Genomic DNA, 57,671 nt, shown 5'->3' with positions numbered 1-57,671 from the left:
CGCTCATCTCGGCAACCGAGCCGGAGAAGCGGATCCGCCCGCCTTCCAGCACGAAGACGCGGGTGGCGATCTCGAGGAAACCGATATTCTGCTCGGCGATCAGGAGCGCCAGCCCGCGGCCTTGCAGGCTCGACAGGGCACGCAGCACCTCCTTGACGAACAGCGGCGACAGCCCGGCCGAGGGCTCGTCCATGACCAGGAGCTTCGGCTCAGCCGACAGCGCCTTGGCGATGCCGAGCATCTTGCGCTGGCCGCCGGACAGGCTGGAGGCCGGGTCGCGGCGCTTGTCGCGCAGCACCGGAAACAGGCCATATAGCTCGTCGACCCGCGCGCCTGGATTGGCATGGCCCAGCGCCTGCGCGCCGACCCGGATGTTCTCCTCGATCGACAAATCGGGAAACACCGCAAGCTCCGACATGTAGGTCATGCCGCGCTTCATGCGATCCGACGACCGCATTTTGGTGATGTCCTCGCCGCCGAGCTTGATGTGGCCGCTGCGGGCCTCGATCAGGCCGACCAGCGACTTCAGGAACGTGGTCTTGCCCGCGCCATTGGCGCCGAGCAGCAGCACGGTCTCGCCGGGGCGGACGTCGAGATCGACGCCCCACAGAACCTGCATGGTGCCGTAGCCGGCATCGACGCCCGTGGCGTCCAGAAGCGGCACTGCGTCAGTGGGCATGCTCGCCTCCCAAAAACACTTCGATCACCTGCGGCTCTCGCACCGCGGTGGCGAGCGTGCCCTCGAAGATCTCCTTGCCCGCATTGAGCACGATGACGCGGTCGGTGATCTGCTCGATGAAGCCCATCAGATGCTCGACCACGATGATCGCCATGCCGGTCGCGGCCAGCGCCTTGATGCGGCCGGCGATCCAGTCGAGCTCCGCCGGGTTGAGACCGGCGGCGAGCTCGTCGAGCAGCAACAGCCGCGGCCGCGTCGCGAGCGCGCGGGTCAGATCGAGCATCTTCTGCTGCGCGCTGTTGAGATCGGCGGCCGGGCGGTCGGCGACTTCCTTCAGCCTGTATTCGTCGAGCAGCTCGGCGATCGACGGCGGCGTGCCAGTCGCGCCGCCATAGGCCAGCGCCACCTGGATGTTCTCGCGCACCGTCAGCGACAAAAACGGCTTCGGCACCTGGAAGGTGCGGTTGATGCCGCGATGGACGAGTTTGTGCGAGGCGACGCCGCCGGAGGACACATTGTCGAACACCACCTCGCCGCCATCGGGCGCATAAAGCCCGGAGATCACGTTGATCGCCGTGGTCTTGCCGGAGCCGTTCGGACCGACGAGGCCAAGGATCTCGCCGGGCACGACGTGGAAGCTCAGGCCGTCGAGCGCGTGGAAGCCGCCGAAGCGCTTCACCAGTTTCGAGACCTTGAGGATCGGGGGTTTCTCAGGGGACATGCCACCCCCTGCGCGTTGCCAGCGACACCAGCCCTGCGGGCAGGAACAGCACCAGGCCCATGATCAAAAGCCCATAGATCAGCTGGAAATATTGCGGTGTGGTGAAGCCGATCAGATTGTAGATGCCGTAGAGGATCAGCACGCCGACGATCGGTCCGGTGATGGTGGCGACCCCGCCGAACAGCGCGAACACGATCGCGAAGATCGAGAACTCGCCGGAGAACACGTTGTCCGGATAGAACACCGAGACGTACCAGGCGTAGATGCCGCCGGCGAGGCCGGCGACCAGCGCCGAGGCGAGCCAGGCGATCACCCGCATCTTGATGATGTTGACGCCGGCCATCGAGGCCGACACCGCATCCTCACGCACGGCTTGCAGCGCAAGCCCGAACGACGAGTTCTTGAGATAAACCACCGCGCCGACCGTCAGCGCCATCACGACGACGGCGGCGTAATAGGCATGGGTCGGGTTGAACGTGCCGGTGAGCGAGACGCCATAGGGACCCTTGGTGATCCCCTCCAGCGCCGGATTGGCGACGAAGTGCAGCACCGCGAGCGAGGCCGCGAGGTTGGCGATCGCGAAGTACGCCCCCGACAGCCGCAGCAGCGGCGTCAGCAGCAGGCCGAGCGCAATCGCGACGGCGCCGCCGACCAGCACGGCCAGCGGCGCCGGCGTCTGCAGATGCATCACCATGATGGCAAAGCCATAGGCTCCGGCCCCGAAGAAGCCGACATAGCCGAACGGCAGATAGCCGGTGAAGCCATAGATGATGTTCACGCCTTGCGCGAGGATCAGGAAGATCACGAAGTTGAACAGCAGCAGATGGTTTTGATAGACGCCGGGCAGCAGTGCGAACACCGCCACCAGCGGCGCCAGGATGAACAGCAGGTGTTTCGAGGCGTTATGCAACGCGCACCCGCCTTCCGAGCAGACCGCTCGGGCGCAACAACAGGATCACGATCAACAACACATAGGGCAGCAAGTCGGCCCAGGAACTGAGATAGGTCTGCACCAGCATGTAGCAGAGGCCATAGACGACACCGCCGAGCGCGGTGCCCAAGGGATTGCCGAGCGAGCCGAGCACCACGATCGCGAACGACGTCACCGTCGCATCGGCACCGAACGCCGGCGTCACCGAGCCGAACATGAAGGGCGCGAACACGCCGGCGACCGCTGCGATGCCGAGCCCGATCCCGAACGCCGCCGCCGAGACGCGATCGACATCGATGCCGGTCGCCAAGGCCTCGTCACGGCGAGACATCACCGCGCGGGTCAGGGTGCCGAGCCGCGTGTGGTAGAGATAGAGGTAGACGAGCCCGATCGCGATCAGGCTGGTGATGGCCGCGATCACCCAGGGCGCGGGAAAACCCTGGCCGAAGATCTGGATCGGTCCTGCGCCGGAGGTCTTGCCGCCGAACCATTTGACCTTGATGGTCGTGAACACGGTACCGAGCAACCGGCTCTGGATCGAGCGCTCGCTGGTGCCGGCGAAGATCGTGGTGACGGCTTCGATCACCTGCGACAGGCCGAAGAACAGGATGATCGACAGCATTTCCGGATTGGCCGAGCCCTGCAGACGCGGCACCAGCACCCAGTAGAGCAGCACGCCCGCCAGTACGAAGACCATGAAGGCCAGCGGTATCGCGAACAGCGGGTCGATGTTGGCGATGCCGACCACGCCGAGCGCGATGAAGGCGCCCAGCATCAGGATATCGCCATGCGCAAGGTTGACGATGCGCATGACGCCGAACACGAGATTGAGGCCGATGCCGACCAGGCTGAAATACAGCCCGAACAGCACGCCGGCAACGAGCGCATAGGTCATGCTATCGCTCGCCGCCGAAGGTTACGCCTGCCGTACCGAACTGCATCACGGCGCCGGATAGATCGGCTTGCCGGTGGCGGTCTCGTGCGGATAGATCGAGACGAACTTGATGTGATCGTGCTCGTCGACCGTGAGCTGGCCGAGCGGCGTCAATTCGCCGATCTGCCCGCCGGTCTCGTCCAGCGCGAAGGTGCCGTCCAGCGTCTTGAGCTGGCCGCTGAGCGAGAACACCGCGCGGCGCAGCTCCATCTGGTCGAGGCTGGTCGCAACCGACAGCGTCTTTTCGAGCACCAGCGCGGTGGTGTAGCCGGCCACCGCGTTGAAGCCGAACTCCATCTTGCCGTCGTTGTACTTCTTGGTCCAGGCGGCGCGGAAATCCTTCATGTTCATCCCGAAATTGACGGGATAATCCAATTCGGACGGCGGCACATAGGTCCAGATGTGCTCCAGCCCCTTGGCGCCGACGTTCTTCTCGAGCAGCTCGGTCTCGAGACCGGCATAGATCGCGAACAGCATCTTGAACTTGGTGCCGACGTCCTGGACGTTGCGCAGGAAGGCGATGTCGTTCGGAGCGTAGCCGAAATGGATCACCGCGTCGGGATTGGCGTTACTGATGTTGTTGATGATGACGTTGTAGTTGGTGGTCTCGGTCGGAACGCCCTGGTCGTAGACGATCTCGATCGGTGCCCCGGACTCCTTGACGAACTTGCGGAACGCGTTGGCCTGGGTACCGGTGAACTCGTTGGTCGCGTACAGGATCGCGATCTTCTTGATGCCGAGGCCCGGGCCGTCATGGCTGATGAAGTCGGCGATCGGCTTCGGCCAGACCGTCGACACCGGGTCGGCCATCAGCGCGATGTAGGGATTGTCCTTGGAGAAGAAGCTCGCGCCGGTGCCGGTCTGGTCGAACAGGAACATCTTGTGGTCGCGCGCGATCGCCACCGCGGGGGCCGTCAGCACCGATCCGGAATCGGCGACCAGCAGGTCGACCTTATCCTGGGTGACGAGCTGGTTATAAAGCGTCGCGGCGGTCGCGGTGTTGCTCTGGTCGTCATAGGAGACGAGCTTGATCGGGATCTTCTTGTCGAACGCCTTGACGAACACGCCGCCCTCGGCGTTCTTCTGCTCGACCCACAATTTCAGCGAGCTGTAGACCGGCATCGAGATCGAGGCGTAACGCCCCGAGGACGCGTAGAGCGTGCCGATCTTGATCTCCGACGGTGCGTCGGCGGCCATCGCCTGCGTGGCAAATGCGAGGCTGGCAGCGAGTGCCGCGCCGATGATCCTCAGCATGATATTATTCCTCCCGGGCTCTTTTGGACGTGTCTTGGATATGTCTTGAACGTAGCTTCGACGCGGCCCTTCTACGCGCCGGATCGGAGAGGCACAAGCACGCCGGCCTTAGCAATTGTGCGAGGGGCGGAATATGCGGCATGCGCAGGACACAGGCCGCTGCGCGGGGCACGGATGGGCCGTTGACGGGCCTCGGTCCGATGGCGCATCAAGACCGTAACGATTTCGGGAGGAAACATCAGCCATGGCCGAGCCCGCGCGCGCGAAACCAAAACCGACACCTGAGACCCAGCATTTCTGGGACGGCACCAAGGCCGGCGAGCTGCGCCTGCAGCGTTGCGACGCCTGTGCCAATATCTATTTTCCGCCGCGGCCGTTTTGCCCCTCCTGCGCCTCGCGCAAGGTCTCCGTGTTCAAGGCCAGCGGCAAGGGCAAGCTCTACAGCTACGTCATCAACCACCGTCCCGCCGCTCCCGGCTTCACGCCGCCCTACGCGATCGCCGTGGTCGAACTCGACGAGGGTCCGCGCATGATGAGCAACATCATCGATTGTCCGCAGACGCCGGAAGCGCTCGAGCTCGACATGCCGCTCGAGGTCGCCTTCGAGGCGCTCGACGACAAGATCACCCTTCCCCTGTTCCGTCCGGCGAAGGGGTAACGCAAATGCGAAGGAATCAGGTTGCCGTCGTCGGTGCGGCCGAAACCACCGAACTCGGCGTCATCCCGAACATGTCGCAGATCCAGCTGCACGCGGACGCGGCGCTGAATGCGATCGCGGACGCCGGCTTGAAGCTGTCCGACATCGACGGTTTCGCCACCGCGGTCGAGACTCCGCAGCAGATGGCGCATTATCTCGGCATCACGCCGACCTGGGTCGATGGTACCTCGGTCGGCGGCTGCTCCTTCATGCTGCATGTCCGCCACGCCGCCGCGGCAATCGAGGCCGGGCTGTGCAAGACCGTGCTGATCACCCATGCCGAGAGCGGCAAGTCGATGATCGGCAAGCAGCCGCGCTTCACCGCACCCGACAGCCTCAACGGCCAGTTCGAGGCGCCGTTTGGCGTGTACGGGCCGCCGAGCATGTTCCCGATTCCGGTGCTGCGCTACATGAAGACCCACGGCATCACGCATGAGCAGCTGGCGATGGTCGCCGTCGTGCAGCGCGAATGGGCGGCGAAGAACCCGCGCGCGACCATGAAGGATCCGATCACGGTCGCCGACGTGCTGAACTCGCGGATGATCGCCTACCCGTTCCGGCTGCTGCAATGCTGCCTCGTCACCGACGGCGGCGGCGCGCTGATCCTGACGTCAGCCGACCGCGCCAAGGATTTCCCGAGGAAGCCGGTCTATATCCTGGGCACCGGCGAGAGCGTGGAAACGCCGATGGTCAGCCAGATGAAGACGTTCGACTCATCGCGCGCGTTCAAGGTGGCGGGCCCCTTGGCGTTCAAGGAGGCCGGCATCACCCACAAGGACGTCGATCATCTGATGATCTACGACGCCTTTGCACACCTGCCGCTGTACGGCCTCGGCGACCTCGGCTTCATGCCGCACGAGGAAACCGGCAAGTTCATCGCCGACGGCAACACCCGCCCCGGCGGCAAGCTGCCGCTCAACACCAATGGCGGCGGGTTGAGCTACATGCACTCCGGGATGTACGGCATGTACGCGTTGCAGGAGAGCGTGCGGCAGATGCGCGGCATCGCGCCGGCGCAGGTGCCGAACGCGAAGATCTCGGTCTGCCACGGCGTCGGCGGCATGTTCGCAGCGAGTGGCACGATCATCTTTACGAACGAACGGTAGCAATGGCCGGCGCGACCGTAGCACCCAATCTGTCATTGCCGGGATTGACCCGGCAATCCATCCTCTGAAGAGCGATGGATGCGCGGGTCAAGCCCGCGCATGACGAGTGGAGCTCTGCATCGGCCTGCTGACACACAGCAACAAGGAGAACCCACATGGCAAAATCACTGCAAGACAAGGTCATCATCGTCACCGGCGCGGGGCGCGGCATCGGCCGCGAGATCGCGCTACTCTGCGCGGCGGAAGGCGCCAAGGTCGTGGTCAATGATCCCGGCGGCGCAGCGGACGGCGGCGGCTCGAGCGCCGCGCCCGCCGAGGAAGTGGTCGAGGAGATCAAGAAGCGCGGCGGCAAGGCGGTCGCCAATTTCGAGTCGGTGGCGGAAGCCATTCCGGCGAGCAAGATCGTGAAGACCGCGACCGACCATTTCGGCCGGCTCGACGGCGTCGTCAACAATGCCGGCATCCTGCGCGACATGATCTTCCACAAGATGAGCGTGGAAGCCTTCGAGGCCGTCATCAAGGTGCATCTGATGGGCTCGTTCTATGTCAGCCACGCCGCCGCGCGGATCTACCGCGAGCAGGAGTCGGGCTCGTTCGTGCACTTCACCTCGACCTCCGGCCTGATCGGCAATTACGGCCAGGCCAACTACGCCGCCGCCAAGCTCGGCATCGTCGGCCTATCGAAGTCGATCGCACTCGACATGGGGCGCTTCAACGTGCGCTCGAACTGCGTGTCGCCGTTCGCCTGGACCCGCATGATCGGCACCATTCCGACCGAGACCGATGCCGAGAAGGCGCGCGTCGAGAAGATCAAGCAGATGGGCCCGGAGAAGATCGCGCCGGTCTGCGCCTATCTGCTCTCTGATGCCGCCAAGGACGTCACCGGGCAGATCTTCGGCGTGCGCATGAACGAGATCTTCCTGTTCGGCCAGCATCGTCCGGTGCGCTCGGTGCATCGCGGCGAAGGCTGGACGCCGGAGACCATTGCCGAGCACGGCATGCCGGCGCTGAAGGGATCGTTCGCCAAGCTCGACCGCTCGGCCGACGTCTTCACCTGGGATCCAATCTGAATCTGGGATCCAATCTGAACCTGATCTGATCTTCGGATCTGACGTGACATTTTTATGAAATGGTCGCCTCCGCGAAACAGCGGAGGCGACACACTCTTTGGTTGTTTCTTCATAACGTGCCCGCATTGTGCCAGAATTGCGGGGGTATGATCGTCCTCCCCGATAACAAGAAACCTGGGAGGACTTTCGTGACAAATCCAAACAACACAGCGAAGCACGAAGGCGACGGAACGAAGGCGTTCGACCGTCGAACGATCTTGCGCGGCGCAACCGCGCTTGCTGCAACCGCGATGGCCGCATCCGATGCGACAGCGCGCGACTTCGGCCCCAATGCGGAGCCGCAGCGTTATCCCGATCCTGATATCGTCGTGATCGACGACAAGCGTTTCAAGGCCAAGGTCGGCAACACCGCGATCAAACGGCTGTACACCGGCTGTCTGTGGGCCGAAGGCCCGGCCTGGAATGCGCAAGGCCAGTATCTGGTGTGGAGCGACATCCCGGCCAATCGGCAGTTGCGCTATCTCGACGATGACGGCCACATCTCCGAGCAGTTCCACAAGCCGTCGAACGAGGCCAACGGCTCGACCTTCGATTTCGAGGGCCGGCAGATCACCGCCGAACGCACCCGGCTGGTGCGCTACGAGCACGACGGAACCGTGACGTCATTGGCGGAGCAGGCCAACGGCAAGCAGCTCAACGGGCCGAACGACATGGTCGTGCATCCCAACGACAAGTCGATCTGGTTCACCGATCCCGGCTACGGCGCGGTCTCGATCTACGAGGGCCAGCGCGCCAACACCGGTTCGAACCAGCCCTACCAGAAGGAGGCCGTCTATCGCATTGACGCCTCGACCGGGCAGATCACCAAGGTCTGCGACGAGCCGTTCAAGCCGAACGGCATCGCCTTCAGCCACGATTACAAGAAGGTCTATGTCTGCGACACCGGCATCACGCATTATCCGAACGCCAAGAACATCGTCTGGCAGTACGACCTCAACGGCGACAAGCTCTCCAACCCGCGCACGCTGATCGACATGACGCTGGACGGCAAGTCGGGCTTCCCGGACGGCATGCGCGTCGACATCGACGGCAACATCTGGGTCGGTGCCGGCTGGGTCGGACCGGGCTATGACGGCGTGCAGGTGTTCGCGCCCGACGGCCAGCGGATCGGCCAGATCCTGCTGCCAGAGACCTGCGCCAACCTCACCTTCGGCGGCAAGAAGCGCAACCGTCTGTTCATGACTGCTAGCCAGTCGCTGTATGCGGTGTATGTGGAGACGCGGGGCGCGCACAACTGCTAGCGCTCGTCGTCCCGGCGCAGGCCGGGACCCATTACCACCGCTGTTGATTGTTGACGCAAGCTGTGGCTCCAGCATGCCACAAGACAACTGGTCGTGGTTATGGGTCCCGGCTTTCGCCGGGACGACAATCAGCCGCTGTTCCGCAATCCCGCCGAGATCCCGTTGATCGTGATCTGAATTCCGCGCAGTACCTGCTCGTCCGGGTTCTGCGCGCGATGCTCCTTCAACAGCTCGACCTGCACGTGATTGAGCGGATCCATATAGGGGAAGCGGTTGCGGATGCCGCGCTCCAGCAGCGGGTTGCCCTGCAGCAGCCGATCGTGGCCCATGATGTCGAGCAGCGTCTCGATCGACAGATGCCATTCGCGGCGGATCTGGCCGAAGATCTTTTCGCGCAGCGCGACGTCAGGCACCAGCTCGGCATAGCGCGAGGCGATCGCGATCGAGCTCTTTGCCAGCACCATGTCCATGTTGGACAATAACGTGCGGAAGAACGGCCATTCCCGGTAGAGCTCCTGCAGGAACGGCATGCCCTGCTCCGGATGCTCCGCGATCCAGGTCTCGACGGCCGCGCCAAAACCGTACCAGCCCGGCAGCATCAGCCGGCATTGCGCCCAGGAGAACACCCAGGGAATCGCGCGCAAATCCTCGATCTCGCGGGTCTTCTTGCGCGAGGCCGGACGGCTGCCGATGTTCAGCGTCGCGATCTCGTTGATGACGGTCGAGCCCCAGAAATAATCGGCGAAGCCTTCGGTCTCATAGACGAGCCCACGATAGGCCTTGAAGGCGAGCGCGGAGATTTCCTCCATCGCCTTGAGGTATTCGGGGCGCGGCGCGCTCTGCCGCGGCTGCAACAGGCTGGTCTCGAGCGTCGCCGCGGCGAGAATCTCCAGATTGCTGCGGCCGACCTCGGCATTGGAATATTTCGACGAGATGATCTCGCCCTGCTCGGTGATGCGGATCTGGCCGTTCACCGCGCCGCCAGGCTGCGCGATGATCGCATCATAGCTCGGGCCGCCGCCGCGTCCGACCGAGCCGCCACGGCCGTGGAACAGGCGCAGCCGCACGCCATGGCGCTCGAATACCTCGACGAGACCGATCTCGGCCTTGTAGAGCTCCCAGCCCGAGGTGACGAAGCCGCCATCCTTGTTGCTGTCGGAATAGCCGAGCATCACCTCCTGCACGCTGCCGAGGCTGTCGACCAGCTTGCGATAGTCGTGCAGCACCAGCATGCGGTCCATGATGCCGCTGGAGGCCTGCAGGTCCTCGATGGTCTCGAACAGCGGCACGATGTTGACGGCGCTGCGGCCGGACGGATTGACGAGGCCAACCTCCTTCAGCAGCACCGCGACCTCAAGCATGTCGGACATGCCCTTGCACATCGAGATGATGCATTGGGAGATCACCTCGGGGCCGAATCTGGCGTGCGCCTCGGCCGCAGCCCGGAACACCGCGAGTTCGCCAAGAGTCTCCTCGGAATATTTGACGAACGGCGAGGCCAGCGGTCGCGTGCTGCGCAACTCGCCGAGCAGCAGGCTGACGCGCGCATCCTCGCCGAGCGCCAGATAGGACATGCCGGGATTGGCGGTGTCGAGCAGCTCGGCGATGGTGCGCTCGTGCACCGCGGAGTTCTGGCGGATATCGAGCCTCGCCAGATGGAAGCCGAAGCAATCCACCGCCCGCCGCAGCTGCCGCAGCCGGCCACGCCCGATCACGCCGGAATTGTTTGCGATCAGCGAGCGGTTGAGCACGTCGAGATCGGCCTGGAACTCCTTCACGCTCGCATAGGGCTCGGCCTTGCCGACCGGCGGCCGCGTGGTCTCGACCTCGAGCCGCATGGCAGTGGCTGCGAGCCGCGCATAGATGCCGGATACGGCCAGACGATAGGGCTCGCCGCTCCGATGCGGCGAGGTATCGGGCGAACGCTCGGCAAGGATCCGCAGCTCGTCCGAGACGTCGGCGAGGTGCGCCGCCAGCGACAGCTCGGCGCCGAGCGCGTGCAGCTCCTCGAGATAGAAGCTGAGCACCCGGCTCGACTGCAGCCGCAGCGTGCCGCGCATCACCTCCGCGGTGACGAACGGATTGCCGTCGCGGTCACCGCCGATCCAGCTTCCCATCCTGAGGAACGAGGCGAGCTCGCCCTCTTCGCCGCCCTCCTTGTTCAGCCGGTCCTCCAGCGCGCAATGCAGCCGCGGTACCTCCCGCAGGAAGGTGTAGTCGTAGAACGACAGGCCGTTGGCGACCTCGTCGAGCACGGTCAGCTTGGTCCGGCGCAGCAGATTGGTCTGCCACAGCGTCACGACGGCACGGCGAAGCTGCTCGTCGCTGGCCTCGCTCTCGTCCGGCGTCATCTGCAGCCGCTCGCGGCGGTCGAGCAGATCGGCGATCTCCATCTCGCGGTCCATCGTACTCTTGCGGCGGACCTCGGTCGGATGCGCGGTTAGCACCGGGCTGACCAGCGCGCTCTTGAAGAAGCTGCGCAGATCGGCCGGGCTGATGCCGGCCTGGCGGGCATGCACCAGCGTCTGCTCCAGCGTGCTCGGCCGCGGCGCCCCGCCCGGGCCGCGGCTGCGCATCTGGCGGATGTTGTTCTGGTCCTCGGCGATGTTGGCGAGATGGGAGAAATAGCTGAAAGCGCGGACGATGCGCAGCGTCTCGGCGATCGACATGCCGTCAAGGATGCCTTCCAGCTCCCGCCGGGCCAGCTTGTCCTCATCGCGATGGAACCGGACCGAGGTCTGGCGGATGCGCTCGACCAGGTCGAACACGTCAGCGCCTTCCTGGTCGCGTACGGTGTCGCCAAGGACGCGCCCGAGCAGGCGGATGTCGTTCCGGAGCCGTGTATCCTCCTCCTGTGCAGTTGCTTCCAGAAGGCTGGCTTCTTCAGCACGCCTGGCACGGATTTCGGTCTCGGAAGGCATGGTCTGGGAAGGCAAAGTCTGGGGAGACATGGCTGGCTACACTCCAGAGGCTGCCGGGCTCGCTCCCAAGTGTGCGCTTTTTTTGCCGCAGAGCAAGATGAACTTGCGCGGTGCACCACGGCCGCCCCCAGCCGTCGTCCCTGCGAAAGCAGGGACCCATAACCACATGGTCTTGTTACTATACCTCGCTGTGGGCCCAGCCTTCGTAACCATTTGGAGCGGAGGCTATGGGTCCCGGCTTTCGCCGGGACGACAGCCAATTTATGACCTCAAATCCTCCGCCCCGCCCGCTCCCAATACGGGTCGCGCAGCCGGCGCTTGAAGATCTTCCCGGAATCCTCGCGCGGCAGGTTGGTCTGGATCTCGATATGCTTGGGCACCTTGTAGTCGGCGAGCGCGGTCTTGAGCTGGGCGCGGACGGCGGCGATGTCGAGCGTGACGCCCGGCTGCGGCTCGACCACCGCCATCAGCGCCTCGCCGAACTCGGCGTCGGGGATGCCGAACACCGCGCAGTCGTGCACGCCGGGCACCGCATGCAGCACCGCCTCGATCTCGGCCGGATAGATGTTGACGCCGCCTGAGATCACCATGTCGCGCTTGCGGTCGCAGATGAAGACATAGCCGTCCGCATCGATATAGCCGACATCACCGGAGGTGATGAATCCCTGCCGATCGATCTCGGCGCGCTTCTCCGACTTGTTGTGATAGGTGAAATCGGGATTACCCGCGATCCGCGAATAGATCTCGCCGATCTGGCCCTGCGCCACCTCGCGGCCGTCGTCGCCGATGAAACGCAGCTCGGCACCGGGCGAAATCTTGCCGACCGTACCGGGCTTCTTCAGCGCATCCTCCGACGTCGCGAACGTCACTGCGCCTGACTCGGTCGAGCCGTAGAATTCGTAGATCACCGGCCCCCACCATTCGATCATCGCACGCTTGACGTCGGCCGGACACGGTGCGGCCGCGTGGATGATGTGGCGCAGCGACGACATGTCGTACTTCTTGCGCACGTCCTCCGGCAGCTTCATCAGGCGGATGAACATCGTCGGCACCATGAAGATGGTGTCGATCCTCTCGCGCTCGATCAGCGCCAGAAATTCCTCCGCGTCGAAGCGCGGCATCAGCACCAGCGCGCCGCCGAGCTTGCCCGAGCGCAGCCCGAAGGAATTCGGGGCGGAATGATAGAGCGGTCCCGGCAGGATCGCGCGCGCACCGGGCTTCAGGCCATAGATCATCGCGCGCATCGCCTCCGCGTTGGCGGTCTGCTCCGGCGTCGGCGCGAAGCGGCGCACGCCCTTCGGATGGCCTGTGGTACCCGAGGTGTAGATCATGTTCTGCGGCTGCGGCACCACGGGGCCGTCATAGCGCGGGAATTGCGCCAGCCAGGATTCGAAATCGATCGCGAAATCCGGCGTCGCGAGATGATCGGGATTGATCTTGTAGTTGGCGAGGATTTCCGGCGGCGTCGGTACGCTGATCACGGTGACGTCGGGCGGGATCGCGCCGCGCAGCGGATGCAGCATGTCGGCATGGCCGATCAGGACCCGCGTGCCGGAATCCGTCAGCACGTAGTTGATCTCTTCCGGCTTGAAGTGCCAGTTGATCGGCACACCATAGGCGCCGAGCCGCATCGCCGCATAAGCCGCCTCGATGAAGGCGATGTCGTTGCGCATCAGCATGCAGACGCTGTCACCCGGCTTGACGCCGAGCTTGTTGAGGCCAGAGGCGATCCGCTCGGTGCGCTCGGCCACCGCGGCGTGATCGCGCCGGCGGCCGCCGCTGACGATGCCGAGGAAGGGTTGGGACGTTTCGCTCATTTGTTCTTGTTCTTCGTTATCGGTTATCAACGTTGGTTGTGTCCGTCATGGCCGAGGGAAGCCCGACCATGACGGCAGCAGATCATCAAGCATCCGCAAACTTCGGCGCGCGCTTCTCCAGATTGGCACGCACGGATTCGGTCTGGTTCGGGCTGCCGAGCAGCTTCTGCTGCTCGACGGATTCCGCGAGCAGTGCCGCCGCCGGGTCGACCGACAGATTGTTCAGCATCCGCTTGGCGGCACGGATCGCATCCGGGCTCTTGCCGGCGATCTCGCGTGCGACTTCCAGCGCGGCAGCACGCGGGTCGTCGCAGACGCGGGTGGCGAGGCCGTAGCTCTGGGCCTCCTGCGCCGAGAAGATCCGGCCGGTGTAGGTGAGCTCGCGCAGGATGTCGTCGCGGACGAGGCTCGCGAGGATCGGCGTGCCCGCCATATCAGGGATGAGGCCCCACTTGATCTCCATGATCGACATCCGCGCGTCCTGCGACAGGAAGCGCATGTCGGCGCCGAGCGCGAGCTGGAAGCCGCCGCCGAAGGCGACGCCATGGACCGCGGCGATCACGGGCACCGGAAGCTGCCGCCAGCCCCAGACCGCCTGCTGCGGGAAATTGGCCTTGCCGTGGGTGCGGACGGTGAGATCACGGTTCGCACCACCCGGCACTCCGTTACCGCCATCCTTCATGGCAGCAAACCGGCCCATGTCGAGCCCGGCGCAGAAGGCCCGGCCCTCGCCCGACAGCACCACGACCCGAACGCCTTTTTCCTTGGAAAGCCGGTCGGTTGCGGCGACCAATGCCTCGAACATCGCGGCATCGAGCGCGTTCATCTTGTCCGCCCGCACCAGTCGGACATCGGCGATACCGTCCGAAATCGATATCGAAACGCGATCTTCCATCATTCCCTCCGCTTTGTTCCCTGAGTTGGCGCTTTACAGAAAGGCCGTTGTCCGCTTTTAGTCAATCGACCAATTAACTGACAACCCCCGTGGAGGAAACGATGTTCAGCAATCAGCTTCTTGCCGGGCGGCGCATATTGGTAACCGGCGGTGGCACCGGCCTCGGCAAGTCCATGGCCAGCCGGTTCCTGCAACTCGGGGCCGAGGTCCATATCTGCGGCCGCCGCAAGAGCGTTTGCGACGAGACCGCCACCGAGCTGATGGCCGAGCATGGCGGGCGCGTGGTCAGCCACGGCGTCGATATCCGCAACGCCATGGCGGTCGACGAGATGATCGAGGCGATCTGGACCACCAGCGGTCCTCTCACCGATCTGATCAACAACGCCGCCGGCAATTTCATCTCGCGCTCGGAAGAGCTCTCGCCCCGCGGCTTCGATGCGGTCGCCAACATCGTGATGCACGGCACCTTCTACGTGACGCACGCGGTGGGCCGGCGCTGGATCGCCGGCGGGCATCGCGGCAACGTGGTGTCGATCACCGTGACCTGGGTGCGCAACGGCTCGCCCTATGTGGTGCCGTCGGCGATGAGCAAGTCGGCGATCCACGCCATGACCATGTCGCTTGCGATCGAATGGGGCCGTCACGGCATCCGCCTCAACACCATCGCGCCCGGTGAAATCCCGACCGAGGGCATGAGCAAGCGCATCAAGCCCGGCGACGAGGCCGGCGCGCGCACCAAGGCGATGAACCCGATGGGCCGCGTCGGCACCATGGAGGAGTTGCAGAACCTCGCGGTGTTCCTGATCTCCGGCGGCTGCGACTGGATCAACGGCGAGACCATCGCGATGGACGGCGCGCAGGCGCTCGCGATGGGCGGCAATTTCTACCAGCTCCGCGACTGGAGCGACGACGACTGGACCAAGGCGCGCGACTCGATCAAGGCGCAGAACGAGAAGGATCGCGCGGCGCGAGGCTAAGGCTCGCGCTCGCGCCTCAAATTTCAGCCGTCGTCACGGCGAAAGCCGGGACCCATAACCACCACAGTTTGTTATTCGCGCACGCTGTGGCCCCAGCGTCGCGCCTCACGCGCATTCGTGGTTATGGGTTCCCGGCTCAAGGCCGGGACGACCGTGTGGATGCATCGCACCCAACACCCCGTATTGTTTTTCCCGCGCGATGCCGCCACACTCCGCGCAAACAAAACAACACATCACGGGGGAAACATGTCCGATGCGCCGAAGCTGAACAACCTTGCCGACATGGTGCGCGACCGCGCCAGGAGCCGCGGCGCTGCGTTGGCCTATGAGTTCGAAGGACGGCAAACCTCCTTCGCCGAGTTCGACGTCAAGACCAACCGCGTCGCCAACGCGCTGATCGCGATGGGCATCAAGAAGGGCGAGCGGATCGCCTATCTCGGCAAGAACAGCGATTTCTATTTCGAGCTGTTGATGGGCGCGATGAAGGCCGGCGTGGTGATGGCGCCGGTGAATTGGCGTCTCGCCGGCCCAGAGGTCGCCTTCATTGTCGACGACTGCAAGGCGCCGGCGCTGTTCGTCGGTCCCGAATTCATCACCCAGGCGCGCAACATCAAGGACAAGCTGCCCAGCGTCCGCACCATCATCACGACCGAAGGCGGCGCGCCGGAATGGCCTGACTTCGTGGCCTGGCGCGACGCGCAGAGCGGCGACGACCCCCGGGTTGCGATCGAGCCGAAGGACATCGCGATCCAGCTCTACACCTCGGGCACGACGGGCAAGCCGAAGGGCGCGATGCTGTCGCACGCCAACTTCCTCAACCTCGTGCAGAGCGGCAACGAGGCCGAGAAGCCGGAGTGGAATCGGTGGACCACCGACGACGTCTCGCTGGTGGCGATGCCGATCTTCCACATCGGCGGCTCCGGCTGGGGCGTGATGGGGCTCTATCACGGCGCCCGCGGTGTAATCGCGCGCGAGTTCGATCCGACCAAGGTGCTCGACTTCTTCGAGCAGTCCGGCATCACCAAACTGTTCATGGTGCCGGCGGCGATGCAGTTCGTGGTGCGGCAGCCGCGCGCGCGGCAGGTCGATTTTTCGCGCCTGAAATACATGCTCTATGGCGCCTCGCCGATCCCGGCGGCGCTGCTGAAGGAGTGCATCGAGGTCTTCAAATGCGGCTTCGTGCAGATGTACGGCATGACCGAGACCACCGGCACCATCGTCGCCCTGCCGCCGGAGGATCACATCGAAGGGCTCGACCGGATGCGCTCGGCCGGCAAGGCACTGCCGGGCATTGAGCTCGCGATCCTCGACGAGAACGGCAAGCCGCTGCCGCCGGGCGAGGTCGGCGAGATCGCCACTCGCTCCGGCTCCAACATGGCCGGCTACTGGAATTTGCCCGAGGCCACTGCGCGCACCATCGACGGCGACGGTTGGCTGCGCACCGGCGATGCCGGCTACATGGACAAGGATGGCTATCTCTACATCCACGACCGCATCAAGGACATGATCATCTCCGGCGGCGAGAACATCTATCCGGCTGAGGTCGAGAGCGCGCTGTGCGATCATCCTGATGTGGCGGAAGCCGCCGTGATCGGCATCCCCGACGACAAATGGGGTGAGGCGGTGAAGGCGGTGGTGGTGATGAAGCCGGGCAAGAGCGCGACCGCGACCGACATCATCAACTTCACCCGCGAGCGGATCGCGGGCTACAAGACGCCGAAATCGGTCGACTTCATTCCCGCACTGCCACGCAACCCGTCAGGCAAGATCCTGCGACGGAGCCTGCGTGAACCGTACTGGGCGGGCAAGGACCGGCAGGTGAATTAGCGGCCGCTTGTCGTCCCGGCGAAGGCCGGGACCCATAACCACTGCTATTCGTTGCAGCGCAACGCTGAGGCCACAGCCGATTCAACCAACAATCGACTGTGGCTATGGGTCCCGGCCTTCGCCGGGACGACGGTTGAGAGGATGACTCCTCTCATCCCTTTACGCTCTCCTTACCTCAATGCTTCCCCGCTCCCATGTAGCCGAACAGGAAGCCTGCCACCTTGCGCTTCTGGATTTCCTCGCTGCCTTCGGTGATGCGATAGCGGCGGTGGTGGCGATAGATGTGCTCGAACGGCTTGTGGCGCGAATAGCCCATGCCGCCATGCACCTGCATCGCGCGATCGGCGGCCTCGCAGCACAGCCGGTTTGCCCAGAAATTGCACATCGAGACCCGGTCCGACAGCGTGTGCTCGACCTGCGCCTGGGTCAGCTGGTCCATCTCCCAGGCGGTCTTGCGGATCAACAGCCTGAGCATCTCGGCCTGGGTCGCGAGCTCGACCAGCGGCCACTGGATCGCCTGGTTCTCGGCCAGTGCCTTGCCGAACGGCTTGCGCTCGCGGGCATACTTCACGCTCTCGTTGATGCAATAGACCGCAGCGCCGAGCGAGCTCGCCGCCTGGCGGATGCGGTTCTCATGCACGAAGCATTGCGCCAGCGACAGGCCGCGGCCGACCTCGCCGAACTGCGCATCCTCGGGCACGAACACGTCGGTGAAGCTGACCCGCGGGTGATCGGTCGGCATGTTGAAGGTCCACATATACTCCTCGACCTTCACGCCCGGCGATTTCGCCGGCACCAGGAAGCAGGAGATGCCGCGGGCATCGCCGTCATTGCCAGACGTGCGGGCAAACAGCGCGCAGTGCGTGGCGACATGCATGCCCGTCGTCCACATCTTCTCGCCGTTGATGATCCAGCCCTTGACGTTGTCGCGCGTGGCCTGAACCGCTTTGGTCTCCATATGCGTGGCGTCGGAGCCGTGGTCGGGCTCCGTGAGACCAAACGTGATGCGGTACTTGCCGGTGATCGAGCCGTCGATCATCGCCTTCTGCTCGTCGGTTCCATAGCGGTCGAGCATGGTCACGATCGGCAGATTGCCGACGATCGAATGCTCGTTCTGCAGGTCATTGTGCAGGCCGAGACCTTTCGAGGCAAAATGCTCGCGGATCACGGCCATCCAGAGGTTGGAGCCGTCCTTGCCGCCGTAGCGCTTCGGGATCGCGAAACGCAGATGGCCGGCAGCGTCGGCCAGGTTCTTGGCCTTGCGCAGCAAGAGCTCCCACTCGTGCCGCGGCAGGCCGCCCTTGTCGAAATCGGTACGCGCCCATTCGCGGCGGTGATCGAAGAAGCGGATGTTGTCGTCAGCCGCTTCCAGCGGCTTGATCTCGCGTTCGATAAATTGATCGAGCTCGGCGAGATAGGCTGTCAGGTCAGCCGGCAGATTGAAATCCAAGGCGGTCTCTCCCGAAGGTCTTGTTGATTCTGGTTTTGCGTCTAGACGCTATCGCGCATCCGCGTTCGGATCGATTAAGGTGAGAAGCACGCGGCCAAGTCAAGCAGGCCGGTGAGGCTGGCGCGCGCGGTCGCGTTGCGTAATTGGATGGCACGGAACGGCGCGCAGGCGCTAGGATGTCAGCAATATTCTTCGCCGCAGAAAATCGACGGGAGCAAACATGGATCTGAAATTCTCCAAGGTGACTCGCAAGGGTCCCATCACCATCGTGACGCTGTCGCGGCCCGAGGTTTACAACGCGCTGCACATCGATGCGCATTTCGAGCTCAACAAGGTGTTCGACGACTTCTCCGCCGATCCCGAGCAGTGGGTCGCGATCGTCACCGGCGCCGGCGACAAGGCGTTCTGCGCCGGCAACGACCTGAAATGGCAGGCCGCCGGCGGCAAGCGCGGCTGGGACAAGGGCGGTTTCGCCGGGCTCACCACCCGCTTCGACTGCGACAAGCCGATCATCGCCGCCGTCAACGGTGTCGCGATGGGCGGCGGGTTCGAGGTCGCGCTGGCCTGCGACCTGATCATCGCGGCGGAGAATGCGACCTTCGCCCTGCCCGAGCCGCGCGTCGGTCTCGCCGCGCTCGCCGGCGGCCTGCAACGCCTGCCGCGCCAGATCGGGCTGAAGCGCGCCATGGGAATGATCCTGACCGCGCGCCATGTCAGCGCCAAGGAGGGCCTCGAGCTCGGCTTCGTCAACGAGGTGGTGCCGCAGGGCGAAGCGCTGGCTGCGGCCGAGCGCTGGGCCGAGACCATCACCAAGAACTCGCCGATGTCGATCCGCGCCTCCAAGCAGGCGATCCAGAAGGGCCTCGAAGTCTCGCTGGAACAGGCCATGACCGAGCAGCGCGAATATCCGGCAGTGAAGGCGATGGCCGCCTCGCAGGACTACATCGAGGGCCCGAAGGCGTTTTCGGAGAAGCGTCCGCCGAAGTGGCTGGGCAAATAACGCTCACTCTACTCCCGTCATTCCGGGGCGTCGTGAAGCGACGAGCCCGGAATCCATAACCACCATCGGGAGTATGGATTCCCCGATGCGCATTGCGCATCTGAGGCCTGCGCCTTGCGGCGCATCCCGGAATGACGAGTTTTGGTATTCGCTACGCCTTGTTCCCTAACTCCCTCTTGTACGACGCGTAGTTCGGCTGGTCGACGGCGAGCTTGTCCATCGTGGTCTGCCAGAGATGTTCGGATAGTCCCGGCGTTGTCAGATCGACCTCGCCGCTGGCGATCCTCTCCGACAGTGCGCGGTTCAGCTCCATCAGCGAGCCGTCCGCGCCGAGCAGCGCCTTCAGCCGCGCGGCCTCGGTCGCATCGCCGGCCTCGGCGAGCGCGAGCTGCCGCGTCACCAGGTCGAGCGCGTTGATGCCAACGCGCAGCTTGAAGCTGTTGTGGCCCTTGATCGCAGGCGCGATCTCGTTGCGCAGGAAATCGGCGACGGCCTTGATCAGTTCGGTGGGTGTCGGATCGTCTTGCATGTCATCCTCGCGGAGCAAGTAGCCGCAACAAATCGATCTCGGTCTCCGACGCGCGGCGCCCGATCATCGCACGTTCCATCGAGTGATCGGGGCCGAGGCGGAAGCGCTGCATCATGCCGCAGCACATCACGCCCCAGCGCAGCGTGCCCATCACTTCCCAGAACTTCACGCGATCCGGGTCGGCCTTGCGGCCGGCTTCTTCATAGCCCGCGAACAGATCCTCGCGCGTGCCGAAGCCGCCGACCGGCTTGTCGATCTCGCCGAAGCGCCACGAGTTGACGCAGATCCAGCCGAGATCCTCCATCGGATCACCGAAATGCGCGAGCTCCCAGTCGAGCACCGCGCGGACCCCGTCAGGACCGATGATCAGGTTGCCGTGGCGGAAATCGCCATGCACCAGCGTCACCTCGGACGACGGCCCGGGATCGTGATCGCGCAGCCAGCGCAGCGCCAGCTCGAACACCGGCCGCGGCCAGTTGAAGCTGTGATATTCGCGGGAGAGATCCTCGATCTCCTTGGTCGCCGTCAGGCTGCGCAGCTTCGGCAGCTTGGCCTGCGGCAGGCCGTGGATGCCGGCGATGACGCGGCCGAGCTGGCGCGCCAGCATCGGCCGCGCATTGGCATATTCCTCGTCGCGCAAAATTTTCCGCGCGATGGTCTCACCTTCGACCCGCGCCATGATGAAGCCGCGGCCAAGGCCGTCCTCCGGCGTCAGCACGTGCATCACCTTCGGCGACGGCAGGCCCGCGTCATGCGCGAGCTGCATCAGCGTGGCCTCCGCATCGAGACCGGCGGCGCGGCCGGGCGCAGCACCATAGCCCGGCGGCGCGCGGCGCAGGATGGCGCCGATCGTGCCGTCCGGGTGCACGATGTCGAATGTCCAGGTCTCCTGGCTGGCGCCGCCGGAGAGTTTTGCGGCGCCCGTAACACCGGTCGCGCCCGGATGAAACGCGGCGACGCAGCGCCTGAGTTCGGTCTCGATCATTTGCCCTTGAACTTCGCCGGCCGCTTCTCGAGGAACGCGGTGACACCTTCCTTGAAATCCTCGGCGCCGCCCGCGATCCGCTGCGACTCGAATTCCAGATTGAGCTGATCCTCGAGGGTGTTTTCCGGGCTGTCCCAATAGAGCTTGCGGATCAGCGACAGCGCCACCGTCGGGCCGTTGGCGAGATCGTGCGCCATCTTCATCGTCTCTTCCATCAGCGCGGCGTCGTCATAGACGCGGTTGACGAGGCCCCATTCCAGCGCCTTCTCGGCCGGCAGCCGCTCGCCGAGCAGCGACAGCTCGACCGAACGCGCCTTGCCGATCAGCCGCGGCAGCAGCCAGGTCGAGCCGCAATCCGGCACCAGGCCAATGCGGCGGAACGCCTGCAGGAAATACGACGAGCGCGCGCACAGGATGAGGTCGCCCATCAATGCAAAACTCATCCCGGCGCCGGCAGCCGGACCGTTCACCGCGGTCACGATCGGACAGTGCAGCTTACGCAATCGGCGGAGGAACGGATGGAACGCGGTCTCCAGCGCCGCGCCGGCGTTGCTCCTGCCGGGCTTCTGCTGCTGGTTGCGGCCCTGCAGATTGGCGCCGGTGCAGAACGCGCGGCCGGCGCCCGTGATCACCAGGCAGCGCACCTCGTCGCGCTTGTCGTCGATCGCATCGAGCGCCTCGGCAAGCCCGCCCAGCATGTCGATCGAGACCGCGTTCATGACCTCCTGATGGTCGAGCCTGAGGATCGCGACCGATCCGTCGAAGTCGAGCGTGACGTGCTTGAACTGCATGGTTTCCTCTTTACGTTGCTTCGGCGGTTGGTACCGCGGTAGGTCGATGCTTCGACCCATATTTGATTTTTGTGCCGGGCTTGTCCATGGTCGGCGGCAAGCCCATCCGTGAACGCGTGATTAGCGCGCACCAAACCAAATGGAAACCCCAATGAGTGGCATCTTCGATCTCACCGGCCGCGTCGCTGTCATCACTGGCGGCAATGGCGGCATCGGCCTCGGCATCGCGCAGGCGCTGAACGCCGCCGGCTGCAACGTCGCGATCTGGGGCCGCAACGCGGAAAAAAACGCCAACGCCGCGGCCTCGATGAAGGCCGGGCCCGGCAAGGTCTCGACGCAATTCTGCGACGTCAGCGATCCCGGCTCGGTCAAGACCGCAATGAAGGCAACGCTCGACACCTTCGGCCGCGTCGACGGCTGCTTCGCCAATGCCGGCATCGGCGGCGGCGGACGGCGCTCCTTCATCGACCGCACCGAGGAGGAATGGCGCAGGATGTTCGCGACCAATCTCGACGGCGTGTTTCATGTGTTCCAGGCTGCGGCACGCCACATGACCGAGCGGTCCGAAGCCGGCGACCGGTTCGGCCGGCTGGTCGCAACCTCGAGCCTCGCCTCGCTGTTCGGCACCGCGCGCAACGAGCATTATGCCGGCACCAAGGCCGCGCTGAACGCGCTGTGCCGCGCGCTCGGCGTCGAGCTCGCCCGCCACGGCGTCACCGCCAACGCGATCCTGCCCGGCTGGATCAAGAGCGACATGACCGCCGGCATCATGGCCAACGACAAGTTCGTCGCCAACGTGATGCCGCGCATCCCGGTGCGCCGCTTCGGCGAGCCGAGCGATTTCGGCGGCATCGCCGTCTACCTCATGAGCAAGGCGTCGTCGTATCATACGGCGGACTGCTTTGTGATTGATGGTGGGTATACGGCGTTCTGAGAGCTGCGCTGCGTCCGCATCCACGGCTGTCGTCCCTGCCTAGTGCGCAATTGCGCACGGGAGCAGGGACCCATACTCCGCGGCGGATGTTGTTATCGGGACTCGTCGTTCCGACCACCTGCAACAATGCACGGTCGTGGTTATGGGTCCCTGCTTTCGCAGGGACGACAGTGAGATTGTGGCGCGGCTGGTGAAACATACACCCGCACCATCGCGGCGCAGACGTGCCCGAGTCTTGTGTCTACCTGCCCTCTTCTGAAGCTGAGGGAGCGACGCCGCGTCGCTTCCGTCGAAACAAAACTGCTGCTAGCGTTCTTGCCGTAGGGACGCACGAGGCGACTTTCTTAAGCAAGCAGAGAGGATATTTCAGATGTTTTCACACGTGATGGTTGGCACCAACGATCTCGACAAGGCCAAGGCGTTCTACGATGCGCTGCTTGGCACGCTCGGCGTCCGGCCGGCCCGGGTCGACGGGTACCGCATCATGTATCTCACCAAGGCCGGCATCTTCATGGTGACCAAGCCGATCAACGGCGAGCCGGCGACGCACGCCAATGGCGGCACAATCGGCTTTGCCTGCTCTTCGCCGGAGCAGGTCGAGGCCTGGCACGCCGCCGGCGTCGCCAATGGCGGCAAGCCCTGCGAGGACCCGCCGGGCGTCCGCGAAGGCAATGGCGTCAAGCTCTACCTCGCCTATCTGCGCGACCTCGACGGCAACAAGATCTGCGCAATGCATCGGATGCCCTGACGCTCTGGCTAGGCGATCCAAAAAGCGTCGCGAGCGGCGGCGTTCAAACAACGTTTGAAACGCCGTCGCGATATTCCGCGATGCGGTAGCGCTCGTACGAAATCGGTGCTCGCGCTTCGCGCCGCACGCGTCTATTGTCCGCCGCGAAACGCGCCTTCGCGAGGGAGAAAAGACAATGAAACATGCCTATGTGCCGCGCACTACGAACTACACGCTCAATCCGGGCGACGAGCTCAATGATCTGCGGATGTCGGACAAGGTCCGCCCGCTCTACGATCATGTGAAGCAGTTCATCCGCGACACCGTCGACCCGATGTCGGTCGAGTTCTATCGCGCCGGCGAGAAGAAGACGAACCGCTGGAGCTTCACCGACGAGCAGCTCGCGATCCTGCAGAAGGCCAAGGACAAGGCCAAGGAAGTCGGCCTCTGGAACTTCTTCCTGCCCGATGCCGAGACCGGCGACGGCCTCAACAACCTCGACTACGCCTATATCGCCGCCGAGCTCGGCAAGAGCCCGCTGGCCTCCGAGACCATGAACTGCTCGGCGCCCGACACCGGCAACATGGAGGTGCTGGAGCGCGTCGGCACCAAGGCGCAGAAGGAGAAGTGGCTGAAGCCGCTGCTCAACGGCGAGATCCGCTCGGCCTATGCGATGACCGAGCCGAACGTCGCCTCCTCCGACGCCAAGAACATCTCGACCACCGCCAAGCTGGTCGGCGACGAGTGGGTGATCAACGGCGAGAAGTATTACATCTCCGGCGCCGGCGATCCGCGCTGCAAGATCATGATCGTGATGGTGAAGACCAATCCCGACGCGGCGCCGAGCAAGCAGCAGTCGCAGATCCTGGTCCCCATCGACACCCCCGGCGTCGAGATCCTTGGGCCCATGCATGTGTTCGGCCATGACCATGCGCCGCGCGGCCACATGCATCTGCGCTTCAACAATTGCAAGGTGCCGAAGGAGAACATGCTGCTCGGCGAAGGCCGCGGCTTCGAGATCTCGCAGGTCCGCCTCGGACCGGGCCGCATCCATCATTGCATGCGCACCATCGGCAAGGCCGAGAAGGCGCTCGACATGATGGTGCAGCGTGGCCTGACCCGCGAAGCGTTCGGCAAGAAGATCGCCCATCTCGGCGGCAACATGCAGATCATCGCCCAGGCGCGCTGCGAAATCGAGGCGATGCGGCTGATGGTGCTGAAGGCGGCCAAGGCGATGGACGTGCTCGGCAACAAGGAAGCCCGCGTCTGGGTCTCGATGGTCAAGGCCATGGTGCCCGAGCGCGCCTGCAAGGTGATCGACCAGGCGATCCAGATGCACGGCGCCACCGGCATCTCGCAGTGGTCGCCGCTCGGCGAGATGTACCAGGACGTCCGCCATCTGCGCTTCGCTGACGGTCCGGACGAGGTGCACTGGATGGTGGTCGGCCGCCACGAACTGAGCATGACGTAAGCATGCTTTGTGGGGTGGGCATGCTTTCGCTTTGCCCACCCCACGGCTACCTCGGCAGCGGCGTGCTGCCAAAACATCGAAAACAACCCCATGCAAAGTAGCCGGCCGGCGTGCCGGCACTCGACACGGCAACTTGACATGTCGGGCAACTCAGCGGCATAATTCTATTATTCGGAAGTCTGAACGAAATTATAAGGCGGGTTAGCGCAAGCGTAACCCGCCTTTTACTTTGCGGTTCGCCAGCGGCGGGTTACGCTTGCGCCTTCGCTCTTCGAGCTACGGCGGACAAGTCGCTAACCCATCCCACATTCGGATCATCCCATGGAATACGCCGCAAGCGACCTCACCCAGCGCGAACGCTACAAGGTGCTGACTTCCTTCGTGCTGCCGCGGCCGATCGCCTGGGTAACAAGCCAAAACGCTGACGGCGTGGTCAACGCGGCGCCGTTCTCGTTCTTCAACGTGTTCTGCGAGGATCCGCCGCTCTGCATGTTCGCGGTCAATCGCCGGCCGGACGGCCGCGAGAAGGACACCATGATCAACATCCAACGATCAGGCGAGTTCGTGGTCAACCTCACCGACGAGCCCCTGGCACGCGCCATGCACGAGAGCTCGGGCGACTTCCCGCCCGAGATCGGCGAGCCTGATTATCTCGGGCTGAAGCTCGCGCCATCCAGCAAGATCGCGGTGCCCCGGCTTGCCGACGCGCCGTTCGCGATGGAGTGCAAGACCTGGAAGCTGATTGACGTCAATGGCGACCGCGAGCTGATCATGGGCGAAGGCATTCACTTCCACATCCGCGACGAATTGTGGGACCATGATGCAATGCGCGTCCACATGGACCGCTACCACCCGATCGGCCGCATGTTCGCCGATCGCTACTGCCGCACCGACGACCGCGTGGTATTTCCCGCGGCCGAAGGGGCAAAGACGAAATAGCCGAGGACAACACAATGAGTGAAGCATTTCGGGACAACGCGGCGCAGAGCCGGTTCGAGCTCGCCGTCGACGGCGCTACCGCCTTCGTGGTCTACCGCAAGACGCCGGACACGATCACGCTGGTTCATACCGAAGTGCCGCCGGAGCTCGGCGGCCGCGGCATCGGCTCCAAGATCGCGCGTGCCACGCTCGATGCGGTACGCACGCAGGGCGTCAAGCTCGTCGTGAAGTGCGAGTTCATCCAGGGCTTCATGAAGAAGCATCCGGAGTATGACGATTTGTTGGGATAATGCGCGAAAAGCATAGGGCGGGTTAGCCGAAGGCGTAACCCGCCAACTTCTTCCGGACATAACGGCGGATTACGCTTCGCTAATCCGCCCTACGCAGCGATTACAAAGCTACGCCTACGACGCCGCCTGCTCGACCTTGTCCTGCGTCTTGGTCTCGAAGTCGCTGGCCTCATGACGCTCGTGGAGTTGGCTCGACGGCTCGCCCCAGGTGCGGTTGACCATGCGGCCGCGCTTGACTGCGGGCCGTGCCGCGATCGCGTCGGTCCAGCGCTGCACGTTCTTGTAGTCCTGCACCGAGAGGAATTCGCCGCCGCCATAGAGCAGCCCCTTGGCGAGGCCGCCGTACCAGGGCCACACCGCCATGTCGGCGATGGTGTAGACATCGCCGGCAAGATATTCGTTATCGGCGAGCCGGCGATCGAGCACGTCGAGTTGGCGCTTCACTTCCATCGCGAAGCGATCGATGGCGTATTCGATCTTGGTCGGGGCGTAGGCATAGAAGTGCCCGAAGCCACCACCGAGATAGGGCGCCGAGCCCATCTGCCAGAACAGCCAGGAGAAGGTTTCGGCGCGGGTCTTGACGTCGGTCGGCAGGAAGGCGCCGAATTTTTCCGCGAGGTAGACCAGGATCGAGCCCGACTCGAACACCCGGATCGGCTCCTTCCCGCTACGGTCCATCAGCGCCGGGATCTTCGAGTTCGGATTGACCGCAACGAAGCCGCTGCCGAACTGGTTGCCGTCGATCTTGATCAGCCAGGCGTCGTACTCCGCGCCCTTGTGCCCTGCCGCGAGCAGCTCTTCCAGCATCACGGTGACCTTGACGCCGTTCGGCGTCGCCAGCGAATAGAGCTGCAATGGATGACGGCCGACCGGCAGTTCCTTGTCATGGGTGGGACCCGCGATCGGCCGGTTGATGCTGGCGAAGCGCCCGCCGCTCTCCTTGTTCCAGGTCCAGACTTTCGGCGGCTCGTAGGCAGAGGTGTCAGTCACGTCGTTGGCTCCCGGTTTCCATTTTTCCATGGTGCGGCGACCGCCGCGCCCATCCGCATGCCCGCACTAGATGGTGGGCACGCCCGGCTTTGCCCACCCCCGCCGGATCGCATTTTCTATCCAGCGGAATGCGCTGCGAGCGATGCAGCCAAGCAGCGCCTGCACGCAAGATCGCCGCGGCCGAAACCCGCTTGGCTTCGCTGACCGTCCTGCGCTAGCGTCGCGGAGGCTGATGCCAACGAGCACAACAAACAGCCGCCGGGAGAAAACCAGTCCATGAAATCACCGATCTGCGACATGCTGGGCATCGAATTCCCCCTGCTCGCGTTCAGCCATTGCCGCGACGTGGTGGCGGCGGTCAGCCGCGCCGGTGGCTTCGGCGTGCTCGGTGCGACCGCGCATTCGCCGGAGACGCTTGAACAGGAACTGAAGTGGATCGACGCGCATGTCGATGGCAAGCCCTATGGCATCGACGTGCTGATCCCGGAGAACATCTCCACTGCCGGTGAGAAGAACGTCACCTGGAAGAGCCTCGAGGCGCGCGTCTCGCAGGAGCATCGCGACTTCACTCGCAATCTCCTCAAGAAATACGACATCGAGTTGACCAGCCGCAATGTCGCCGATAACCAGCCGCAGCCGTTCGACGCCGAGACCGCGCTGCAACTGCTCGAGGTCTCGTTCCGCCATCCGATCCGGCTGATCGCGAACGCGCTCGGCGTGCCGCCGAAGGCGATGATCGAGATGGGTCGCAAGCACGACGTACCGGTCGCGGCGCTGATCGGCTCCAAGGAGCACGCGCTGCGCCAGGTCGCAGCCGGTGTCGACATCCTCGTTGCGCAGGGCACCGAGGCCGGCGGCCATTGCGGCGAGGTCTCGACCATGGTGCTGGTGCCCGAGGTGATCAAGGCGGTCAAAAAGATTCGCGACGTGCCGGTGCTCGCCGCCGGCGGCATCATGACCGGCAGCCAGATGGCGGCCTGCATGGCGATGGGCGCAGCCGGCGCCTGGACCGGCTCGGTGTGGCTCGCCACCGTGGAGTCGGAAACCTCCGAGATTTTCCGCGAGAAGATGATCGCGGCCTCCTCGCGCGACGCGATCCGCTCCAAGGGCCGCACCGGCAAGCCGGCGCGGCAGCTCCGCTCGGTGTGGACCGACGCCTGGGACCGCTCGCCGGACAGCCCCGGCGCATTGCCGATGCCGCTGCAGAGCATCATCAGCCGCGACGCCTTCAACGCCATCGACCGCGCCGCTGCCGCCGGCAACGAGAAGGCTCGCGATCTCGTCAGCTACTTCGTCGGCCAGGGCGTCGGCCTGGTCGACAGCGTGAAGTCGGCCGGCGCCGTGGTGCAGGAATTCAAGGAAGAGTTCGTCGAGGCCGTCGAGCACATGAACGCGCTGGTGGCGGAGTGATCGAATACGTGGCTCATCCTTCGAGGCGCGGCCAAGTGGCCGCTCCTCAGGATGACGGTGTGCGCGTAGCCGTCACCCCCGCGCAACGGCGAAGCCGTTGTCGCTGGAGGTGCGCGCCCTTGCGCGCCTCGAAGGGCGACGGCGTGGTGACCTAGAAAGTGAAGCAAGAAGAATGACCGCATCTCATATCCCCGAAGACCGTATTCCCGTCATCGTCGGCGTCGGCGAAATCGTCGATCGTCCCAAGGACATCGCAGCCGGCCTCGAGCCGCTCACCCTGCTGGAAGAAGCGCTGAAGCGCGCCGAGGCCGACAGCGGCGCAAAGCTGCTCGCCGACGTGCAGTCGCTCGACGTCGTCAACTTCCTGAGCTGGCGCTATCGCGATCCCGAGAAACAGCTCGCCGCGCGGCTCGGCATCGCGCCCGCGCATCTCTATTACGGCCCGGTCGGCGGCGAGAGCCCGATCCGCTATCTGCACGAAGCGGCGCAGCGCATCGCGCGCGGCGAATGCAGCGTCGCCGCGGTGTGCGGCGCGGAGGCGCAGTCGACCGCGACCAAGGCGCAGCGCGCCGGCGTCGAATTGCCGTGGACGCCGTTCGCGCATGACGTCGAGGAGCCGAAGCGCGGCGCCGCCTTCCAGAAGCCGATGGCCGTGACGCTCGGCGTGTTCAGGCCGATCACGGTCTATCCGCTCTATGAGTCCGCGACCTCGGCGCATTGGGGCCAGACGCCGCGCGAGGCGCTGAAGGAGTCGGGCGATCTGTGGTCGACCTATGCGCGGGTTGCCGCCGACAATCCGAACTCCTGGCTGAAGAAGAAGTTCAGCGGCGACGAGATCACCACCGCGACGCCTGACAACCGGATGATCGCCTGGCCGTACACGAAGCTGATGGTGGCGAACCCGACGGTGAACATGGGCGGCGCGCTGATCCTCACCAGCCTCGCCAAGGCCCGCGCCGCCGGCGTACCCGAAGAGAAACTGATCTATCCGCTGGGCGGCGCCTCGGCGGAAGAGCCGCGCGATTATCTGACCCGAGACCAGTTCGTCGAAAGCCACGCGCAGACCGCGGTGCTGAAGGCGGTGATGGATCTCGTCGGCGGCGACGGCCGGAAGTTCGACGCGATCGAGCTCTATAGCTGCTTCCCCTGCGTGCCGAAGATGGCGCGCCGGACGCTCGGTCTCGGCGCCGACGTGCAGCCGACCGTGACCGGCGGCCTCACCTTCTTCGGCGCGCCGCTCAACACCTACATGACGCATTCGGCCTGCGCGATGGTGCGCAAATTGAGAATCGGCGGCACGCTCGGCCTGCTCTACGGCCAGGGCGGCTTCGTCACCAAGCATCACGGCCTCGTGCTGTCGCGCGCGGCGCCGACCGCCGTGCTCAAGCAGGACACCTCCGTGCAGGCGGAAGCCGATCGCAACCGGCGCGATGTGCCCGACTTTACCGCGGAGGCGGCGGGCAAAGGCAAGGTCGAAGCCTTCACCGTGATCTATCGCGCCAATGGCGAGGTCGAGCACGGCGTCACGATGCTGCGCACCGAGGACGGCCGCCGCACGCTCGGCCGCATCCCGGCGAGCGACACCGCGACGCTGGCGTATCTCCAGAACATGGATCGCACGCCAGTCGGCAGCACCGGCAACATCGTCACCGCCGGTGACGGCATGCTGGAATGGCGGGTGGCGTAGGATTGCTAAGATCCCAGGGTGGGCAAAACGAAGCGTGCCCACCTTCCCGAACAGTGCGCTTGATGGTGGGCACGGCGCGATGCGCCTTTGCCCACCCTACGCATCTTTGCCCACCCTACGCATCGGCGGCAACGAAAATGCCCGGGACAAAGCCCGGGCACCACGACGAAGACGGTGCTGGGCCGTCCCCTACCCCTTCACATCCTGCTTTTCAGACGCCGTCGTCGGCTTGCCCTTGGCGCCGGCACCGGTGACGCGGACATGGTCGCCGTCGGCGAGGCCATCCGGCGGGGCGGTGATGATGCGGTCGTCCGGCGCGAGACCGGTGGCGATCTCGATCTCCTTGCCGAGGTCGCGGCCGATCTTCACGGTCTTGAACAGCACCTTGTCGTCGGGGCTGACGGTCGCGACCCGCAGGCCGCTGCTGTTGAAGATCAGCGCGCTGGCGGGAATGCTGAGCGGCGTGGACTCGCGCTGCAGGTTCAGCTTCACGCTGGCATAGCTGCCCGGCATCAACTCGCCGGAGGAGTTGTCGAGCCCGAGCTGCATCCGCGTGGTCCCGGATGCGACATCGACCGCCTGCGAGGAGGCTTCCACCGTCGCCTGGAAGCTGCGGTTCGGATAATCCGGCAGCGCCAGCGTCGCCTTGGCGCCGATCTTGATCGCCGGGACGTAGTTCTGCGGCACGTTGACATAGACGCGCAGCTTGGTGATGTCGGAGACCGTGAACATCGCCGGCCCCGAATTGCCGCCGGCATTGATCAGCGCGCCGACGTCGGTGTCGCGCGAGGTCACCACGCCGTCGAACGGCGCCGTGATCTTCTTGTAGCCGGCGAGCGCTTCCAGCCGCTCGACATTGGCCTGGCCGGCCTTCACCGCACCGTTCTTGTTGGAGAGGTCGGCGGTGCGCTCGTCGATCTCCTGCGCGGAGACGAAATTCGAGGCCACCAGCGTCTTGCGCCGGGCCAGCGTGGCTTCGGAGAGCTTGGCCGAGGCCTGGGCGCTGGCGAGATCGGCGCGCGCTTGCAGCAATTGCTGGTCGAGGTCGGGCGCCTCGATCTCGGCGATCACCTGGCCGGCCTTGACCTTGGCGCCGATGTCGGCGTCCCAGGTCTTGAGATAGCCGGACACCCGGGCGTAGATCGGCGCGCGGGAATAGGCCTCGAGCCGGCCCGGCAGCTCGATCGTCGGGCTCAGCGCGCGGGCGTTAGGCAGCGCCACCGCGACGGTCGGAACGGCCTGGTCGTCGGTCCATTCCTTCAGCTTGTTGTCCTGCTCCTCACGGGCGCGGATGCCGGTGCCGACGATCAGTCCGGCGCCGACCAGTGCAACCACGCCGAATATGCCCAGTCTCCGGCCGGACACCGGTGGGCGCTGTTCAGTGGGCTGCATGCGGAATCTCCGATGAGGCGGCGGCTTTGGCGCCTTGCTTCTTGTGTACCATACTGAATACCACGGGAACAAACATCAGCGTCGCGGTCGTGGCGAAGATCAGCCCGCCGATCACGGCCCGGCCCAGCGGGGCGTTCTGCTCGCCGCCCTCGCCCAGCCCCAGCGCCATCGGCGCCATGCCGATGATCATGGCGAGCGCGGTCATCAGCACCGGGCGGAACCGGACGAAGCCGGCTTCCAGCGCCGCCGCGACGGGGTCGCCGAGCTCCTCATAGCGCTCGCGGGCGAAACTGATCACCAGCACGCTGTTGGCGGTGGCGACGCCCATGCACATGATGGCGCCGGTCAGCGCCGGAACCGACAGCGTGGTCTGGGTGGTGAACAGCATCCAGACGATGCCGGCCAGCGCTGCGGGCAGCGCCGTGATGATCACGAACGGGTCCGACCAGGACTGGAAGTTCACGACGATCAGGAAGTAGATCAGCACGACAGCACCGAGCAGGCCGAACAGCAGGCCGGTGAAGGCCGAGTTCATGGTCTGCACCTGGCCGAGCAGCACCACCGAGGAGCCCTTCGGCACTTCCTTGGCGGTGTCGGCGATCAGCTGGCGCACGTCGGTCGCGACGCCGCCGAGATCGCGGCCCTGCGTGGTGGCGTAGATCTGCACCAGCGACTGGATGTCGTATTGCGACACCACCGCGCTCGAGGTCGCGCGCTTGATGTCAGCGATGCCGCCGAGGATCGGCGCCTGGGTGTTGCCGGTCGCGGTGATCGGCAGCGTCTGCAGCGCACTCAGCGAGTCGATCTGGTATTGCGGCGTCTGCATCACGATCGAATAGGACACGCCGTTATCGGGATTGAGATAATAGGTCGGCGCGACCTGCGAGGAGCCGGCGAGGTTGACGACCAGCGAGTTGGTGACGTCGCGTTCGGTCAGGCCGACATATTGCGCGCGAGTGCGGTCGACATCGATGTTGAAGGTCGGGTTGTTCGGCGACTGCTGGATCCGTGCATCGGCGATACCGGGGATGCGTTTGATCTTCGCCAGCAGCCTGTTGGCGTAGGCGAAGTTGGCCTCGATATTGGCGCCGCGGATTTGCAGATCGATCGGCGCCGGCGCGCCGAAGTTCAGGATCTGGCTGACGATGTCGGCCGGCAGGAAGGAGAAGCTGGTGCCCGGGAACAGCCGCGGCAACTGCTCACGCAGTGCGCGCACATGCTGCTCGGTCGGCTTGTGACCTTCCTTCAGCTTGATCTGGATGTCGGCATCCTGCGGACCGATCACGCCGGTGTTGTTGTAGGTCAGGTTGATGCTGGAGATCGGCATGCCGATGTTGTCGGTCATGGTCTCGATCTCGCCCGGGATCAGCTTGCGGATCGCCTTCTGGACATCCGCCATCTGGTTGGCGGTTTCCTCGACGCGGGTGCCGACCTGGGTGCGGACATGCATCAGGATGTTGCCGGCATCGACCGCCGGGAAGAAGTTGCGCCCGAGGAACGGCACCAGCAGGAACGATGCCACCACGACCGCAAGGAAGCCGCCGACGAACACCTTGCGGTGGCCGAGCGCCATCGCAAGCAGACCATGATAGCCGCCGCGGATCCGCTCGAACCGCGCCTCGAAGCCGCGCTGGAACCAGACAAAAGGATTGCGCGACTTCGGCGGCGCGCCCTCGTGATGCACATGCGCCTGCAACAGATAGTTCGCCATCGTCGGCACCAGGGTGCGCGACAGGAGGAACGACCAGATCATCGCGAACATGACCGCTTCGGCCATCGGCACGAACAGGAAGCGCGCCACGCCGGTCAGGAAGAACATCGGCACGAACACGATGCAGATACAGAGCAGCGAGACGAAGGCCGGCGTCACGATCTGGTTGGCGCCGTCGAGGATCGACTGCTCGACCGGTTTGCCCTGCTCCAGGTGATAGTTGATATTCTCGATCGTCACCGTGGCGTCGTCGACGAGGATGCCGACCGCGAGCGCAAGGCCGCCGAGCGTCATGATGTTGAGCGTCTCGCCGATCAGGGACAGCATGATGATCGCGCCGAGCACCGACAGCGGGATCGACACCGCGATGATGACGGTCGAGCGCCAGCTGCCGAGGAACAGCAAAATCATGACACTGGTCAGAAGCGCCGCGATCACGCCTTCGAAGGCGACGCCGGTGATCGCGCCGCGGACGAACACCGACTGGTCGCCGACGAAGCCGATCTTGAGCGCGTCCGGTAGCTGGTCCTTGACGTCGATCACCTTCTGCTTGATGCCGGCGATGATATCCAGCGTCGAAACCGCGCCGGCCTTCAGCACCATCATCAGCACCGAGCGGTTGCCGTCGACATGGACGATGTTGGTCTGCGGCGGGTTGCCGTCGCGGACGGTGGCGACGTCGCGCACATAGACCATGGCGCCGTTGACGGTCTTGATCGGCAGGTCGCCGAGCTCCTCGATACGGAGCGGCGAGTTATTCAGGTTGATGGTGTATTCGAAACCGCCGATCTTCTGGGTGCCGACCGGCGTGATCAGGTTCTGCGCAGCAAGCGCGTTGGCGACGTCCTGGCCCGACAGGCCGCGGGCCTGCAGGGCGGTCGAATTGAGGTCGATCTGGATCTGGCGCTGCTTGCCGCCATACGGATAAGGGATCGCGGCGCCGGGCACCGTGACCAGCGGCGTGCGCAGCTGGTTGATGCCGATGTCCGCAAGGTTCTGCTCGGTCAGGCCGTCGCCCGACAGCGCGACCTGGATGATCGGAACCGTCGAGGCGCTGTAGTTCAGGATCAGCGGCGGCGTTGCGCCCGGCGGCAACTGCTTGAGCAGGGTTTGCGAGATCGCGGTGACCTGCGCATTGGCGGTGCGGATGTCGACATTGGGCTGGAAGAAGATCTTGACGATGCCGATGCCGTTATAGGAGTTCGCAACGATGTGCTCGATGTCGTTGACCGTCGTGGTCAGCACACGTTCGAACGGAGTTGTAATACGCCCCGACATCTGGTCGGGAGGCAGACCGGTGTACGACCAGGCCACGCCGATCACAGGGATGCGGATCTCGGGAAAGATGTCGGTCGGCGTGCGCAGCGCCGCCAGCGGTCCGATAATCAACAGCAGGATCGCGAGCACGACGAAAGTATATGGCCGGCTCAGCGCGATACGGACCAGTGCGATCATAAAAGCAGCATTCCCGAAATGAAGCCCGCCCAGGCAGAGGAATCGACATTGCAAAAGCCGTTCCGATAGCGGCCGATTTACCCGATGCCGGGCAAAACGCCAACCTGTGGAGCCGCGGCGGCCTTCACTTCCTTGGCATAGCGCAGTGACGCCGCACGCTTCGATCGACCGTGCCGGGCAGCTTGCCGTCAATCGGCACTCGGATCATCGGCAAAAAGAGACGGCTCTGCTGCCAATGCGAGCAAGGCGAGCACGCCGTTGCGGCCGCCAGTAGGTTAGCGCATCGCAGCTCTGCGAAAATGCAAAGCGTGGTGAGCCGGCCGGTCCACCACGCTGCGACTGGTTGCCAGGAGAACGATCCCGGCCGCCCTGCCCGGTTGGCGCCGGATCAGGCGGCGCGGACGGCGTTGAGGAACTTGCCGACCTCGAGCTTGAGCCGGCTGCTGTCCCCCGACAGCGACTGTGCCGCCGACAGCACCTGGCTCGAGGCCGAGCCGGTTTCGTTGGCGCCGTGCTGCACGTCGGTGATGTTGGCCGAAACCTGCTGAGTGCCCTGTGCCGCCTGCTGCACATTGCGGGAGATTTCCTGGGTCGCCGCGCCCTGCTCCTCGACCGCGGCGGCGATGGTGGACGAGATTTCCGACAGCCGCTCGATGGTCGAGCCGATCGCGCGGATCGCGTTCACGGAATCCTCGGTCGCGGCCTGGATGCCGGCGATCTGCTGGCCGATCTCGCCGGTCGCCTTGGCGGTCTGCTCCGCGAGCGCCTTGACCTCGGATGCCACCACCGCGAAGCCCCGTCCGGCCTCGCCGGCACGCGCCGCCTCGATGGTCGCGTTCAGCGCCAGCAGGTTGGTCTGGCCGGCGATGGTGTTGATGAGCTCGACCACGTCGCCGATCCGGGCGGCCGCCTTCGACAACTCCCCGACCCGGTCGTTGGTCGCACGGGCCTGACCGACCGCATCGCTCGCCATCCGCGCCGACTCCTGCACCTGGCGGCTGATCTCGTTGACCGAAGACGACAGCTCCTCGGTTGCCGACGCCACCGACTGGACGTTGGTGCTCGCTTCCTCCGAGGCACTGGCGACGGTGGTCGCAAGGCTTTGCGAGCGCTCGGCGGTCGAGGTCAGCGTGGTCGCGGACGCTTCGAGCTCGTTCGAGGCGGATGCGACGGTTTCGACGATCTCGCCGACCGCGCGCTCGAAGCCGTCGGCCAGCTGGAGCATGTCGGTGCGGCGCTGCGCGGCGGCGCGCGCTTCCATTTCCTTCTGCTCGTGCTCCATCCGGACCTTGGCAAGGCCGTTGTCCTTGAAGACCAGCGCGGTCTTGGCGACGTCGCCGACCTCATCGCGGCGATCGGTGCCACCCACCGGGGTGTCATACTGGCCATTGGCAAGCTGCTGCAGCAGCTCGACCACGGCGCGGATCGGTTTTGCGACACCATATTGTCCGACCACGAAGCCGAACAGCAGACCGAGCAGGACGCCCGATGCGGCGAGCAGGATCAACAGCTCCGAGGTCGAGGCGTATTCCTGCTCGTTGGCCTTCACATTGTCCCTGACCCGCTGATCCTGGCGGTCCGCGACCGCCCGAACCTTGGCCTGAAGCTCTTCCGCGGCCGCACGGCTTTTCATCGCGACGTCGCGCAGCTTCTCGGCGGACTGGGTCAGATCGGCCGCCCGCGCGCCGTCGACCGCATCAAGCGTCTGCTTCAGCTGCGCCTGGTAGGCGGACTGCGCGGAGCGTACGCCGGACAGCAGCGCGATGGTCTGCGGATCCTGGGTCTTGCTGATCTCGCCAAGGCGCTGGTCGAGCAATTTGAGCTGTTCGTCGATCACGCCTCGTGCCGAGAGCCGGTTCTCGTCGCGCGGATCGAGCGCGCTGCGGAACTCGGCGCGATTGATCGCCAGCACGTTCTGGTTGGCCTGCGACGACAGCAGTGCGCGCTCCGCGGCCCGCGCCGTAACGACGCCGCGGTCGCTGAGTGACTTCAGCGAGGAGATTCCAAGATAGGCGAGCATCCCGGCGATGATCGAGAGACCGCCCACAATCGCCAGTATCTTCGTGAGAATGCGGAATCTCGCCAGGAACATCATCCGGGTGCCTCGTTTGGATTTGGAATGGAGTTCGCGATTCTGTGCGGTCAGGCCGCGTCGCTATGCGGCACAGTACCGCGCGTGAAACTACGGATCGTTAATCGCGCGTTGCGTGGAACTACTGAGCTCAGCATGTGCAAAGAAAAATGCCCAGCCTATCGGCCGGGCATTTTCCGAGGATCGATGCTTCAACTGTGTCAGGCGGCGCGGACGGCCTCGAGGAACTTGCCGACCTCGAGCTTGAGGCGGTTGCTGTCGCCCGACAGCGACTGTGCCGCCGACAGCACCTGGCTGGAAGCCGAGCCGGTTTCGTTGGCGCCGTGCTGCACATCGGTGATGTTGGCCGAGACCTGCTGGGTGCCCTGCGCCGCCTGCTGCACGTTGCGGGAAATCTCCTGCGTTGCCGCGCCCTGCTCTTCGACTGCGGCAGCGATGGTGGACGAGATCTCCGACAGCTTCTCGATGGTCGACGAGATCTCCTTGATGGCACCGACCGACTCCTGGGTCGCGGTCTGGATGCCGGCGATCTGCTGGCCGATCTCGCCGGTCGCCTTGGCGGTCTGCTCGGCCAGCGCTTTCACTTCGGACGCCACCACCGCGAAGCCGCGGCCGGCCTCGCCGGCGCGCGCCGCCTCGATGGTCGCGTTCAGCGCCAGCAGATTGGTCTGGCCGGCAATCGTGTTGATCAGCTCGACCACGTCGCCGATGCGCGCGGCAGCCTTCGACAGCTCGCTGACGCGATCATTGGTGGTGCGCGCCTGGCCGACGGCGTCGCCGGCCATCCGCGCCGATTCCTGCACCTGGCGGCTGATCTCGGTCACCGACGACGACAGCTCTTCGGTCGCCGAGGCGACCGACTGGACGTTGGTCGAGGCTTCCTCGGACGCCGCGGCAACCGAGGTGGTCAGTTCCTGCGAACGCCGGGCGGTCGACGACAGCGTAGAGGCCGAGGCTTCGAGCTGGGTCGAGGCCGACGACACGGTCTGCACGATCTCGCCAATCATCTGCTCGAAATTGCGGGTGATGGCGTCGACGCGGCGGCCGCGCTCGATCTTTGCTTCGGCGTCGACGGCGGCGGCCTCGTCGGCCGCCTTCTTCGCAACCAGAGCTTCCTTGAACACCTGCAGCGTATCGGCCATCGCGCCGATCTCGGTCTTCTCACCCTGGTGCGGCACGTTTGCGGTGAGGTCACCGCGGCCCAGCGCCTGCATCGGGCTCACGATCGAGGCGATGCCGGCGGAGACGTCACGGATCATCAGGAAGCTGACGCCGACGCCGACGATGATGGCGGCGCCAAGGATCATCGCGAGCAGCATGACGGCCGATGCGTAGCTGTTCGACGCAGCCTGCGCCGCCGTGTCGGCACCGGCATTGTTGAGGTCGATGTCCTTGCGCAGGATCTCATCGGACTCGAGGCCGATCTTGTTCACCGTCTTGGCGTTCAGCTCATGCGCTTCGCGCGGCATCTTGCCGACGTCCTTGCGCGACAGCGCCATGACCTCCTCGGTGCCCTTCTTGTAGCGGGTCCAGGCGTCGACCCACTGGTTGTAGAGCGCGCGCTCCTCAGGCGAGGTGATCAGCGGCTCATAGACCGCACGCGCCTTGAGGTTTGCTTCGACCACCGTCGCGAGGGTCTTTTCCTGCGCCAGCTTGTCCTCCAGCGTCTCGGACAGCATGTGCTCGCGGATCACGTTGCGGTAGGTGATGACACCGGCGCGCAAATCGCCCAGCGCCCGCACGCTCGGCAGCCAGCTTGTCGTGACGTCGACGGTGTTGGCATTGATCGACCTCAAGTTCACGACCGCCAGCAGGCCCATGCCGGTCATCGCGACAAGCAGGAACGCAACCACGGCAATGATCTTGGCGCGGATCGAGTATTTGGCGAACATCGTGGGGTCTCTTGATATCGGGCTCGCGAAGCCCAATCGAATGGCTAGGGGCGCGGCGGTGCGCCGCACATATCAAAGCCAGCCCCCCTCCTTAAGTAGGGTTAATTTGTTTCCCCGTTGAACTACTGAGACGCGCTGTCACCGCCGTGACATGATGCGCGATGGCCGCATCATGTCACGGCATCAATGCCAGCGCGTCCGAGAAGAACTCCGGCCCGCCGAAATTGCCTGATTTGAGGGCAAGCACCATCGCGCCGGTCTTGGTGCCGACTGCGCGCAGAACCGGCACGCCTGCGGCGATTTCCGCGCCGACCAGAAATCCCGGGATACCGAGGCGGTCGACCACGGCGCCTGAAGTTTCACCACCGGCGACCACCAGCCTGTGCACCCCCGACTGCACCAGCCCCTCCGCGATGTCGGCCATCGCCTGCTCGATGGCATGTCCGGCTGCATCGCGGCCATGACGCGATTGCAGAGCTGCCACCTCATCCGGGCTAGAGCTGCTCGCGATCAGGATCGGCCCTGACCCAAGCCGATCTTTGGCCCAGGCGAGCGCGCGCTGCGCCTCATCCCTGCCGGCAACCACCCGCTCGGGATCGAGGTGCAGGACCGGCATCACCTTCTCGGCGTTGGTGATCTGGCGCAGGGTCGCCTGCGAGCAACTGCCGGCGAGGCAGGCCGCCGGGCCGCCGATTGCCGCCGCGGGCTGCGCATCCGCTGCATTCGATCTGGCCTTGCCGGCAGCGACCAGCGCCCGCGCCAATCCGAGCCCGATCCCGGAGGCACCGACCGAGAGACGATGATCCAGCGCCACCTGCCCGATGGTCTCGAGGTCACGGTCGAACACCGCGTCGACGACCGCGGCGCCGATGCCGCCCTGCGCGAGCTCGGCCAGCTTACCGCGCACCGCCTCCGCACCGCGGCTCAGCGTCGCGAGATCGACCAGGCCGACCCTGGTCTTGCTCTGGCGCGCCAGCACGCGCACCAGATTGGAATCGTGCATCGGGTTGAGCGGGTGGTCCTTCAGCGGGCTCTCGTTCAGCGGCACGGAGCCAACGAACAGATTGCCCTGGTAGACGGTGCGGCCGGTTTCCGGGAACGCCGGCGTCACCAGCACGATGCTGTCCTTGGAATCGGCACGCAGCGCGTCCATCACCGGACCGATATTGCCGGCATCGGTGGAATCGAAGGTCGAGCAGATCTTGAACAGGATGTGAGAGGCGCCCCGGCCGCGCAGCCAGGTTTCCGCCGCGCGCGAACGCGTCACGGCCAGGCCGGCCTCGATCGAGCGGCTCTTCAGCGACACCACGACGGCATCGACCTCGGGCAGCGCGAGATCGTCTGCGGGCACCCCGATGGTCTGCACCGTGCGCAGGCCGGCGCGGGTCAGCGTGTTGGCGAGGTCGGAGGCGCCGGTATAGTCGTCGGCGATGCAGCCAAGCGAGAGTTTTCCGGCTGAGGTCACGGCTTCACTCCGGCATAGGGCTTGAACCAGGCGAGACCATCAGTGGTCCTGGCCCGCGGATTGTATTCGCAGCCGACGAAGCCGCCATAGCCGAGCCGGTCGAGCTCGCCGAACAGGAACGGATAGTTCAGCTCCTCGCCATCCGGCTCGTTGCGCGAGGGGATCGAGGCGATCTGGATGTGGCCAATGATCGGCATCATCTCGCGCAACCGCATCGTGACGTCGCCATGGATGATCTGGCAGTGATAGATATCGAACTGCAGCTTGAGGTTCGCAATCCCGAGCTCGTTGATCAGGTCGCGCGCGAAGATGAAGTCGTTGAGGAAGTAGCCGGGCACGTTGCGCGGATTGATCGGCTCGATCACGACGTCGAGGCCGTGCGGCGCGAAGAACTCCGCGGCACGCGCCACCGATTTGCGAAATGCCGCGACCGCTTTGGGATCGCTGCGGTCGGCGATCCCCGCCATCAGATGCACCCGCTTGACGCCGGTCGCCTGCGCATAGGGCAGCGCGGTCTTCAGGCTCTGCTGCAAGTCGGCGAAGCGATCCGGCAGCGCGGCAAAGCCCTTCTCACCGGCATTCCAGTCACCCGGCGGCAGGTTGAAGAGCGCCTGCGTTAGTCCGTTGGCCTTCAGGCGCTTGCCGATCTCCTCGGCCGGATGGTCGTAGGGAAACAGGAACTCCACTGAGGTGAAGCCCGCTTTCGCCGCCGCGTCGAAGCGGTCGAGGAACGGCACCTCGTTGAACATCATGGTGAGGTTGGCGGCAAAGCGGGGCATTGCAAGATCCTCTTATTTGGCGCCGGGAAGCTTGGTGCCGGTGACCTGGGCATACATCCGCGCCACCGAGGCGTCGTCGTCGCGGCCCATGCCGGCCGCCGCGGTCATCAGGAACATCTGCAACGCCGCGGCCGAGACCGGCACCGGGAAGCGCGCATTGCGCGCCATGTCCTGGATGATGCCGAGGTCTTTCACGAATATCTCCACCGCGCTGCGCGGCGCATAGTCGCCGTCGAGCACATGCGGCATGCGGTTCTCGAACATCCAGGAATTGCCGGCCGAGGCCGTGATCACCTCATAGACCTTGCGGATGTCGAGGCCCTGCTTGGCGGCAAACGCGATCGCCTCCGAGGCGGCCGCGATGTGCACGCCGGCCAGCAGCTGGTTGATCATCTTGAACGCAGCGCCCTGCCCGGCGGCGTCGCCGAGCTCGTAGAGCTTTGCCGCCATCGCATCCAGCGCCGGGCGCGCCTTTGCGAACGCCGCCGCGCTGCCAGACGCCAGGATCGTCAGCTCGCCCTGTGCCGCGCGCTGCGCGCCGCCGGAGATCGGGGCATCGAGATAGTGCCGGCCGGTCGCCTCGAGCTGCTTTGCGAGCCGCCGCGCGATATCGGGGTCCATGGTCGCCGAGGAAATAAAGACCGCGTCCTTGGCCAGCGTCTCGGCGGCGCCGTCCTTGCCGAACAGGATGGCTTCGGTCTGCGCCGCATTGACCACGACGCTGACGACGATGTCGGCATCCTTGGCCGCTTCAGCCGGCGTTTTCGCGCCCTTGCCGCCATCAGCCACGAAACGCGCGACGGCATCGGCCGAGACGTCGCAGCCGGTCACGACGAAGCCGGCGCGCTTGAGCGAGGTCGCCATGCCGTATCCCATCGAGCCCAGCCCGATGACGGCGACGTGTGGTGTTGCGGAACTGGACATGCGGCGATCCCCAAACATTTTTACTTGTTTGAGCATTTTCGGAAAACCGGCTGGCAATTCGCCGATCATGCTCGTTGCTGCTTGCCTATCACGGCTTGGCCGCGCTGCCAAAGCATGAGACAAAGCGGAAAACGGATAGCGCCAAGGCAAAATAAGTGGGCGAAATCAGGTGGGCGAAACCGGATGAGCGAAACAAAGCTTCGTGAGGACATCTGCCGTTTCGGCCGCTCGCTGTTCGAGCGCGGGCTGACGCCGGGCTCCTCAGGCAATATCAGTGTCCGGCTCGACGACGGCGGCTGGCTGGTGACGCCGACCAACGCCTCGCTCGGCTTCCTCGATCCGGCGAAAATGTCGCGGCTCGACGGCAATGGCCGCCTCCTCTCCGGTGACGCCCCGACCAAGGAAGTGCCACTGCACACCGCGCTCTACCAGACGCGCACGAGCGCAGGCGCCGTGGTGCACCTGCACTCGACCCATTCGGTCGCGCTGTCGATGCTGCCCGAGATCGACCCGCGCGCCGCGCTGCCGCCGATGACGGCCTATTACGTGATGAAGTGCGGCCAGACCGCCCTGGTGCCGTACTATCGCCCCGGCGATCCCGCCGTCGCCGATGCGATCAAAGGGCTCGCCGGCAAATATTCATCGGTGCTGCTCGCCAATCACGGCCCTGTGGTCTCCGGCGACACGCTGGAAGCCGCGGTGTTCGCGACCGAGGAGCTGGAGGAGACCGCAAAACTCTATCTGCTGCTGCGCGGGCTGAACCCGCGCTATCTCTCGCCCGAACAAGTGGCGGATCTGACCAGAACGTTCGGGCTCGTGCTGCCGGATCACCCTCACTAGATCAAGCGGAGGATGGATATGCGGAAGACAGTCATGATGAGGTTCACGAACTTGGCGCTCGCCATTCTGTTCGCCGGTCACCTCGCGGGATCGACCGCACGGGCCGAGCAGAGCTTGCAGGACCTGCTGGCGGTGCAACTGCGCGCGCAGGGCTATGCCTGCGACAAGCCGCTCAAGGCCGAGCGGGATGACAAGCTCTCGAAGCCCGACAACGAGGCCTGGACGCTGACCTGCAGCAACGCGACCTACCGCGTCACCCGCGTGCCCGACCTCGCCGCCAAGGTCGAGAAGGTCGAAGAGAGCAAGGAACAGAGCAAGTAGGCTGCGTGGGTTGCATTCGTAGCCCGCATGAGCGCAGCGATATGCAGGACAACCGTCCCCGGATGCCGCTGCGCTCATCCGGGCTACAAGCTGGTTGCCGCTGGCCCGCACACCGACGTCGTCCTGAGGTGCGCGCCCCTTCGGCGCGCCTCGAAGGATGGCCGCGGGAGTACGTGGCTCATCCTTCGAGGCTCGCTTCGCTCGCACCTCAGGATGACAGCTGTATCCGCGGAGACAACGCGTACCGCTACAGCCCCAGATACGCCTTGCGCACGTCCGGATTGCCGCTGATCTCGGCGGCGGTGCCCTGCATCAGCACACGGCCGGTTTGCAGGATGTAGGCGCGGTCGGCGATCTCGAGGCACTCGGCCATCCGCTGCTCGACGATCAGGACCGTCATGCCGGCGTCGCGGATGCGTTTGACGGCCTGGAAGATCTCGTCGACGAGCTTCGGCATGATGCCCTGCGACGGCTCGTCGAGCATCAACAGGCGCGGCCGCGTCATCAGCGCGCGGCCGATCGCAAGCATCTGCTGCTCGCCGCCGGACAAGGTCTCGGCGCGCTGCTCGAGCCGCTCGCCAAGTCGCGGGAACAGATTGAACACCAGATCGAGCGGCGCATCGCGGTCGGATTGCCGGCGATAGAGGTAACTGCCGAGCCGCAGATTGTCGCGCACCGAGAGCCGCGGAAATAGCCGGCGGTTTTCCGGCACGAAGGCGATGCCGCCCGCGGTGATGACGTGCTGCGGCTGGCCGTCGATCCGCTTGCCGTCGAAGGTGACGCTGCCCGCGCGCGGCCGTTCGGCGCCGGCGATCGATTTCAGCAGCGTCGACTTGCCGGCGCCGTTGGCGCCGGCGACGCAAACGATCTCGCCCTTGGTGACGTCGATCGACACCGAGGAGATCGCGACCAGGCCCTGATAGGCGGTGGTGACTTCACGCACCGACAGCATGACGATCCCCGAGATAGGCAGAAATGACTTCCGGATTGCGGACGACCTCGGTCGGCTTGCCCTCGACCAGCACCTTGCCGAGATTGAGCACGATGGCGCGGTCGACCAGCGGCATCACGATTTCCATCACATGCTCGACCATCAGCACGGTGACGCCGGTGGCGCGGACCTTGCGCACCAGCTCGACACCGGTCTGGGCCTCGACCGGCGTCAGACCGGTGAGCACCTCGTCGAGCAGCAGCAGCTTGGGCTCCGTCGCCAGCGCACGCGCGACCTCGAGCCGGCGCTTCTCCGATGGCACAAGGTCGGCGGCGAGCTTGTCGGCACGCGCGGCTAGGCCGCAGAACTCCAGCACCTCGTAAGCCTTCTGCCGCGCGATGCGCATCTTGGTGTTGCGGATCAACGCGCCGACGATGACATTGTCGATCACGGTCATGGTCTCGAAACTCTTGACCACCTGGAAGGTGCGCCCGACGCCGCGCTGGCAGCGTTCCGCCGCCGGCAGCCGGGTGACGTCCTCGCCGTCGAACATGATCGAGCCCTGGGTCGGCGGCAGCACGCCCGCGATCAGGTTGAACAGCGTCGACTTGCCGGCGCCGTTCGGACCGATCAGGCCGACGATCTCGCCGCGCCCGACCGAGATCGAGACATCGCTGTTGGCGACGAGGCCGCCGAAGCGCTGCCAGACGCCCCTGGTTTCCAGCAGCGGGCTCATCGTGCGGCTCCCCTGCGCCAGGAGAACACACTGACGAGACCTTTCGGCAGCGCCAGCGAGATCGCAACGATCAGCGCGCCATAGACGATCAGATCGACGCCGCGCCCCGAACCGCCGACATAGGAGCGGGTCAGTTCGGTCAGCGGGATCAGGATGACGGCGCCGAGCGCCGGGCCCCACAGCGTACCGATGCCGCCGAGCACCGCGGGCAGCGCCATCAGCAGCGAGAACTGGAAGCCCATCACGCTTTCGGGATCGATGTAGGACACGAACTGGGCGTAGAAGCTGCCGCCGATCGCGACCAGGAAGGCGGAGACCGCCGCGGCGCCCATCTTGGAATTGAACACCACCACGCCGAGGCTTTCGGCAGCGTCGGGATTGTCCTTCACCGCGCGCCACCAATAGCCCCATTTGGAATCTTCCAGCCACCAGGTGACGAGCCAGGCGATGCAGGCGAGCGTCAGCGCGAAATAGAGGTAGGGCAGTTTCGAACGGGCGAACTGGAATTTGAGCCAGCTGTCGCCGCGCATCGGGATATCGATGCCGAGGGCTGCACCGGCCCAGTCCCAGTTCTGGAACAGCAGCAGCGCGATCTCGGCGATCACGATGGTCGCGATCACGAAATAATGCCCGCGCAAGCGGAAGCAGAGATAGCCGAGCGCCATCGCGATCACGGCGGAGATCGCCCCGCCCGCCAGCATGCCGAACCACGGCAGCACGCCGAACTTGGTGAACAGGAGCGCGGTGGTGTAGGCGCCGAGCCCGAAATAGAGCGCATGGCCGAGCGAGATCTGTCCGCAATAGCCGGACAAGATGTTCCAGCTCTGCGACAGCGCCGCATACATCAGGGTCAAGACCATGATGTTCTGGACGTAGACGTCCTTGACGAACAGCGGCGCCAGCGCGGCGATCACCGCAAGGCAAAGCGCTACGATCAGGTCACGCCTGCGGCGTTGGGCGAACTGGGTGTCCATCACATCGATCCGAACAGGCCACGCGGGCGGATGAAGACGACCAGGAGATAGACGGCATAAATGCCGACCGATTTCAGCGACGGCGGCAGGATCAGCGCGGTGGTCGCTTCGACCAGGCCGACCAGGATGCCGGCGGCAAAGGCACCGAACACGCTGCCGAAGCCGCCGAGCGCCACGGTGACGTAGGCGATCAGGGCAAAGGACGCGCCGACATCGGGATAGACGTAGAAGAAGATCGCCATGATGGCACCGGCGAGGCCGACCAGCGCAGCACCGAGGCCCCAGCCGAGCGCGAACACCCGGTTCTTGTCGATGCCGACCAGGGCGACCGCGCCGGCGTCCTCGCGCGTCGCCTCCAGCGCACGCCCGAAATCGGTGCGATTGATGAAGAAATACAGCGCGACGAACGCCACGATCGCGACAAGGGCGCCGATCAGCTGCGGCTCCGGCAGGTAGATGCCGGCGATCGAGATCGTCTTGCCGCCGACCCAGGAGTTGGTGACGCTGCGATAGTCGGGCGTGAAGAAGAACTGGGCGAGGCCCCGCATCACGATCGCAAGGCCGAAGGTCGAGAAGATCTGCACCATGCCGGCATTGGCCTTGGCACGCATCGCGAAGCGGACGATCAACAGATAGACCACCGCGCCGAACACGAACAATGCGGCGGCGACCAACGGCGCCGCGAGCAAGGGATCGATCGCGAAGAACGCGAACAGGAAGAAGGTCGCGTACATCGCGATCATCAGGAACTCGCCGTGCGCGAAATTCACGACGTCCATCAATCCGAAGATCAATGCGAGGCCTGCGGCGATCAGTCCGTAGAGCAGCCCCATCAAAAGGCCGCTCGCCAGACTCTGGATGATGGTATCGGCTGTCACAGCGTGTTGCCCCCGCCCCCGCGCGCGACCGTCACTTCATCGGCCACACGGCTTCGGCGACCGCAGCCTGCGCCGGGAACACGGTGACGAACTTGCCGCCGATATATTGCAGCAGCACAGGATCGGCGTCGTTGTTCTGGCCCGTCTCGTCGAACTTGACGCGCTTCCACGGCATGATGGTCTGCTCGGCCGGAATATCGGTCTTGGTGAGCGCTTCCCGGATCTTTTCGCCGTCGGTCGACTTGGCGCGATTGATCGCATCCGCAATCACGATCAGTGCCATGAACTCGCGCGACGTGTTGTCGTTCAGGTCCTTGCCCGACTTTTCCTTGAACATGTCGTTGATCTTGCCGACCATCGGCCGCTTGGCTGCGAGATCGAGCGAAAAGCTGCCGCGGGTGATCACGCCGTTGAGCTTGTCGCCGACCGCGTCATACAGCGCCTTCTCGGAGAAGCCGGCCGCCTGTGCGACGATGGCGCTCGGCTTGTAGCCGAGTTCGGACATGGTCTTGATCAGCAGGATGCCGTCGGTGGTGTAGCTCGAGGGCATCAGGACGTCGGCATTGGCAGCCTTGAGCTGCTGAACTTCGGCCGACAGCGACGGCGAGTTGGCGCGGTACTTGATGTCGGCGACGATCTTGTAGCCGCGCTCCTTGGCCAGCTTGGTCTGGGCGTTCGCAGAGTCCGTTCCGAAGATGGTGTCTTCGTGGAACAGCGCCAGCGTGTCGATCTTGGTACCCTTCTTCTTCATGGCATCGAAGAAGTCGAACATGCCCTTCGAGAACATTTCGTCGTGGGGTGCCGCGCGGAAGAAGAATTTCAGACCGCGGGTGTGCAGGCTCGGCGACGAGTTGTCGGCCGAAAGGAACGGGATCTGGTAGCGCTCGCAGGTCTGGCTCACCGTGACCGCGACCGCGCTCTGATAGGTGCCGACGATCGCGCAGACCTTCTCCTGGGTGATCAGGCGTTCGGCCTCCGCACGGCCCTTCTGCGGGTCGCCCTGGTGGTCGGCATAGACAAGACGAATCTTTGCGCCGCCGAGCCCCGGCAATCCCTCATCCTTGGCGAGCGGCAGATCGAAATCGTACTTCTTGTTGATGATGTCGAGCGCGGTCTCGTAGGCCTTCTGCGCGTCGACGCCCATCTGGGCACTGGCACCCGAAAACGGGTAGAGCACGCCAATCACCACTTCGGAGGTTTGCGCGCGGGCCATCATCGGCACGAGCGCGGCGGCGGAGGCGCCAAGCAATACGTTACGGCGAGAGATCGTCATCGAAATTTCCCCTTGGTCAGCCAGTTATCGATGTGATGCTTGTAGCGCGCAGTAAAGCCTCAATGAATTGCACGAATTGCCTATTCAAAGCACAGCAAGCTGCTTGTTCCTGAGATCGGTCACCAGCATCAGGCCCGGCGAATGCGTGATCGCAAACGGCAGCTTCGCACTTGCGATCACCGATTGCGGCGTCACGCCACAGGCCCAGAACACCGGGATTTCGTCATCGGCGACCGGCACCGCGTCGCCGTAATCGGGCTTTGCGATGTCCTTGATGCCGATTGCATGCGGATGGCCGAGATGGACCGGCGCGCCGTGCACCGACGGAAAGCGCGAGGTGATCTGCACCGCGCGGATCGCGTCCGCCGGCTTGAACGGGCGCATCGACACCACCATCGGTCCCGCGAACGGCCCCGACGGCTGACAGGCGATGTTGGTCCGGTACATCGGCACACGCAGATTGCGTTCGATGTGACGGATCGGCAGCCCCTCATCGAGCAGCGCCTCCTCGAACGAATAGGAGCAGCCCAGCACGAAGGTGACGAGGTCGTCGCGCCAGTATTTGGTGATGTCGGTCGGCTCGTCGGCCACCTCGCCGTCGCGCCAGACCCGGTAGCGCGGGACATCGGTGCGGATGTCGAGGTCGAGGCCGAGCGACGGAATTCGGGGATCGCCGACGTCGGACATGCCGATGATCGGGCACGGCTTCGGATTGAGTTGGCAGAAGCGGTGGAAGGCGCCGGCGAGTTTCTCCGGCAGGATCGCGAGATTGCCCTGGACGAAGCCGTTGGCGAGACCGGCTGTCGTGACCGAGGCCGCGCCGTCGCGGCAGGCGCGCCGCGCTTCGACGCTCGCCAGCACTGACTCTCCCTGAGATCGCTGCACTGCCGCAAAAACAGTCATGGGATTCTCCTGCCCATAATCTCGACAAGGACAAACCAACACCAAGCGTGATATAATGTCTAATCGTCCTTTCTAATCAAAATCGATAACACAGATTTATCGATCCGGAAAATACTTCCAATGACGGACTTCCGCTCGATCGAAACCTTCCTCTGGGTCGTCAAGCTCGGCAGCTTCCGCGGCGCCGCCCAGCGGCTCAACACCACCCAGCCGGCGATCTCCCAGCGTATTGCCCAGCTTGAGCGCGAGATGGGCGTCAAGCTGTTGAACCGGGATCACCGGGTGGCCTCGCCGACGCCGAGTGGGCGGCTGATGATGGTCTATGCCGAGAAGCTGATCGGTCTGCGCTCGGAGATGATGGCGGAGGTCGGCGACCGCTCGGCGATGCGCGGCGCGCTGCGGCTCGGTGTCGCGGAGACCATCGTGCACACCTGGCTGCCGCGGCTGGTCAAGAGCGTCAACGAGATCTACCCGAACCTGTCGCTCGAGATCGAGGTCGACATCACGCCCAATCTGACGCAACGGTTGCTGGCGCAGGAGATCGAACTCGCCTTCGTGCTCGGACCGATCTCGGCGTCCGGCGCCCACAACCATGTGCTGTGCGATTACCCGATCGGGTTCCTGGCGAGCCCGGCGCTCGGCCTCTGCGACGGCCCGGTGGCGCGGCAGGATCTGGCACGGTTTCCGATCATCACCTTTCCGCGCAAGACCCAGCCCTACGAGACCGTCCGCGCATTGTTCAACGCCCCCGATCTGCCGCCGATCCGGCTGCACGCCTCGACCTCGCTCGCGACCGTGATCCACATGGCCAATGAAGGCCTTGGCATTGCGGTGATCCCGTCGGCGATCGTCGAGAACGAACTGGCCGACGGCCGGCTGCAACTGCTCGACACCGATCTCAAGCTGCCACCGCTCACCTTCACCGCGAGCTGGCTCGCTTCCCCCGATGCGGTCGCCATCGAGCGCGTCGCCCATCTCGCCAGGCAGATCGCGCAGGCGAGCGTGGCGGTTGACGACGCGAGAGTGGCGCGTCATTGAACGAGTGCCGGGCAATCAAACGTCATTCCGGGGCGGCTCGAAGAGCCGAACCCGGAATCTCGAGATTCCGGGTTCGATGCTGACGCATCGCTCCGGAAAGACCAAAAAGAATGGACTGACGACATGAGCCGAGCCGCCACCAACCTGCAGATCGATTCCGCCCGCCTCTGGGGCGCCATCCACGAAACCGCGCAATTCGGCGCGACCCAGAAGGGCGGCGTGCGGCGGCTGACCTTGAGCGCCGAGGACAAGCAGGTGCGCGACTGGTTCCGCAAGGCGTGCGAAGACGCCGGCCTCGAGGTCCAGGTCGATGCGCTCGGTTCGATGTTCGGATTGCGGAAAGGACGAGACATGTCGAAGCCGCCGATCGGCGTCGGCTCGCATCTCGACACCCAGCCGACCGGCGGCAAATATGACGGCATCCTCGGCACGCTCGCCGCGCTCGAACTGGTGCGCACGCTGAACGATGCCGGGATCGAGACCGAGCTGCCGATCTGCATCTGCAACTGGACCAATGAGGAAGGCTCGCGCTTCGCGCCGGCGATGATGGCCTCGGCCGCTTACGTCGGCGATTTCACCACCGACGACATCCTGTCGCGCAAGGACGCCGAAGGCGTCACGGTGGCGCAGGCGCTGGACTCGATCGGTTATCGCGGCGATACGCCGGTCGGCCGCCAGAAGTTCTCGGGCTTCGTCGAGCTGCACATCGAACAGGGCCCGATCCTGGAGGCCGAGGGCAAGACCATCGGCGTGGTCGATTCCGGCCAGGGCGTGCTGTGGTATGACGGCAAGATCACTGGCTTCGAGAGCCACGCGGGATCGACCCCGATGCCGCTGCGCCGCGATGCGCTGGCAACGCTGTCAGAGATCGTGCTGGCGATGGAAAGCATTGCCAAAAAGCACGGCCCAAAGGCGGTCGGCACCATCGGCGAAGCGGTGATCGCAAGCCCCTCGCGCAACGTCATCCCCGGCGAGATCGCCTTCACGGTGGATTGCCGCAGCGCGGATGCCGCGATCATGGATGCGCTGGACCGCGACCTCCGCGCCGCTGTCGCCGAGATCGCCACGCGGCGCAAGGTCGAGGTGCAGCTTGATCTTGTCTGGCGCAAGGCGCCGACGCATTTCGATCCGAAGCTGGTCGACGCGGTGGAAAACGCGGCCACGCAGCTCGGCTATTCGCATCGCCGCATCACCTCCGGCGCCGGCCACGATGCCTGCAACCTCAACACCGTGATGCCGGCCGCGATGGTGTTCGTGCCCTGCAAGGACGGCATCAGCCACAACGAGCTGGAGGATGCCACGCAGCCCGATTGCGCCGCCGGCGCCAACGTGTTGCTGCATACGGTGCTGGCGCTCGCCGGCGTCGCGTCCTGATCATCTTTCCTTCCTTCGATGGAGGCTTTCGTGCGCGCAGTGTTTGTCGACGCCAATGAATCGCTCGCAGTCATCACCGAGCGGTTGGAAAAACCGGGCGATCCCAGGATGCGGATCAACCGCAACCCGGACATCAAGTCCGAGGATTATCCGGCGGTGCTCGACGGCGCCGAGATCGCGGTGGTCGATCACACCGCGTTGCCGACCGATGTCGCAAAGAAGTGCACCGGTCTGAAGCACGTCGTGTTCCTCGGCACCGGCGCGCGCAGCTACATGAACCCGGAGGAGCTCGCCGAGCTCGGTATCTCCGTGCATCTGATCAAGGGCTACGGCGACACCGCGGTTGCGGAGTCCGCGATCGCGCTGATGTGGTCGTCGGCGCGGGTGATCGCGCAGATGGACCGCGAGATGCGCGCCGGCAACTGGCTGCGCGAGGACGGCATGCAGCTCACCGGCAAGACGCTCGGCCTGGTCGGCTTCGGCGGCATCGCCGCGGAAGTCGCCCGCATCGCGCTCGGCAGCGGCATGAAGGTGATCGCCTGGAACCGGTCGCCCAAGAGCCATCCGGGCATCGAATTCACCGAGCTCGACACCGTGCTGGGCAAGAGCGACGTGGTCTCGATCCATCTGCTATTGAACGACGAGACCCGCGGCATGATCACGCGCGACAAGATCGCGAAGATGAAAAAGGGCGTGGTGCTGATCAACACCGCGCGCGGCGCGATCGTCGACGAGCAAGCGATGATCGATGCGCTGAAGTCCGGTCACATCCGCCACGCCGGCCTCGACGTCTACAACATCGAGCCGCTGCCGAAGGATCACCCGCTGACCAAGATCCCGAACGTGACGCTGTCGGCGCACTCCGCGTTCCGCACGCCCGAGGCGAGCGAGAATTTGATCCACGCGGCGTGGGAGCACTGCCGACGGATTGTGAAGGGGTAAACCCTTTCACCGTCGTCCCGGCCAAGCGAAGCGCGAGCCGGAACCCATAACCACCGCTTCGCGTGATCACGAAGGCTAGGGCCACAGCGCGCCCCAACAACAGGACCCTGTGGTTATGGGTCCCTGCCTTCGCAGGGACGACAGCAACTGTAGGGCGGGTTAGCGAGGCGTAACCCGCCGACTTTGTGCCCGTGAAGTGAAATGGTGGGTTACGCCTTCGGCTAACCCACCCTACGCAGCAACCTTAATCCACCATCTCCGCGACCGCCTTGCCGCAGGCCGTGGTGTCGGCATTGCCGCCGAGGTCGCGGGTGCGCAGCGTGCGTTCGCCGAGGGTGCGCTCGATCGCGCCGACGATGGCGGCAGCCGCCTGCTTCTCGCCGAGATGCTCCAGCATCATCGCACCCGACCAGATCATGCCGATCGGGTTGGCGATGCCCTGGCCTGCGATATCAGGCGCCGAGCCGTGGACCGGCTCGAACACCGAGGGGAAGTTGCCTTCCGGGTTGATGTTGCCCGACGGCGCGATGCCGATGGTGCCGGTGCAGGCCGGACCGAGGTCGGAGAGAATATCCCCGAACAGATTTGAGCCGACCACGACGTCGAACCAGTCCGGATGCAGCACGAAGTTCGCGGTGAGAATATCGATGTGGTACTTGTCCCACTTCACTTTCGGGTAGTTCTTGGCCATCGCCTCCACGCGCTCGTCCCAATAGGGCATGGTGATGGAGATGCCGTTCGATTTGGTCGCCGAAGTCAGATGCTTCTTCGGCCGCGACTGCGCCAGATCGAACGCGAATTTCAGGATGCGGTCGACGCCGGTGCGGGTCATCACCGTCTGCTGCGTGACGAATTCGCGGTCGGTGTCCGGGAACATGCGGCCGCCGACGGACGAATATTCACCCTCGGTGTTCTCGCGCACCACCCAGAAATCGATGTCGCCGGGCTTGCGGTTCGCCAGCGGCGACGGCACGCCGGGCATCAGCCGCACCGGGCGCAGATTGACGTACTGGTCGAACTCGCGGCGGAACTTGATCAGCGAGCCCCACAGCGAGACGTGATCCGGGATCTTGGCCGGCCAGCCGACCGCGCCGAAATAGATCGCGTCATGCTTGCCGATCTTGTCTTTCCAGTCGGCCGGCATCATCTCGCCGTGCTTCTCGTAGTAGTCGTAAGAGGCGAAGTCGAAATGGTCGAACTTGACGTCGACGCCGTGCTTCTTCGCCGCCGCCTCGATCACGCGCAGGCCCTCCGGCATCACTTCCTTGCCGATGCCGTCGCCGGGAATGACCGCAATTCGATATTGCTTCTTGCTCATCGAGAACACCCTTGTGATTTGCCCGGCCGGCAATGCCGCCTATCCTGATCGCCCTGCAATGGACCAAACTTGGCGCCAGCGCAACGCTGCAGTGCAGTGTTGACCGCGGCGCGACCCTGCCCCACCAATTTCGCCGACATCCACTCCTCAACTCAAAGCGAGACATCCCATGGATCTGCATCTGCGCGGCAAGCGCGTCCTGATCACCGGCGCCTCCAAGGGCATTGGCGCGGCCGCCGCCGAAGCCTTTGCCGAGGAAGGCGCCAATCTGCTGCTCGCGGCCCGCAACGGCGAGCAATTGAAGGCCCTGGCCGAGCGGCTGCGTTCGGCGCACCAGATCGATGCCGCGATCAGCGTGGTCGATCTGCGCAAGTCGGAAGACCTGACGCGATTGGCAAAGGAGGCCGCAGACATCGACATCCTGGTTAACAATGCCGGCGATATCCCGGGCGGCTCGATCGACAAGATCGACGAGGCGACCTGGCGGCATGCCTGGGAGCTCAAGGTGTTCGGCTACATCAATCTGACGCGCGCGATCTATGCCCAGATGAAGGCGCGCGGCGGTGGCGTCATCGTCAACGACATCGGCGCGGCCGGCGAGAAGTTCGACGCCAACTATATCTGCGGCAGCGCCGGCAATGCAGCACTGATGTCGTTCACCCGCGCGCTCGGCGGCAAGAGCCTCGCCGACAACATCCGCGTCGTCGGCATCAATCCCGGCCCGGTCGGCACCGACCGCCACGTCACGCTGCTCAAGACCCGCGCCAAGAACCAGTTCGGCGACGAGAACCGCTACAAGGAATTCCAGAAGGGCCTGCCGCTCGGCCGCCCCGCGCATGCGCGCGAGATCGGCGACCTGATGGCGTTCCTGGCGTCCGATCGCGCTGGCTATACGTCGGGTGTGATCTATACGGTGGATGGCGGGCTGACGTCGGGGTGGGGTTAACGTCACCACTTGCTCCGCCGTCATCCCCGCGCAATGGCTTCGCCATTGTCGCTGGAGGAGCCGCGAAGCGGCGTCTCGAAGGATGGGCCACGGGCTACGTCATCCTTCGAGGCTCGCAAGAGCTCGCACCTCCAGCGACAATGCTACGCATTGCGCGGGGATGACGTGGATCGCTCGAATAACTGCCGGATCAGCGTCGTGATGCGGCCCTGCGACGCCTGCATCTGGTGCATGATCGAGAAATGGTCGGCACCGGGGATCTCCTCATAGGTCACTGGTAGGCCGTAGCGCGCGCGATGGCCGGCGAAGTCGGCGGTCTGCTTGCGCAGCAGCGGCAGTTCGGCGCTGCCGACCACCAGTGACAGCGGTTTTGCGACCCCGCCCTCCTGCATCATCGGCGAATTGCGCCGCGACGCGGCTTCGTCGAGCCTGAGCTTCTCGTTGAGATAGGAATGCCGGATCGGCTCGAGGTCGTAGATGCCCGAGATCGCCATGCCGGCCCGGACATGGGCGTTCGACAGCGCCATCGATGTCAGATGCCCGCCGGCCGACCAGCCCGACACGACGATGCCATCGGAAGCGGCGCCGAGCGCGGGCAATTGCCCGGCAAGATAATCGATCCCGGCGTGAATCTCGGCGACGATGTCATCAAGCGTCGCATCTGGCGCCAGCGTGTAGCCGATCAGCGCGACATTGATGCCATGCGCCAGCGGTCCCTCGGCAAAGATCGTGAACACCTCCTTGGCACGGGTCTGCCAATAGCCGCCGTGAATGAACAACAGCGTCGGCGCGCCGTCGCGCGCTCTCAGGAAATCGATCCGGTTGCGCTCGCGCGGGCCATATCGGAGGTCGAGATGCCGCGCGTGCTGCTGCCGCATCGCAGCCGAACGCTGCTCCCAACCGGCGGCGAGCTCGGCACTGCCCTTGACGGCGACGCCATTGTTCAAGCCGAGGTCGCGCTCCTGCTGGCTCATTGCGCGCCAGTCCAGCGCGGAAAACAACGCTGCCATCCCTGCCCCTTCGGTTCTCGTCGCATTGCCACGACGGCAGGAAATGTTCTACAGCACGAGCAACCAGAACACATAGGAGCAACGGCGCATGGCTGATCAGGGCTTGGTGAAGGAAACGGCGTGTGCCGTCGTCGAGAAGCTGAAAGCCGGTGACGTCACGCCGCTCGACCTGCTCGATGTGCTGGAACACCGCATCGCCGAGGTGGACGGCAAGGTCAACGCGCTGCCGACGCTGTGCTTCGACCGCGCCCGCAGCAACGCCAAGGCCCTGATGCAGAAGCCGGTCGGCGAGCGCGGCCTGCTCGCGGGCCTTCCCGTTCCGATCAAGGACCTCACCGCGGTCTCCGGCGTGCTGACCACGCTGGGCTCGCCGATCTTCAAGGACAACGTCCCGGCGAAGTCGGACATCCTGGTCGAGCGCCTCGAACAGAACGGCGGCGTGATCTACGCCAAGTCGAACACACCGGAATTCGGCGCCGGCGCCAACACCTTCAACGAGGTGTTCGGCCCGACGCGCAATCCCTGGGACACATCGCGCTCGGCCGCCGGCTCCTCCGGCGGCGCCGCGGCGGCATTGGCCAGCGGCACCGCGTGGCTCGCGCACGGCTCCGACATGGGCGGCAGCCTGCGCAACCCGGCGAGCTTCTGCGGCATCGTCGGCCTCAGGCCATCGATCGGCCGCGTCGCGCAGACGCCGAAGTTCGGCGTCGACCGCACGCTCGGCCAGCAGGGACCGATGGCGCGCAATGTCGAGGACCTCGCGCTGCTGCTCGACGCGATGAGCGGCGAGCATGCTGCCGATCCGCTGTCGCTGCCTGCGCTGCCGACATCGTTCCTGTCGGCGACGCGTTCCGGCAGCAAGCCGAAGCGCATCGCCTATTCGCCCGATCTCGGCATCACGCCGGTCGATCCCGAGGTCAAGGCGGTGACCCGCAAGGCGGCGGAGCGTTTCGCCGAAGCCGGCGCGATCGTCGAGGAAGCGCATCCCGATTTTAGCGAAGCCCATGAGTGCTTCCACGTGCTGCGCGCCTTCGATTTCGCGATCAGCAAGGCTGAGTTGCTGCGCACCAAGCGCGATTTGCTGAAGCCCGAAGTAATCTGGAACATCGAGGAAGGGCTGAAGCTCACGGTCGAGAAGCTCGAGCGCGCTGAGGCGCAGCGCGTCGCGATGACGCAGCGTGCGCTCGAATTCTTCGACAAGTACGACCTGCTGCTGGCGCCCGCGACCATCGTGCCGCCATTCCCGGTCGAGAACCGCTACGTCGCCGAATGCGACGGCAAGAAGTTCGACAACTATGTCGAATGGCTCGGCATCGTCTATGCGATCACGCTGGCCTGCTGCCCGGCGCTGTCGCTGCCCTGCGGCTTCACTGCGTCGGGCCTGCCGATCGGTTTGCAGATGATTGCCAAGCCGCGCGCCGAGGCACAGCTGTTGGCCGGCGCCAAAGTGCTGGAGGACATTCTGGGCGTGCGCGGCACCACCCCGATCGACCCGCGGCCGCCGCGCTAAGGCAGTAGCTACGCCTTACCGTCCGCCGCCTGCAGCGCGATGGTGAGTGCCGCCTTGGTCTGCTCGACGATCTCGTCGAGCAGCTCCTCGCGGCTGATCTGCGCGGCCTCGCCGGTGAGCAGGCCCTGCTCGGCGAGCATCACGATGCCGTGCAGCCCGGCCCAGATCTTCAGCGCCTGCCGCTCGCGCAACAGCCCGACGGCCGGCGCCTCGAACGACTCGATCAACAGCGCCAGCGTTTCCATCGCCGCGGTGTGCAGCTCGCTGCCCTTGGGCGCGCAGGCCATGGTGCGCGACGCGAACATCAGCCGGTAGATGCCATGGCGCTCGAGCCCGAAGGCGAGGGCTGCCTGCGCGAAGCGCGACAGTTTCGAGCCCTTGCCCGGCTGCTCGATCGCCTCGCGCATGATCACGTTGAACTGCCGGAACGCCTCCGCGGTCACCGCCTCGAGCAGCGCCTCGCGGTCGGCGAAATGGCGGTACGGCGCCGGCTGCGAGACGCCGAGCTGCTTGGCCAGCGCCTTGATGCTGATCGCTTCCGGCCCGCCAAGCTCGACCTCGCCTAACGCGGCCTGGATCAGCGCCTCGCGAAGGTCGCCATGGTGGTAGGTTTTGAACGGCTTACGAACGATTT

At 64.9% G+C, this 57,671-nt stretch carries 50 protein-coding genes (2 of these 50 only partly in view); 21 read left to right on the top strand and 29 right to left on the bottom strand.

What is annotated here, in order from left to right:
* The 5 genes in view from JQ616_RS23990 to JQ616_RS23970 are tightly spaced (at most 45 nt apart) and all read right to left on the bottom strand, a layout consistent with a single transcriptional unit that may run on beyond the window.
* Positions 1 to 679, bottom strand: partial view of an ABC transporter ATP-binding protein gene (locus tag JQ616_RS23990; protein WP_212018660.1) — the 5' portion only. 41 nt of this gene lie to the left of the window's left edge; only the first 679 of its 720 coding nucleotides appear in the window; it begins with the start codon at positions 677 to 679; its stop codon lies beyond the left edge, outside the window.
* Positions 669 to 1,400 (bottom strand): ABC transporter ATP-binding protein, encoded by a 732-nt coding sequence (locus tag JQ616_RS23985; RefSeq protein WP_212018659.1) that lies wholly within the window; start codon positions 1,398 to 1,400, stop codon positions 669 to 671. Before JQ616_RS23985 ends, JQ616_RS23990 begins: the two co-directional genes overlap by 11 nt.
* Entirely contained in the window at positions 1,390 to 2,310 is a 921-nt protein-coding gene (locus tag JQ616_RS23980; RefSeq protein ID WP_212018657.1) for a branched-chain amino acid ABC transporter permease, read from the bottom strand. The genes JQ616_RS23985 and JQ616_RS23980 overlap by 11 nt, the downstream gene beginning before the upstream one ends.
* Positions 2,303 to 3,226, bottom strand: a complete 924-nt coding sequence (locus tag JQ616_RS23975; RefSeq protein WP_212018655.1) for a branched-chain amino acid ABC transporter permease — start codon at positions 3,224 to 3,226, stop codon at positions 2,303 to 2,305. Before JQ616_RS23975 ends, JQ616_RS23980 begins: the two co-directional genes overlap by 8 nt.
* A 45-nt stretch (positions 3,227 to 3,271) precedes the next feature.
* Entirely contained in the window at positions 3,272 to 4,519 is a 1,248-nt protein-coding gene (locus JQ616_RS23970) for an amino acid ABC transporter substrate-binding protein (protein ID WP_212018653.1), read from the bottom strand.
* Positions 4,520 to 4,763: 244 nt separating this feature from the next.
* Here JQ616_RS23970 and JQ616_RS23965 point away from each other — a divergent pair, with 244 nt between their 5' ends.
* The 4 genes from JQ616_RS23965 (at position 4,764) to JQ616_RS23950 (ending at position 8,693) form a co-directional block, all read left to right on the top strand.
* Positions 4,764 to 5,177, top strand: coding sequence for a Zn-ribbon domain-containing OB-fold protein (locus JQ616_RS23965; protein WP_212018651.1), 414 nt, complete (start codon positions 4,764 to 4,766; stop codon positions 5,175 to 5,177).
* Between the two features lie 5 nt (positions 5,178 to 5,182).
* The gene (locus JQ616_RS23960) at positions 5,183 to 6,322 is read left to right on the top strand and encodes a thiolase C-terminal domain-containing protein (protein ID WP_212018649.1); all 1,140 of its coding nucleotides are present in this window, start codon (positions 5,183 to 5,185) and stop codon (positions 6,320 to 6,322) included.
* Between the two features lie 155 nt (positions 6,323 to 6,477).
* Complete coding sequence (locus JQ616_RS23955) at positions 6,478 to 7,392, top strand: SDR family oxidoreductase (protein ID WP_212018647.1); 915 nt, start codon at positions 6,478 to 6,480, stop codon at positions 7,390 to 7,392.
* 188 nt (positions 7,393 to 7,580) lie between these two features.
* Entirely contained in the window at positions 7,581 to 8,693 is a 1,113-nt protein-coding gene (locus JQ616_RS23950; protein WP_212018646.1) for an SMP-30/gluconolactonase/LRE family protein, read from the top strand.
* A 128-nt stretch (positions 8,694 to 8,821) separates the two neighbouring features.
* On the opposite strand, the gene ppc is transcribed toward JQ616_RS23950, so the two are convergent.
* From ppc to JQ616_RS23935, 3 genes are all read right to left on the bottom strand, one after another.
* Entirely contained in the window at positions 8,822 to 11,644 is a 2,823-nt protein-coding gene (gene ppc / locus JQ616_RS23945; RefSeq protein WP_212018644.1) for a phosphoenolpyruvate carboxylase, read from the bottom strand.
* A gap of 239 nt (positions 11,645 to 11,883) precedes the next feature.
* Entirely contained in the window at positions 11,884 to 13,431 is a 1,548-nt protein-coding gene (locus tag JQ616_RS23940) for an acyl-CoA synthetase (RefSeq protein WP_212018642.1), read from the bottom strand.
* 85 nt (positions 13,432 to 13,516) lie between these two features.
* Positions 13,517 to 14,326, bottom strand: a complete 810-nt coding sequence (locus tag JQ616_RS23935) for a crotonase/enoyl-CoA hydratase family protein (RefSeq protein ID WP_212018640.1) — start codon at positions 14,324 to 14,326, stop codon at positions 13,517 to 13,519.
* 101 nt (positions 14,327 to 14,427) lie between these two features.
* Between JQ616_RS23935 and JQ616_RS23930 the strand changes: the two genes are divergently transcribed.
* Complete coding sequence (locus JQ616_RS23930; RefSeq protein WP_212018638.1) at positions 14,428 to 15,303, top strand: SDR family oxidoreductase; 876 nt, start codon at positions 14,428 to 14,430, stop codon at positions 15,301 to 15,303.
* Between the two features lie 246 nt (positions 15,304 to 15,549).
* On the top strand, positions 15,550 to 17,130 hold the full coding sequence (locus JQ616_RS23925; protein ID WP_212018636.1) for a fatty acid--CoA ligase: 1,581 nt from the start codon (positions 15,550 to 15,552) through the stop codon (positions 17,128 to 17,130).
* A gap of 175 nt (positions 17,131 to 17,305) precedes the next feature.
* On the opposite strand, the gene JQ616_RS23920 is transcribed toward JQ616_RS23925, so the two are convergent.
* A complete protein-coding gene (locus tag JQ616_RS23920) occupies positions 17,306 to 18,580 on the bottom strand; it encodes an acyl-CoA dehydrogenase family protein (protein WP_212018634.1) in 1,275 nt (424 codons plus the stop codon).
* 220 nt (positions 18,581 to 18,800) lie between these two features.
* On the opposite strand from JQ616_RS23920, the gene JQ616_RS23915 reads away from it, so the two are divergent.
* Positions 18,801 to 19,580, top strand: a complete 780-nt coding sequence (locus JQ616_RS23915; RefSeq protein WP_212018632.1) for an enoyl-CoA hydratase-related protein — start codon at positions 18,801 to 18,803, stop codon at positions 19,578 to 19,580.
* 151 nt (positions 19,581 to 19,731) lie between these two features.
* On the opposite strand, the gene JQ616_RS23910 is transcribed toward JQ616_RS23915, so the two are convergent.
* Genes JQ616_RS23910 through JQ616_RS23900 form a run of 3 tightly spaced genes read right to left on the bottom strand, consistent with a single transcriptional unit; the run spans position 19,732 to position 21,885 of the window.
* Positions 19,732 to 20,109 (bottom strand): DUF6285 domain-containing protein, encoded by a 378-nt coding sequence (locus JQ616_RS23910; protein WP_212018630.1) that lies wholly within the window; start codon positions 20,107 to 20,109, stop codon positions 19,732 to 19,734.
* Position 20,110: 1 nt separating this feature from the next.
* The gene (locus JQ616_RS23905) at positions 20,111 to 21,094 is read right to left on the bottom strand and encodes a phosphotransferase family protein (RefSeq protein ID WP_212018627.1); all 984 of its coding nucleotides are present in this window, start codon (positions 21,092 to 21,094) and stop codon (positions 20,111 to 20,113) included.
* Entirely contained in the window at positions 21,091 to 21,885 is a 795-nt protein-coding gene (locus tag JQ616_RS23900) for an enoyl-CoA hydratase/isomerase (RefSeq protein WP_212018625.1), read from the bottom strand. Before JQ616_RS23900 ends, JQ616_RS23905 begins: the two co-directional genes overlap by 4 nt.
* 151 nt (positions 21,886 to 22,036) lie before the next feature.
* Here JQ616_RS23900 and JQ616_RS23895 point away from each other — a divergent pair, with 151 nt between their 5' ends.
* The 5 genes from JQ616_RS23895 (at position 22,037) to JQ616_RS23875 (ending at position 26,246) form a co-directional block, all read left to right on the top strand.
* Positions 22,037 to 22,819, top strand: coding sequence for an SDR family NAD(P)-dependent oxidoreductase (locus tag JQ616_RS23895; protein ID WP_212018624.1), 783 nt, complete (start codon positions 22,037 to 22,039; stop codon positions 22,817 to 22,819).
* A 370-nt stretch (positions 22,820 to 23,189) separates the two neighbouring features.
* Complete coding sequence (locus tag JQ616_RS23890) at positions 23,190 to 23,567, top strand: VOC family protein (RefSeq protein ID WP_212018622.1); 378 nt, start codon at positions 23,190 to 23,192, stop codon at positions 23,565 to 23,567.
* A 175-nt stretch (positions 23,568 to 23,742) separates the two neighbouring features.
* Entirely contained in the window at positions 23,743 to 25,017 is a 1,275-nt protein-coding gene (locus JQ616_RS23885; protein ID WP_163153213.1) for an acyl-CoA dehydrogenase family protein, read from the top strand.
* Between the two features lie 321 nt (positions 25,018 to 25,338).
* On the top strand, positions 25,339 to 25,956 hold the full coding sequence (locus JQ616_RS23880) for a flavin reductase family protein (protein WP_212018621.1): 618 nt from the start codon (positions 25,339 to 25,341) through the stop codon (positions 25,954 to 25,956).
* A gap of 14 nt (positions 25,957 to 25,970) precedes the next feature.
* Positions 25,971 to 26,246 (top strand): GNAT family N-acetyltransferase, encoded by a 276-nt coding sequence (locus JQ616_RS23875; RefSeq protein ID WP_212018619.1) that lies wholly within the window; start codon positions 25,971 to 25,973, stop codon positions 26,244 to 26,246.
* A gap of 114 nt (positions 26,247 to 26,360) precedes the next feature.
* Here the strand turns inward: JQ616_RS23875 and yghU are convergent, their stop codons facing one another.
* Positions 26,361 to 27,236, bottom strand: coding sequence for a glutathione-dependent disulfide-bond oxidoreductase (gene yghU, locus JQ616_RS23870; protein ID WP_212018618.1), 876 nt, complete (start codon positions 27,234 to 27,236; stop codon positions 26,361 to 26,363).
* Positions 27,237 to 27,512: 276 nt separating this feature from the next.
* On the opposite strand from yghU, the gene JQ616_RS23865 reads away from it, so the two are divergent.
* A complete protein-coding gene (locus tag JQ616_RS23865; RefSeq protein WP_212018617.1) occupies positions 27,513 to 28,646 on the top strand; it encodes a nitronate monooxygenase in 1,134 nt (377 codons plus the stop codon).
* A 172-nt stretch (positions 28,647 to 28,818) separates the two neighbouring features.
* Positions 28,819 to 30,333 carry an acetyl-CoA acetyltransferase gene (locus JQ616_RS23860; protein WP_212018616.1) on the top strand — a complete coding sequence of 505 codons (1,515 nt, stop codon included), beginning with the start codon at positions 28,819 to 28,821 and terminating at the stop codon, positions 30,331 to 30,333.
* A 189-nt stretch (positions 30,334 to 30,522) separates the two neighbouring features.
* Here the strand turns inward: JQ616_RS23860 and JQ616_RS23855 are convergent, their stop codons facing one another.
* The 7 genes from JQ616_RS23855 to ltnD form a co-directional block, all read right to left on the bottom strand.
* On the bottom strand, positions 30,523 to 31,725 hold the full coding sequence (locus tag JQ616_RS23855) for an efflux RND transporter periplasmic adaptor subunit (RefSeq protein ID WP_212018615.1): 1,203 nt from the start codon (positions 31,723 to 31,725) through the stop codon (positions 30,523 to 30,525).
* Positions 31,712 to 34,891: an efflux RND transporter permease subunit gene (locus tag JQ616_RS23850; protein WP_212018614.1), complete on the bottom strand. Its 3,180-nt coding sequence runs from the start codon at positions 34,889 to 34,891 to the stop codon at positions 31,712 to 31,714. Before JQ616_RS23850 ends, JQ616_RS23855 begins: the two co-directional genes overlap by 14 nt.
* A gap of 388 nt (positions 34,892 to 35,279) precedes the next feature.
* Positions 35,280 to 36,986: a methyl-accepting chemotaxis protein gene (locus JQ616_RS23845; protein ID WP_212018613.1), complete on the bottom strand. Its 1,707-nt coding sequence runs from the start codon at positions 36,984 to 36,986 to the stop codon at positions 35,280 to 35,282.
* 197 nt (positions 36,987 to 37,183) lie between these two features.
* On the bottom strand, positions 37,184 to 38,875 hold the full coding sequence (locus JQ616_RS23840; protein WP_212018612.1) for a methyl-accepting chemotaxis protein: 1,692 nt from the start codon (positions 38,873 to 38,875) through the stop codon (positions 37,184 to 37,186).
* A gap of 175 nt (positions 38,876 to 39,050) precedes the next feature.
* Complete coding sequence (gene otnK, locus JQ616_RS23835) at positions 39,051 to 40,340, bottom strand: 3-oxo-tetronate kinase (protein WP_212018611.1); 1,290 nt, start codon at positions 40,338 to 40,340, stop codon at positions 39,051 to 39,053.
* Positions 40,337 to 41,119 carry a 2-oxo-tetronate isomerase gene (gene otnI / locus JQ616_RS23830; RefSeq protein WP_212018610.1) on the bottom strand — a complete coding sequence of 261 codons (783 nt, stop codon included), beginning with the start codon at positions 41,117 to 41,119 and terminating at the stop codon, positions 40,337 to 40,339. The genes otnK and otnI overlap by 4 nt, the downstream gene beginning before the upstream one ends.
* Before the next feature lie 12 nt (positions 41,120 to 41,131).
* On the bottom strand, positions 41,132 to 42,043 hold the full coding sequence (gene ltnD, locus JQ616_RS23825; RefSeq protein WP_212018609.1) for an L-threonate dehydrogenase: 912 nt from the start codon (positions 42,041 to 42,043) through the stop codon (positions 41,132 to 41,134).
* A gap of 183 nt (positions 42,044 to 42,226) precedes the next feature.
* On the opposite strand from ltnD, the gene JQ616_RS23820 reads away from it, so the two are divergent.
* Both JQ616_RS23820 and JQ616_RS23815 read left to right on the top strand, forming a co-directional pair.
* The gene (locus tag JQ616_RS23820) at positions 42,227 to 42,883 is read left to right on the top strand and encodes an aldolase (RefSeq protein ID WP_212018608.1); all 657 of its coding nucleotides are present in this window, start codon (positions 42,227 to 42,229) and stop codon (positions 42,881 to 42,883) included.
* A 33-nt stretch (positions 42,884 to 42,916) separates the two neighbouring features.
* Positions 42,917 to 43,204: a hypothetical protein gene (locus JQ616_RS23815; protein WP_212018607.1), complete on the top strand. Its 288-nt coding sequence runs from the start codon at positions 42,917 to 42,919 to the stop codon at positions 43,202 to 43,204.
* A 247-nt stretch (positions 43,205 to 43,451) separates the two neighbouring features.
* Here the strand turns inward: JQ616_RS23815 and JQ616_RS23810 are convergent, their stop codons facing one another.
* The 6 genes from JQ616_RS23810 to JQ616_RS23785 all read right to left on the bottom strand — a co-directional run bounded on the left by JQ616_RS23810 (position 43,452) and on the right by JQ616_RS23785 (position 48,899).
* Complete coding sequence (locus tag JQ616_RS23810) at positions 43,452 to 44,156, bottom strand: ABC transporter ATP-binding protein (RefSeq protein ID WP_212018606.1); 705 nt, start codon at positions 44,154 to 44,156, stop codon at positions 43,452 to 43,454.
* On the bottom strand, positions 44,140 to 44,871 hold the full coding sequence (locus tag JQ616_RS23805; protein WP_212018605.1) for an ABC transporter ATP-binding protein: 732 nt from the start codon (positions 44,869 to 44,871) through the stop codon (positions 44,140 to 44,142). The genes JQ616_RS23810 and JQ616_RS23805 overlap by 17 nt, the downstream gene beginning before the upstream one ends.
* Complete coding sequence (locus JQ616_RS23800; protein ID WP_212018604.1) at positions 44,868 to 45,845, bottom strand: branched-chain amino acid ABC transporter permease; 978 nt, start codon at positions 45,843 to 45,845, stop codon at positions 44,868 to 44,870. Before JQ616_RS23800 ends, JQ616_RS23805 begins: the two co-directional genes overlap by 4 nt.
* On the bottom strand, positions 45,845 to 46,723 hold the full coding sequence (locus JQ616_RS23795; protein WP_212018602.1) for a branched-chain amino acid ABC transporter permease: 879 nt from the start codon (positions 46,721 to 46,723) through the stop codon (positions 45,845 to 45,847). Before JQ616_RS23795 ends, JQ616_RS23800 begins: the two co-directional genes overlap by 1 nt.
* Before the next feature lie 31 nt (positions 46,724 to 46,754).
* Positions 46,755 to 47,996 carry an ABC transporter substrate-binding protein gene (locus JQ616_RS23790; RefSeq protein WP_212018600.1) on the bottom strand — a complete coding sequence of 414 codons (1,242 nt, stop codon included), beginning with the start codon at positions 47,994 to 47,996 and terminating at the stop codon, positions 46,755 to 46,757.
* An 84-nt stretch (positions 47,997 to 48,080) separates the two neighbouring features.
* Positions 48,081 to 48,899, bottom strand: a complete 819-nt coding sequence (locus JQ616_RS23785) for a putative hydro-lyase (RefSeq protein WP_212018598.1) — start codon at positions 48,897 to 48,899, stop codon at positions 48,081 to 48,083.
* 120 nt (positions 48,900 to 49,019) lie between these two features.
* Between JQ616_RS23785 and JQ616_RS23780 the strand changes: the two genes are divergently transcribed.
* The 3 genes from JQ616_RS23780 to JQ616_RS23770 all read left to right on the top strand — a co-directional run bounded on the left by JQ616_RS23780 (position 49,020) and on the right by JQ616_RS23770 (position 52,253).
* Entirely contained in the window at positions 49,020 to 49,937 is a 918-nt protein-coding gene (locus JQ616_RS23780; RefSeq protein WP_212018596.1) for a LysR family transcriptional regulator, read from the top strand.
* A gap of 123 nt (positions 49,938 to 50,060) precedes the next feature.
* Positions 50,061 to 51,311: a Zn-dependent hydrolase gene (locus JQ616_RS23775; protein ID WP_212018594.1), complete on the top strand. Its 1,251-nt coding sequence runs from the start codon at positions 50,061 to 50,063 to the stop codon at positions 51,309 to 51,311.
* Positions 51,312 to 51,341: 30 nt separating this feature from the next.
* The gene (locus JQ616_RS23770; protein ID WP_212018592.1) at positions 51,342 to 52,253 is read left to right on the top strand and encodes an NAD(P)-dependent oxidoreductase; all 912 of its coding nucleotides are present in this window, start codon (positions 51,342 to 51,344) and stop codon (positions 52,251 to 52,253) included.
* Between the two features lie 244 nt (positions 52,254 to 52,497).
* On the opposite strand, the gene JQ616_RS23765 is transcribed toward JQ616_RS23770, so the two are convergent.
* The gene (locus JQ616_RS23765; protein WP_212018590.1) at positions 52,498 to 53,571 is read right to left on the bottom strand and encodes a tartrate dehydrogenase; all 1,074 of its coding nucleotides are present in this window, start codon (positions 53,569 to 53,571) and stop codon (positions 52,498 to 52,500) included.
* A gap of 169 nt (positions 53,572 to 53,740) precedes the next feature.
* Between JQ616_RS23765 and JQ616_RS23760 the strand changes: the two genes are divergently transcribed.
* Positions 53,741 to 54,517, top strand: coding sequence for an SDR family oxidoreductase (locus JQ616_RS23760; RefSeq protein ID WP_212018588.1), 777 nt, complete (start codon positions 53,741 to 53,743; stop codon positions 54,515 to 54,517).
* 143 nt (positions 54,518 to 54,660) lie between these two features.
* Here JQ616_RS23760 and JQ616_RS23755 read toward each other — a convergent pair whose 3' ends face one another.
* A complete protein-coding gene (locus tag JQ616_RS23755; protein ID WP_212018586.1) occupies positions 54,661 to 55,527 on the bottom strand; it encodes an alpha/beta hydrolase in 867 nt (288 codons plus the stop codon).
* A gap of 88 nt (positions 55,528 to 55,615) precedes the next feature.
* Between JQ616_RS23755 and JQ616_RS23750 the strand changes: the two genes are divergently transcribed.
* Positions 55,616 to 57,037 (top strand): amidase, encoded by a 1,422-nt coding sequence (locus tag JQ616_RS23750; RefSeq protein WP_212018584.1) that lies wholly within the window; start codon positions 55,616 to 55,618, stop codon positions 57,035 to 57,037.
* Between the two features lie 8 nt (positions 57,038 to 57,045).
* Here JQ616_RS23750 and JQ616_RS23745 read toward each other — a convergent pair whose 3' ends face one another.
* Positions 57,046 to 57,671 carry the 3' portion of a TetR/AcrR family transcriptional regulator gene (locus tag JQ616_RS23745; protein WP_212018582.1) on the bottom strand. Its footprint extends 7 nt past the window's final position, so the window shows 626 of its 633 coding nt (coding positions 8-633); its start codon lies beyond the right edge, outside the window — the gene reads right to left on this strand; its stop codon occupies positions 57,046 to 57,048.

It is taken from the genome of Bradyrhizobium tropiciagri (genome assembly GCF_018130545.1).
In the GTDB taxonomy this organism is placed as follows: domain Bacteria; phylum Pseudomonadota; class Alphaproteobacteria; order Rhizobiales; family Xanthobacteraceae; genus Bradyrhizobium; species Bradyrhizobium tropiciagri_A.
The sequence above is the reverse complement of the archived record's forward strand: the minus strand, read 5'-3'. Positions and strand labels throughout refer to the sequence as shown.

Coding starts and splice junctions, on each gene's coding strand:
- JQ616_RS23970 (WP_212018653.1), bottom strand. CDS start 4,519: ATGCTGAGGATCATCGGCGCGGCACTCGCTGCCAGCCTCGCATTTGCC.
- JQ616_RS23815 (WP_212018607.1), top strand. CDS start 42,917: ATGATGAGGTTCACGAACTTGGCGCTCGCCATTCTGTTCGCCGGTCAC.
- JQ616_RS23820 (WP_212018608.1), top strand. CDS start 42,227: ATGAGCGAAACAAAGCTTCGTGAGGACATCTGCCGTTTCGGCCGCTCG.
- otnI (WP_212018610.1), bottom strand. CDS start 41,119: ATGCCCCGCTTTGCCGCCAACCTCACCATGATGTTCAACGAGGTGCCG.
- ltnD (WP_212018609.1), bottom strand. CDS start 42,043: ATGTCCAGTTCCGCAACACCACACGTCGCCGTCATCGGGCTGGGCTCG.
- JQ616_RS23935 (WP_212018640.1), bottom strand. CDS start 14,326: ATGGAAGATCGCGTTTCGATATCGATTTCGGACGGTATCGCCGATGTC.
- JQ616_RS23865 (WP_212018617.1), top strand. CDS start 27,513: ATGAAATCACCGATCTGCGACATGCTGGGCATCGAATTCCCCCTGCTC.
- JQ616_RS23855 (WP_212018615.1), bottom strand. CDS start 31,725: ATGCAGCCCACTGAACAGCGCCCACCGGTGTCCGGCCGGAGACTGGGC.
- JQ616_RS23800 (WP_212018604.1), bottom strand. CDS start 45,845: ATGGACACCCAGTTCGCCCAACGCCGCAGGCGTGACCTGATCGTAGCG.
- JQ616_RS23750 (WP_212018584.1), top strand. CDS start 55,616: ATGGCTGATCAGGGCTTGGTGAAGGAAACGGCGTGTGCCGTCGTCGAG.
- JQ616_RS23960 (WP_212018649.1), top strand. CDS start 5,183: ATGCGAAGGAATCAGGTTGCCGTCGTCGGTGCGGCCGAAACCACCGAA.
- JQ616_RS23965 (WP_212018651.1), top strand. CDS start 4,764: ATGGCCGAGCCCGCGCGCGCGAAACCAAAACCGACACCTGAGACCCAG.
- JQ616_RS23775 (WP_212018594.1), top strand. CDS start 50,061: ATGAGCCGAGCCGCCACCAACCTGCAGATCGATTCCGCCCGCCTCTGG.
- JQ616_RS23955 (WP_212018647.1), top strand. CDS start 6,478: ATGGCAAAATCACTGCAAGACAAGGTCATCATCGTCACCGGCGCGGGG.
- JQ616_RS23810 (WP_212018606.1), bottom strand. CDS start 44,156: ATGCTGTCGGTGCGTGAAGTCACCACCGCCTATCAGGGCCTGGTCGCG.
- JQ616_RS23875 (WP_212018619.1), top strand. CDS start 25,971: ATGAGTGAAGCATTTCGGGACAACGCGGCGCAGAGCCGGTTCGAGCTC.
- JQ616_RS23765 (WP_212018590.1), bottom strand. CDS start 53,571: ATGAGCAAGAAGCAATATCGAATTGCGGTCATTCCCGGCGACGGCATC.
- JQ616_RS23910 (WP_212018630.1), bottom strand. CDS start 20,109: ATGCAAGACGATCCGACACCCACCGAACTGATCAAGGCCGTCGCCGAT.
- JQ616_RS23850 (WP_212018614.1), bottom strand. CDS start 34,891: ATGATCGCACTGGTCCGTATCGCGCTGAGCCGGCCATATACTTTCGTC.
- JQ616_RS23885 (WP_163153213.1), top strand. CDS start 23,743: ATGAAACATGCCTATGTGCCGCGCACTACGAACTACACGCTCAATCCG.
- JQ616_RS23840 (WP_212018612.1), bottom strand. CDS start 38,875: ATGTTCGCCAAATACTCGATCCGCGCCAAGATCATTGCCGTGGTTGCG.
- JQ616_RS23845 (WP_212018613.1), bottom strand. CDS start 36,986: ATGATGTTCCTGGCGAGATTCCGCATTCTCACGAAGATACTGGCGATT.
- JQ616_RS23805 (WP_212018605.1), bottom strand. CDS start 44,871: ATGAGCCCGCTGCTGGAAACCAGGGGCGTCTGGCAGCGCTTCGGCGGC.
- JQ616_RS23905 (WP_212018627.1), bottom strand. CDS start 21,094: ATGATCGAGACCGAACTCAGGCGCTGCGTCGCCGCGTTTCATCCGGGC.
- ppc (WP_212018644.1), bottom strand. CDS start 11,644: ATGTCTCCCCAGACTTTGCCTTCCCAGACCATGCCTTCCGAGACCGAA.
- JQ616_RS23925 (WP_212018636.1), top strand. CDS start 15,550: ATGTCCGATGCGCCGAAGCTGAACAACCTTGCCGACATGGTGCGCGAC.
- JQ616_RS23890 (WP_212018622.1), top strand. CDS start 23,190: ATGTTTTCACACGTGATGGTTGGCACCAACGATCTCGACAAGGCCAAG.
- JQ616_RS23860 (WP_212018616.1), top strand. CDS start 28,819: ATGACCGCATCTCATATCCCCGAAGACCGTATTCCCGTCATCGTCGGC.
- JQ616_RS23790 (WP_212018600.1), bottom strand. CDS start 47,996: ATGACGATCTCTCGCCGTAACGTATTGCTTGGCGCCTCCGCCGCCGCG.
- JQ616_RS23985 (WP_212018659.1), bottom strand. CDS start 1,400: ATGTCCCCTGAGAAACCCCCGATCCTCAAGGTCTCGAAACTGGTGAAG.
- JQ616_RS23760 (WP_212018588.1), top strand. CDS start 53,741: ATGGATCTGCATCTGCGCGGCAAGCGCGTCCTGATCACCGGCGCCTCC.
- JQ616_RS23895 (WP_212018624.1), top strand. CDS start 22,037: ATGAGTGGCATCTTCGATCTCACCGGCCGCGTCGCTGTCATCACTGGC.
- JQ616_RS23785 (WP_212018598.1), bottom strand. CDS start 48,899: ATGACTGTTTTTGCGGCAGTGCAGCGATCTCAGGGAGAGTCAGTGCTG.
- JQ616_RS23755 (WP_212018586.1), bottom strand. CDS start 55,527: ATGGCAGCGTTGTTTTCCGCGCTGGACTGGCGCGCAATGAGCCAGCAG.
- JQ616_RS23880 (WP_212018621.1), top strand. CDS start 25,339: ATGGAATACGCCGCAAGCGACCTCACCCAGCGCGAACGCTACAAGGTG.
- JQ616_RS23930 (WP_212018638.1), top strand. CDS start 14,428: ATGTTCAGCAATCAGCTTCTTGCCGGGCGGCGCATATTGGTAACCGGC.
- JQ616_RS23975 (WP_212018655.1), bottom strand. CDS start 3,226: ATGACCTATGCGCTCGTTGCCGGCGTGCTGTTCGGGCTGTATTTCAGC.
- JQ616_RS23940 (WP_212018642.1), bottom strand. CDS start 13,431: ATGAGCGAAACGTCCCAACCCTTCCTCGGCATCGTCAGCGGCGGCCGC.
- JQ616_RS23900 (WP_212018625.1), bottom strand. CDS start 21,885: ATGCAGTTCAAGCACGTCACGCTCGACTTCGACGGATCGGTCGCGATC.
- JQ616_RS23915 (WP_212018632.1), top strand. CDS start 18,801: ATGGATCTGAAATTCTCCAAGGTGACTCGCAAGGGTCCCATCACCATC.
- JQ616_RS23780 (WP_212018596.1), top strand. CDS start 49,020: ATGACGGACTTCCGCTCGATCGAAACCTTCCTCTGGGTCGTCAAGCTC.